Below are 57,671 nucleotides of genomic sequence, written 5' to 3' on the forward strand. Positions count from 1 at the left end.
TGTGGTGGAGGTGTACGGACCGGAGTCCTCCGGCAAGACGACGCTGACGCTGCACGCCGTGGCGAACGCGCAGAAGCTCGGTGGCTCGGTGGCGTTCATTGACGCCGAGCACGCGCTGGACCCGGAGTACGCGAAGAAGCTCGGCGTCGACACCGACAACCTCATCCTGTCCCAGCCGGACAACGGTGAGCAGGCGCTGGAGATCGTCGACATCCTGATCCGCTCCGGCGCGATCGACCTGATCGTCATCGACTCCGTGGCGGCCCTGGTGCCCCGTGCGGAGATCGAGGGCGAGATGGGCGACTCACACATGGGGCTCCAGGCCCGTCTGATGAGCCAGGCCCTCCGCAAGATCACCAGCGCCCTCAGCCGGACGAGGACGACGGCGATCTTCATCAACCAGCTCCGCGAGAAGATCGGCGTGATGTTCGGCTCCCCGGAGACCACCACCGGTGGCCGGGCGCTGAAGTTCTACGCCTCGGTGGTTCAAGCAGGCGGAGTTCGACATCCTCTACGGCCAGGGCATCAGCCGCGAGGGCGGACTGATCGACATGGGCGTGGAGCACGGCTTCGTCCGCAAGGCCGGCGCCTGGTACACGTACGAGGGCGACCAGCTCGGCCAGGGCAAGGAGAACGCCCGCAACTTCCTCAAGGACAACCCCGCTGACAGGCCGCCCGTGCGCGGGGCGGCCACCTGCCGCCGTGACCGACCGCGGAACGGCACCCGATACGTTCTACGGTCTCCGTTCCGGTCCCTGGTGCGTGCTTGAGAGGTGAACGCGGAGGAGCTCCGCCACTTCGGGAGCGGCCTGCTCCGGAATCCAGTGCCCGATTCCGGTCAGGGTGTGGAGGGTGTACGGGCCGGTCACGAACCGGCGTGTGTGCTCGCCGCCTGTCCGGCCCAGGGCCGGGTCGCTGTCGCTGTTGATGAACAGGGTCGGGACCGTGACCTTGGTCAGCTGGCTCGCTGTGCTGAAGGGCATCGCCCGGTACCAGTTGAGGGCGGGAGTGAGAGCGCCCGAGGCCACCAGGAACCCCATGTCCCGGGCGAGATTGGCCGCGGACTGCCCGGCGGCCATCCGCTCGATGACGCGTGGCGCCACGGCCGGATCGAGGCGGCGTATCAACAGCTCCGGTATCCAAGGCAGTTGGAAGGCGTACATGTACCAGGACATCAGGAACTGGCGGCTGGTGAAGAGGGCCCGCATGAAGGCGGCGGGGTGCGGGACGGAGAGGGCGGTCAGGGTGGCCACCACGTCCGGCCGGGAGGCGGCCAGCGTCCAGGCGACCGCGGCGCCCCAGTCGTGCCCGACGACGTGCACCTTGCGGCCGGGGGGTCCGGCCGCCTCGATGAGGGCGACGACGTCCTCGGTGAGCTGGGACATGCGGTAGGAGAACCTGCCGCGCGGCCGGGCCCGAGGTGAGTATCCTCGCTGGTCGGGCGCCAGCGTGCGGTATCCCGACGCGTGCAGCCGCGGTGCGAGCAGGTCCCAGGAGCGCGCCGTCTGGGGAAACCCGTGCAGGAGCACGACGACCTCACCGTCGAGCGGCCCCTGGTCCACGACGTCGAAGACCAGACCGTCGCGTCCGAACGATGTGAGCCGCCCGTCGGCGCCGCGCCGGGCGGTCACCGGTGGACCCGCTGGCCGTGGAAGGTGAAGCCGGGCTTTCGGGGACGGACCAGGCGTTGGTGACGACGACGTTCGTGGCCCCGGCCGCCGCGACGCAGGTCCATGAACACTCCAATGTAATCAGCGAATACATTTGTGTAATCGCCGATTACATGTGGCTCCGGACCGCGTGTCAAGGTGTGGTACGACTGGCTCCATGAGCACCCGGGCGGCGGCCCTATCACCACGGATCCTTGCCGGTGACGCTGGTCGCGCATGCCGTCCACCTGCTGGACGAGGCGGGCGCCGAGGCGGTGACCGTCCGCGAGGTGGCCCGCAGGGCGGGCGTCTCCCCCGGGGCCCCGTTCCGGCACTTCCCCGACCGGGCCGCCTTGCTGACCGCGGTCGCCGAGGCAGTCGCCGTGGACTTCGGCGCGACCCAGACGGAAGCGGTCGCCTCGGCCACCTCCGTCCCGTTCCGGGCTCCGGGTACCGCGTTCGTGCGGTACGCGCTGACCCACCCGCATCGGCTCGCGCTCCTGCGCGGCGCTCGCTTCGGCGCTGATCGAACGCCCGCCCTGGAAGAGTGGTATCGCGCCTTCACCCAGGGCGTCACCGATCTGATCATCGCCGGGCAGCAGCGCGGTGAGCGACGACAAGCCGATCCCGAGCTGATCGGAATCGCCGCCCAGGCGCTGGCGTACGGCCTCTCCCAGATGTTCGTCGACAACTACCTCGACGCCTCACGGGCCGACGCGCTGATCAACCAGGTCGTCGACCTGTTCGGCCTGGGCGTCCTCGCACCCGGGAGCGAACTGCGCCTCCAGCGGCCCGACGGTGACGGAGTCTCTTCCCCCGAACGGCGTTCCCCGGCCGCCTCCCGCCCCACGAGCGGCAGCGCATAACTCCCGGCACCGTCCCCGGACCAGCGCACGCTCCGATCCCGCCGCGGTCAGGTGCAGGCGGGGCACAAGCCGCGGTAGGTGATCTCCACCGAGCCGACGGCGAACCCGAACCGCTCGGTCTCGGGCAGGTCGCCGAGGGCGTTGCCGACCGGGTGGACATCACGGACCGTGCCGCAGCCGGAGCACACCAGGTGCTGATGGGGGCGGCGCGCGTTCGGGTCGTAGCGCTTGGCCCGGCCCACGGTGGAGACCTCCAGCACCTCGCCGAGCGCGACGAGCTCCCCCAGCGTGTTGTAGACGGTCGCGCGGGAGATCTCGGGCAGTCGTGCGGCGGCCCGCAGATGCACCTCGTCCGCCGTCAGGTGCACGTGGTCGCCGTCGAGGACCTCCGCGACGACACGCCGCTGCGAGGTCAACCGCCAGCCACGGCGCCGCAGCCGTTGAAGGAGGTCGCTCATCCCGTCTCACCCGCTCCGCTTCGCCGGGGACTCGCGGCCCCCGGAAGAATCCGACGCCGCCGCACCTAGGTCACTATCGTTTTAGCGCACTTCTTGACTTGGACGAAGTCCATCGTAGGATCGGTCCCGGCGACATCCAAGAGACAGGAAGGCTCCGGTACGGCAGCAGAGACACGTGACGGGACACCGCCGGTCGACCGCGCAGCGCCGGCCGAGCACCGTCCTCGTCGCACCGCCCGGGACCGTCCGGTCCGGTGGCCCATGAGGCGTTCGGGCGGCCCGCGGCGAGACCCTGGCACACGACGTGCCCCTTCTGCACGGCCTGAATCCTCCTCCCCGTTCAGCGCCCCCACGACCCGCCGGGTCCGGAAGGATTGCCATGACCGAGAACCACGAGTCGCATGTCTTTGATCCCGTCACCCCGGATTCGCCCGAGACGGCCATCCCCGAGGTGCCCGGGGCTCAGGCGAGCGGCTGCCCCGTGGCCCACGGGCGCGCGGCCCACCCCACGCAGGGCGGCGGGAACCGCCAGTGGTGGCCGGACCGCCTCAACCTGAAGATCCTCGCCAAGAACCCCGCCGTGGCGAACCCGCTCGGAGCGGACTTCGACTACGCGGCCGCGTTCCAGGCGCTCGACCTGCCCGCGGTGAAGCGGGACATCGCCGAGGTGCTCACCACGTCGCAGGACTGGTGGCCGGCCGACTTCGGCAACTACGGACCGCTGATGGTCCGGATGGCCTGGCACAGCGCCGGCACGTACCGCATCAGCGACGGACGCGGTGGCGCGGGCGCCGGACAGCAGCGCTTCGCCCCGCTGAACAGCTGGCCGGACAACGGCAACCTGGACAAGGCCCGCCGTCTGCTGTGGCCGGTCAAGAAGAAGTACGGCCAGGCGCTGTCCTGGGCCGACCTGCTGATCCTCACCGGCAACGTCGCCCTGGAGACCATGGGCCTGAAGACCTTCGGCTTCGCCGGCGGCCGCGAGGACGTCTGGGAGTCGGAGGAGGACGTCTACTGGGGCCCGGAGACCACCTGGCTCGACGACGAGCGCTACACCGGCGACCGTGAGCTGGAGAACCCGCTCGGCGCGGTCCAGATGGGCCTGATCTACGTCAACCCAGAAGGCCCCAACGGCAACCCGGACCCGATCGCGGCCGCCCGCGACATCCGCGAGACCTTCCGCCGGATGGCGATGAACGACGAGGAGACCGTCGCCCTCATCGCCGGTGGCCACACCTTCGGCAAGACGCACGGCGCCGGCCCGGCCGAGAGCGTCGGCGCGGACCCCGAGGGCGCCCCGCTGGAGGAGCAGGGCCTGGGCTGGCGCAGCTCGTACAAGTCGGGCAAAGGCGGGGACGCCATCACCAGCGGGCTGGAGGTGACCTGGACCAGCACCCCGACGAAGTGGGGCAACGAGTTCTTCCACAACCTCTTCGCCTACGAGTACGAACTGACCACGTCCCCGGCCGGTGCGCAGCAGTGGGTCGCCAAGGACGCGGAGGCGACCATCCCGGACGCGCACGACGCGTCGAGGAAGCACAGGCCGCAGATGCTCACCACCGACCTGTCGCTGCGCTTCGACCCGGCGTACGAGCGGATCTCGCGTCGCTTCCACGAGAACCCGGAGGAGTTCGCGGACGCCTTCGCCCGTGCCTGGTACAAGCTGACGCACCGCGACATGGGCCCGATCCAGCGCTACCTGGGCCCCGAGGTCCCCTCCGAGGTGCTGCTGTGGCAGGACCCGCTGCCCGCGCGCACAGCTGAGCTGCTGGACGCCGCGGACATCGCCGCGCTCAAGGAACAGGTGCTCGCCACGGACCTGACGGTGGCACAGCTGGTCTCCGCCGCCTGGGCATCGGCCGCGTCCTTCCGCGGCAGCGACAAGCGCGGCGGCGCCAACGGCGCCCGGATCCGTCTGGAGCCGCAGCGCGGCTGGGAGGCGAACGACCCGGACGAGCTGGCCCAGGTCCTGCGGGCCCTGGAAGGTGTCCAGGAATCCTTCAACGCCAAGGGCGGCAAGCAGGTCTCGCTGGCCGACCTGATCGTTCTCGCGGGCAACGCGGCCGTGGAACAGGCGGCCGAGGACGCCGGCGTCGAGGTACAGGTGCCGTTCACCGCGGGCCGGGTCGACGCCACGCAGGACCAGACGGACATCGAGTCCTTCGCCGCCCTGGAACCGGCGTACGACGGCTTCCGCAACTACGCCGCCAAGAGCAGCCGCCTGCCCGCCGAGTACCTGCTCCTCGACCGGGCCAACCTGCTGACGCTGAGCGCACCGGAGACCACCGTGCTGGTCGGCGGTCTGCGCGTGCTGGGCGCCAACACCGGCGGCTCGAAGCACGGCGTCCTCACCGACCGGCCGGGCACGCTGACCAACGACTTCTTCGTGAACCTGCTCGACCTGGGCATCACCTGGAAGTCGACGTCGTCGGCGCAGGACGAGTTCGAGGCCCGCGACGCGAGCGGCCGGGTCAAGTGGACCGGCACCCGCGCCGACCTGGTCTTCGGCTCCAACTCCGAACTCCGCGCCCTCGCCGAGGTCTACGCGAGCGACGACGCACAGCAGAAGTTCGTGACGGACTTCGTCGCCGCCTGGTCCAAGGTCATGGACCTCGACCGCTTCGACCTGAGCTGACGGCGCCCGGCCACATCCGCTCCACCCGGTAACCGGCACACTCCGGCCGTGGGGCCGGTGCGCACCCGCACCGGCCTCACGGACCACGGCCCGGACCACCAGCATGCCGCGCGAACCGCTCATCCTCGTGGCCGTGCCCGCCGGGGGTCGGTCACGTCCCTCGAAGCCGAGCGCCACCTCGCCCGTCTCCGCCCCCGACTCCACGCCACTCCCGCCGCGTTGGACTCGGTGCCGTTCCTCCGCCGGTTCGCACGCCCACGACGGGAGCGGCTGGTCGTCAGACTGCTCACGAACGCGTCGGTCGGACTCCTCCCCGACCGGGCCCGCACCGAACTGGGCATCCACCGTCCGGCCCCCGTCCGCAACGGTTGGGACCGCCCCCTGGCGACAGTCGTCGGACGCACTCTCCCGTGGGGGCTCGGGCCCTCGCAGGTCCAGGCCGCCGCACGGGGGAGGCAGGCGGGCGCGGCAGGGATGACATCGGGATGTTCGGAGCGTCCGGCAGCAGCACGGTGCGACGGACGGGGGAAACCGGCTGTGAACCGGCCCCTGCCGGACGCGCGGGTCAGCGGAGTCCGGCGAAGAGATCGTTCTCGGGTACGGCCGCACCGGTGGCGTCCTTGACCCGTACGAAGGTCTCCGTGCCCATCAGCTCGCCGAACCTCTCCTTGCCCATCCCGAGGAAGAAGATGTTCTCGCCCTGACTGGCATGCGCGGCCAGCGCATCGAACTTCTGACCGCTGAACGCGGTGGTGTCCACCCACGTGGTGATCTCATCGTCGGGGAGGCCGATCTCGGCCATCGCGGCGGCCTCGGCAGGATCCGGCTCCGGCATGTCCTCCTGGAACTCGCGCATGGTCTCCCCGAACCGCCGCATCATCGAGCGGGGCATCGTCGTCCAGTACACCTTCGGCGTCAGCGTGGTCATCTCCAGCGCCGCCATCGTGATGCGGTGGGCCTGGATGTGGTCGGGGTGACCGTAGAAGCCGTTCTCGTCGTAGGTGACGACCACGTCGGGCAGGTAGTGCCGCATGAGTTCCGCCAGCCGGGCGGCACCCTTCTCCACCGGGGTCTGCCAGAAGGATTCGGGAGCGTCGTTGCTCGGCCAGCCGATCATCCCGGAGTCGGCGTAGTCCAGCATCTCCAGATCGCTGACCTTCAGGACCTCACAGCTCGCCTCGAGTTCTCGACGGCGCATCGAGGCGACGGCCGCCGGATCGTGTCCGGGTTCGCCGGGCTTGACACCCCCCGGCCCATCACCGCAGCCGCCGTCGGTACACGTCACGAGAACCGTACGGATGCCTTCCGCCGCGTACCGCGCGAGGATCCCTCCGGTTCCCGTGGCCTCGTCGTCGGGGTGGGCGTGTACTGCCATGAGCGTCAAAGGCCGGTCGGTCATGAAAGGGTCCTCCTGCGGGGATACGTCTTGGTCCGGGGTGCGCGGCGGGCCTACCGCGATCAGGGGAGCCGGCCCCTGACGGGGCGGACGACCCTGTGGTCTCCGTGTCCCCGCCCGTGCGGCGCCGGTCCCTCGACGATGCAACCGTTCCGACCCGGCCGGCTGTTCCCGACGCAGCCGCGGTCCCCGCGTCTACCTTGCGGCCTCCGGCGGGCTGCCCACGACCGTGAGCAGGTCCACGACGAAGATCAGCGTCGAGCCCGCCGGGATCAACGGAGAGGGCGACTGCTTGCCGTACCCGAGACGCGGGGGAACGATGATCTCGCGCCGGCCACCGGCCTTCATCCCCCTCACCCCCCGGTCCCAGCCCTTGATGACCCTGCCACCGCCCACGGCGAACTTGAACGGCCGGTTCTGCTCCCAGGAGGAGTCGAACTCCCTTCCGGACGCGAACGTGACCCCTACATAGTGAACCTGGACGACCCTGCCCGGCTGCGCCTCGGGTCCGTCCCCGACCACGATGTCCCGGATCGTCAGCTCGGTGGCCGCGACACCCTCCGGAACCTCGATGTGGGGCTTCGTCAGTTCGCTCATCACGGTCCCATCGCTCGCCACCGGGAACCCTCGCACGGGCCGGCCGGACACATGGACCTTCCATGCGGCAGGCGATCACCGTACCGGCAACGTCCGGGCCCCGAAGTGCACCCAGGAGCTCCGCGACGACCTCGTGGCGAAGCCGGCCGGAGTGTCTCCCTCCGGCCTCGATGATCCGTCGCGCTGTCAGGTGGGCCGCCCGGGTGCCGGCTCCCCGGGTGCCGGGCCGGTGACGGGCGCTGCGGAGTTGACCGCCGGCGGCCGGGGGCGGGCCGGGGCGGGGGTGTCGAGCAGGGCCCGGGCGTGCTCGTCGGGGAAGAGCCCGTCCCGGGCGACGTGGTCGCGCAGTTCCTGCTCGGTGAGCGGATGGACGTTCCAGTACCGGCCCCAGTTGTCCTGGTAGTCCAGTGCCGGGTCATGACCGGGAATGCCGTCGAGCGCCAACTGGGCGCCGCGCATCACCTCGTGGAACGAGTGGTGGCCCGCCGACAGCGAGGTGGCGATCATGCCGGCCCGGATCAGGCCGAGGTCCTGCGGTGGTGGCGGCGTGGCCCAGCCCGGCCCGGTGTCTCCCGGGCTCCGGCGCACCGCCAGCCGGCGGTCTCCGGTGGTGGGATGGGTGGCCACCTCGGCCGGGCCCAGCGGGTACCAGACGGGGCGGGCCGTCGTGCCGGAGACCAGGTTGGCGACCTGTGCGGCGAACGCCGCGGGGAGCGCCAGTACGATGTCCGCGCCGCGCGGCCGCCGGGAGTCGTAGGAGATGATCCGGGCCATCTCCACGGCGTCGCGGACCACGAAGGTCCGCCACGGCGTGACGATCTCGACACCCCCGCCGTCGGCCTCCTCGGCCACGACCACGTACGGGCTGCGCCACGGCGCGGGCTGCCGGGCGAGGCCGCCGGAGCGCTCGGCGAGGTAGGGGGCCGGCTCCGGAAGGCGTTGGCCCGTCCCGGTGAAGTCACGGCCGGCCGGGCTCCGGTCCTCGGTGCGCAGCAGGGTCTTCTCGGCCAGGGCGTCCCGCCGGGTCTCGATCTGGCGGTCGATGAAGTACGCGGCGAGGTCCTCGGCGCTCTCCAGGTCGTCCGAGGACGCCTCCAGTGCCAACGCCCCTAGATCCAGCACGTCCTGGGAGCTCACCCGGGCCCGGCGCGGCAGGTGCAGGACCTCGCGGGTGAGGCCGGCCAGCCCGGCCCGCGGCGGCCGGCCGGCCGCCGCCTGCTCGACCAGGGCGTACAGCGCCTCGGAGGTCTCCTGGAGCCGGGGGCGCGGAGCCCTGCTCCACTGCGGGCCGAACACCGTGCTCAGCCACCGCGGGTCCGCCCAGGCGGAGGGCCGTCCTCGTTTTCGGAGTCCGTGCCCTCGTCCTCGGGGTCCGTCCCTCCCTCCGGCTGGGGCTCCGCGCCGGAGAGCGTGCTCAGTTCGTACGCCTCTTCCTCGCCCGGCAGCCCAGGGTGGTCGCTGCCGGTGGGGGACAGAGGCAGCGGGACCGCGACCGGGTCGAGCTGCTGGGCGGGCGGGGCCGGTACGGAGGTGCCGGTGGTGACCGGCGGGTCGTCGACCTCGGGGTCGGTGACCGGCGGGACCGGGGCGACGGGACCGGTGACCGGCGAGGCCGGGGTGTCGGGACCGGTGACCTGCGGGTCGCCGACCTTGGGGTCGGTGACCGGCGGGTCGTCGACCGCGGGGTCGGTAACCGGGGGGACGGCTGGGGTGACGGGACCGGCAACCGGCGGGTCGTCGACCTCGGGGTCAGTGACCGGCGGCACCGGGGTGACGGGACCAGCAACCTGCGGGTCGCCGACCTCGGGGTCGGTGACCGGCGAGGCCGGAGTCTCGGGACCAGCAACCTGCGGGTCGCCGACCTCGAGGTCGGTAACCGGCGGAACCGGGAGGACAGGACCGGCAACCGGCGAGGCCGGAGTGTCATCGCCCTCGAGGCCGGTGACCGGCGAGGCCGGGGTGACAGGACCGGCAACCGGCGGGTCGCCGACCTCAGGGTCGGGACCAGGGTGACGGGACCGGTGGGCGTCTTCTGCACCGGGTTCCCGGTCCTGGGCGCGGGAGCCGGGGTGCGCGGGAGCAGTGGGACGAAGTCACCACCACGGCGGCGGAGCCGGAGGGTGGGGGCGTCGGCGGACGGGCCGGCGTAGGTGTGGGCGGTGCCGTTCTCCTCGATCAGCGTGACGGTGGCGCCGGTCGCGGCGGCGGCCCACTCGGCCACCGCGCGGTCGGCGTCCGGGCCCCACGGGGCCTCGGCCAGGTGGCGGCGCAGGTGGGCCTCGCGGGCGCCCTGGCTCGGCGCGGGTGCGCCCGGGCGGGATCGGAAGGGCGGGGCCGTGAAGAGCGCGTCGCGCTCCGCCGGGTTGCCGGGCAGGCCGTTCAGACGCATCAGCTGGGCGGGGGACGCCCCGGCGCGGGCGCGCAGCCGCCCGGCCTCCTGGCTGTCCGGGCCGGGCTGCCCCGCGGCTTGGCGCAGGGCCGTGGAGAGCGCGCCGAAGAAGCCGTTGCCCCGGCCGGTGGGGGCGCCTTGGGTGTAGGTCGCGCCGTCGGGGGCGGTGAGTACGCCGTCCCGGTCCAGGCGGTAGCGCGGGCCGGTGGCGTCGGCGGGCGGCAGCCAGGGGGCGGTGGCGTGGCTGCGGTGCGCGGGGGGCTTCGCGGGCGTCGGCGCCGTGGACGTGGGCGTCGTCGTGGGCGTCGGCAGGGGCGTCGTGACCGGGGGCGCGGTACCGGCCGGGAGCGTGGCGTGGAAGAAGCCCTCCTCGGCGAAGAGCACCGGATCGGTGGCCGCGTCGACCGCCGCCGGATCGGCGCCGTGCGGGAGGAAGAGCTGCTGCCGGCCCTCGCCCGTCACCACCGTCAGCGGCGCGCCCAGGACCCGGGCGGCGAGCGCGGGCAGCAGGTCAGCGCCGCCGTGGTCGCCCGCGCGGCGCTCGGGCGGGGCCGGTTCCGCGGCGTCCCGGTCCGTCGTGTCCGCTGCCGACGGCTCGGCCGCGAACGGGCGGGACAGGGCCGCGGTGGCCAGCGCGACCCGCTGTTCGGGCGTCGGCCAGAACGTCTGCGGAAGACGGCCGAGCGCGTCGAACTCCGCCTGCTGCGCGGCGGTCAACTCCAGACCGGCTGCGTCGAGTTCGTCCTGCGTGAACGTGTCCGCCGCGTCCATCGCCAGGGCGTCGAGCAGATCCTCGTTGCCGTGGTCGGCCAACGCCCAGGCGAGGCGGTCGCGCGCGGCGGCGACGGCCTCGGCCGTGACCGCAGGGTCCCCGGGGCCGGCCGTGAACCGGTCGGCGAGGTCGGTGCCGAGGAGGTAGGGAAGGCGTCCGCGGTCCCGGGCCACGGCGAGCAACGCGTGGAAGAACGAGGCGCCGTCGTGCGGCACGGCGTGCACCTCGCGCACCATGGTGCCGTCCGGCGACGTGAGGGTGCGGGGAGCGGAGTCGGTGGCGTCGGTGATCGTGTACGGCTCCGGCGCCTCGGAGCGCCAGTCGGGGGTGGTGTACTCCTGCGGCAGGTCCTTCACCGCGGCCGAGGCCGAGCCCTGGTGGTGGGCGGTGAGGCGGGTCGCCGCGAGGTGCAGGCGGTGGTGGTCCGCGGCGGCGGCGTCGGTGTGCCGCTCCCACCGGCGTACCTCTTCGCGGGCCGTCTGCCAGGCGGCGACGGCCGGGGACTGGGCCACGGACCGGGGCAGGACGGTCGCCCGGCCGGGGTGGCCGTCGCCGAGCGCGGCCCGCTCGTCCGCGCTCAGGTCGAGCCAGGCTTCCCTGGCCTTCGCGCGGGCGTCGTAGTAGTTCTTCTCGGCGGCGGCGAGGTCGGCCGCCGCCTTGGCCTGGTCGTCCCAGGCCGTGCGGGCCTCGTCGGGGAACGTGGTGTCGTCCAGGAGTCCGTAGTCGCGGGCGATGTCCTCGCGCAGCCAGACCAGGGCCGTGGTCTCGGCCTCGGCGGCGCGCGGCCCACGCCTCGGGTGGCCGAGCGCCTGCATCGGGCGGCTGTCGGTGAACCGGTGGTCGGCCTCGGTCACCGACAGCCAGGTCACCGGTACCGCGAAGAGCATGCTGCGGTCGGTGACGACCTTGAGGTGGGTGCCGAGGGTGGTGTCCGCGGCACCCTTGAGCGTGGTGCCGTCGTTCGCCCCGCCGATCGGGAGCGTGGCACCGGGGTTGATCACACCCGCGTCGCTGGTGCCGGCCATTGGCGACGAACCCACCGCGCCCTCGACGTTGTCGGCGATGCCCGCCTCCAGCGCGTCGGAGGTCTTGCGCCGCTGCATCGCCTCCATCCGCGGCTTGTTCTCCACGGCGAGCAGGCGGGCGCCTCGGCGGTGCATCTTCGCGTAGAGGCGGGAGTCGGCGGTGTGGGACTGGCCGATGAGGTGGGCGGAGGCCTGGGTGGGCAGCGGCGTACCGTTCACGCCGAGCGCCTCGCGGAATCCGGCGGTCAGGCCGACCTGGGTGGTGGCCTCCTGCTGGGCCTGGGCGGGGGCGGTGCCGAGGCCGGTGAGCGGGGTGTGGCGGGCCATCCGTACGCGCTCGGCGAGCACCGTTCCCGTGTGCCGTCGGCCGAGGTCGCTGTCGCCGGGTGAGCCGTCTGCGCGCGCGGTGGCGAGGGTCAGGGCGTCCTGCACGTTCGCAGCGCCGACCATGTCCACGGCGAGGATGCCGGAGCCGATCCGGTCGTCGAAGGGCAGGATGTCCGGGTCGGGCGCCCCGGTGTCGCCGACCGGGGGGCGACGCCACTTCGCGATGGCCTCCGGCTGCGCCTGATCTGCCGTCAACAGCCTGACCGCGCGCTCCGGTTCCGGGATTTCCTGCTCGGTGAGCGTGCCGTCGGCGCCGTCGCCTTCGGGGGTGAGCAGGCTGGTCGGGAGGATCTCGTTGAGGCTGCCGACCGGGGCGGTGGCGGTGGGGCCGAGCAGCTCGCCGGACGCGTCCGTCATGGTGACGGTAAGGGTGTACGAGGTGACGATCTCGGCGTGCGTCTGGGTGGTGGCGATGTTCGGCATCGCGGTGCTGCCGGTGGTCCCGGTCCGGGCGCTGGACCGCTGCTTGGCCGCGGTGCCCTGGAGCGACGGGTTGGCGACGAGCACGCCGCTTTCCGTCGCGCGTCGGCTCGCACTGAGCGTCACGTCGGCCCCGCGGTCCTGCGACGTGCCCCTGGCGTCGTCCCGGGCCGTGGTGCGGTAGTCCTCCAGTTCGTAGCCGGTGCGCAGCCGTTCCACCCTGGTCGTGACCGGCGTCAGCGTGAACCGGAGCTGCCCGGGGCTGCCGCCGACCGGCAGGTGGTGCGGGCGGGACCAGGCGCGGTAGCGGACCGGCAGGGTCATCCCGTCGGTCGTCAGCTCGTGCAGGTGCGAGCGGAGGAAGTCCGGCGAGAGGCGCTGGAGGACCTGTTCGCGGTCGTGCGAGGGAACTCCGATCTTCTCCAACTCCCCCAGCAGCCGCAGTGCCGCCCGGCTCGCGTCGAGCTGGCCGCTGGGGTGGGTGGGGAAGCGGCGGCTGCGCAGGAAGGGCGGCAGCCGGTAGCCGCCGCCGAGGTTGCCCGGTGTGGTGGTGCCGAGGCCGTCCGGTGCGAGCCCGGCCTCGATGGCGTCCTGCAACGGCAGGTGGAACATCACCGCGTCGCGGATGCGCTGGAGCGCGGCGGCGGCCCGGCGCGGCGCGAGCCCTCGCCCGAGCCGTTCGGAGATCCGTCCGGCGGCCGCGCTGAGCCCGGCCCCGGCGCGGGTGCCGACCGCCCCCATCGCGGCCGTCCAGCGGTCCCGTACCGCGACCGTCTCGACGGCGTCGGCGACCACCAGGTACATCCGCCCGGTGTAGGAGAGGGTGGTGTTGCGGCCCCGGGTGAGGGTCTGCGAGGTGTTGCGGCCCTTGCCCCAGGCGTACTGGAGGGCCGTCGCGTACGAGCCGACCACGGCCTGCTCGCCGGACACCCGATGCAACGGCATGATGGCGCCCTGGAGGCCGAGGGTGGCGCGGGACACGGCGCTGGAGCTGCCGGCGACGCGGTGCTCGTTGCCGATCGTGGCTTCGAGACTGCCGGGCTTCGGGTCGCTCGTGACCCGTACGTTGCTGAGTTCGCCGCGGATCGCTGCCTTCAGGTAGTGCGTGGAGAGCGGGCCCGCACCGTTGAGTCCGGTGATGCGTGAGCCGAACGGACCGAGGTACTGGCCGAGTTGTCCGGCGACGCTGAGATTCGCCATCGCCCGGCGCAGGGCGGTGCGTATCGGGGCACCGGGGGCGCTGACGTGCCAGGAGGTGCCGGAGGCGCGGTCGGCGGTGTCCTGGACGAGCCGCTGGCGCTGCCGGCCTCCCTCGGTGCTGAGGACCACGTGCGGGGCGCTCAGGAGCCTGCGGACGAGCTGCCGGTCGGACGACTCGTCGTGGGGCAACGGACTCGTGCCGTCCAGCAGTTGGTCGGCCTCGGTGGAGGAGAGGGGGCGCGGTGCGGGGGTGGGTGCGGGCGCCGCTGACGTCGCCGTCGCCGCCGTTCCTGGTGCGGGGCCTGTGGCCGGAGGGTCGGTGGGGGCGTAGCGGTCGGAGCCGTGTGCCGCCGGCACGGCCAGCTCCACCCGGCCCACGGTCTCCGTCCCCCGGCTGAACAGCGGACGCTCCTCGACCTTGCTGACGAAGACGCCCGCGCCCAGCAGACCGACCGAGGCGAGCCGGGCCCAGCCGCGCGGGCGGCGGTGGCCCTCGAAGGTGGCGCCCAGCTCAACCCGGTAGCTGTAGAGGTCGGCTCCGTTCTGGAACGTCAGCTGGTCGTGCGCGACCGCGACGGTGTTCCGTGTGGCCTTGGCGTCGGTCCTCGCGTAACGGCCGCCGAGGGAGGCGTTGCCCATCCGGCGCGGTAGCCCGGCCTCGGGCACCTTGTCGTGGTCGCGCGGCGAGATGCCCAGTTCGACACCGGCGGAGAGTGTGGTGGACGTCTGCTGCCCCTGGCCGGAGACCTCGGTGCCGATCACCGCGTTGCGCAGCGAGCGTTCACTCATGGTGGTCTCGAACCGCCGGTCGGTGAGGCGCGCCCGCAGGATCAGGGTGTGGTGACCGCGCCGCACCTTGCCGTCCTCGGTGAGGGTGACCGGCACCCCGGTGGTCGTGAGGTCGTCCAGACTCTGGGCCAGGCTGGGCCGGTTGAGCGCCTCGCGCACCTGGCGGTCGTTGTACAGCGCGGTCCGGATGCGCCCGTCGCCGTACCAGAGCTTGGCCAGGCGCGGGTGCCGCAGCATCAGCGGCGGGACGAAGAGGGACGGGTAGGAGCGGTGGAGCGTGTCCAGCACCGTGTCGGCGAAGGCCCGCAGGGGGTCCTGAGGAGCGGGGGCAGGCGCGGGAGCCGGGAGCGGCTGCCCGTTCCGGTCCGGCTGGCTCTGGTCCGGCTGGGTCTGGTCCGGCCGGCTCTGGTCCGGCCGGCTCTGGTCCGGCCGGCTCTGGTCCGGCCGGCTCTGGTCCGGCCGGCTCTGGTCCGGCCGGCTCTGGACCGGCCGGCTCTGGTCCGGCCGGCTCTGGTCCGGCCGGCTCTGGTCCGGCTGGCTCTGGACCGGCCGGGCGGGAGGTCGCTGGTCCGGCCGGAAGCCCTCGGCGCGGACCTGGCCCCCCAGGTGCACCGGGTCCTCGCGGGTGAGGTACCACGGCACCGGCGGCACGGCGTCCGGGTTCGGGCCCGTCGCGCCGGGCGTACGGCTGTCCCAGCCGGCGAGCCGGCGCGCGTCCTGGGTGGAGATCCAGTCCAGGCTGACCACCCGGACCGGGCGGGCGGCGGACGCCGGTTCACCGGCTCCCCGCACCATCAGGGTGCGCTCCACCCGGTAGAGCGCGAGCGGGTGGTTGCGGACGCGGCCGGTGACCTTGCGGGCCGCGTCGTTGCCGAGGTAGTGGCCCCGGCCGGTGCTGAGGTCCGCGCGGACCAGCGGGCCGCCCTGGAGGCGTACGTCGGTCTCCTGGCCTATGAGGGTGTAGCTGGGGCCGGCGGTGACCTGGACACCGAACCGGGTGTCACGGACGTGGGCGCGCTGGTTCTGGTACGTGGTCTGGGCGAGGTCGCGCACCTCCGCCTTGACCGACTCCGTGACCAGGGTGGCCCGGTGCGGGATCGACCGCTCGACGACCAGGTGCCCGAGCGGGTGCTGACCGCTGCCACGGGTCAGCTCGGGCCCGCTGACCGGCCCGGAGAACCGCCCGAACAGACCGTGCAGCCGCCCCGGCCGGACGTAGGAGACCAGCGCGCGGTGCGCCGAACTTCCGGGCCGCACACCGGAGATGGTGAGCGCCACGTCCTCCGGCGGGTCCGTCAGGTGCAGCGCGGCGGTGTCGCTGATCCGTGGCTCGACGCCGTCCGGGAAGGTGAGGGTCCCGGGCGCCCGCTTCGGCCCCGTGAACGGCACGGTGAGATCGTCCGGCAGCCGCCAGCTCAGCCCGTCCCGCACGGCGAACGTCGCGGTGTGCACGGGGGCGCGCTGCCAACGGGGGGCAGGGGCGGGCGGGGTGGCAGCCGGCCCGGTGTCCTTCGGCGCCTCGGTGACGCGCTCCACCCGCACCCGGTAGTGGACGTCGTCCAGGTGCAGATGCGAGCCGTCCACGGCCCGGTACTCGGACTGGTTGTACGCCTGCGTGCCCAGGGTGTAGTCGGTCCGGCGGCTCCAGCCCAGCGAAATACCGATCTTCAGCATCCAGTTGAGCGGCGGCCCCATGCCCACCGCGGCGGCCGCCCGACGCCCGACGCCGACGCTGCGCCCGCCGCCCGTACCGGCCTGGCCGCGCCGCATGGTGTCCACCCGGACCGTGGAGCCGTCGACGTCGGAGAAGCGTTCCCAGCGGTGGTACGGGATGGCCTCGACGGTCATCTCGTGACCCACGCCGGCCTTCTCCCGGCCCACGAAGCGGGCGCCGCGCGGGGCGGTGAAGGCGCCGGGCTGATCGGTCAGCAGGCGAAGCAGCTCCGCCTCGTCGAACTGGGCGCGCAGCTTCTCGGGCAGCTTGCCGAGGATCTCCTGGGCGACCTGTTCGGGCGAGCGGAGAGTGAGTACGCCGACGCCGTTCAGCAGTCCCGTGCGGGGGGCGACGGCCGTGCGGGAGCCCGGCCTCCCGTCGCCCGGATCGGCGTCCGGGCTGATCAGGACGGTGGGCAGCCTGCCGCCGTCCTGGAAGGTGACGGTACGCGGCGCGGGCTCCGGCGGCCGGGCGTCCTCGCCCGTCAACAGCCGGGCGGGGCGGTGCCGTTCGAGCTGCGTCTCCAGCGGTACGGGATCGCCCTTGTCCGGGGTCAGCGGACCGGGGGCGTCCAGCTCGGTGATCCCGCCCATGCTCCGCAGCCACTCCCCGAAGACGTCGGAGCCTGCCGGGTCCTGGGTGGCCGGAGCGGGAGTGGGTGCGGGCGCCGGGGTGGTGGTGGAGGGCACCGGGTCGGGGATGAGGGCGTCGAAGTGGTCGGTGCCGTTGTAGGACAGGTGCAGGGACTCGCCCTGACCGCCCGGGTTGAGGGGCGTGACGAAGGTGCTCCCCGGCGCCCGCGGGTCCGGCTGGACGAGCCGCAGGTCGAGGCCGAGGGTGTGCGCCAGCGCCTGCGGGAGTACGTCGGCGAAGGGCGACGCCCACAGCGTGGGGAGGTCCGCCGCGGCGAGGATCAGCCCGTCGGTGCCGAGCCGCCGAGCGTCGGCGGGGGTCGGCGCCACCTCGGCAAGGTGCGGGTAGCCGCTGTCCCGGAGCATCCGCCGCCACCGCCGGCCGTCGCCGTCGGTGACGACCGCCTGCGCGATCCGGTCCCAGCGCTGGGTGATCCGGCTCTGCGCGCCCGGGTCCTGCACCCCGGCGAGGGCGCGCATCCGGAGGTCGTCGACGACGGCGAGCACCGGATCGGGGTTCGCCTCGGCCGCCGCGGCGAGCAGTTCGGACCCGGTGAGCCGGTCGCGCAGCAGCTCGCGCAGCCGGGTGACGTCCCGCGCGGCCCATGCCGGGGGTACGGGACGGCTGCGCGCGCTGTCGAGCAGCGCCCGGAAGAGGCAGTCTCCGCCCCCCGGGGTGTGCAGCCGGCGGAAGGCCCGCCCGTCCGCGCGCACGGCGTCCGCGGGGCCGGGTGTCACCGGGTCCTTGCTGAACAGGACCAGGCTTTCGGTGAGGCTCTCCGGGCGGCTCTGCGCCGGTGCCAGATCGGGTCGGCGACGGGCGAGTTCGGCGGTGTCCTCAGGGCTCAGCGCCAGGTCGGAGAGGGGCAGCGGGGCGGTGGAGAGCGACCAGGTGATCCGGGCGGCGGGTGCGTAGGTGAGCCCGGCCACGTCGTCCGGCGAGACCAGTGCGGTCGGCGGGAGCTCGGGGGGCGGCGGGGGCAGCAGGGCGTCGAGCGTGGTGTCGGGCCCCGCGGTGGCCCGCAACCCGGCTGCGGCGCGCAGGAACTCCCGGTACTCCTCGGGTGTGGGGTCGGCCGAGGGGTCCGCGGCGGTGGTCGCGGTGCCGGCCGGGCCCGTCTCCGTACCGGCGGTCGTCGCAACCGTCGCGCCGCGCCGGTCGATGACCATCCGGCGCAGGAGGTCCGAGGTCATCCGGCCGTCGCCGTAGCGGGCAGCCGTGTCCTGACCGAGCCAGCGCAGGCCGTCGACGTACCCGAGTCCGGCCAGCAACTCGCGGCCGTCGGACTGCTGTTCGGCGTCCGTGCCGAGGGCGTCGCGCAACGTACGGATCTGCTGGAGGGTCCGGGCCCGGGCGAAGGCGTCGGCCGGGTCCGGGCCCGCGTGCAGGCCCGCGTCGCGTGCCAGGGCGTCCAGTTCGGCGCCGCCGGGCTCCGGGGTGAAGAGCCGCCATCGGCCCGGCCCGTCCGGGCCCTCGGTGAGCACCGCGCGGACGTTGCCGTCCTGGTCCCTGGCCGTGCCCGCCTCGGTGGTCGGCGCGTATACCGTGCGCCCGGTCCGGTTCGCCACGTGCTGGGCCACCGGCAGTCCCGCGATCTGCGGCTGCCGCCCGGTCTCGCAGGAGAAGAGCACCAGCGGCCGGTCCTGATCGCCGTCCTCGGCCCAGGACTTGAGCACCTCGCCGAGCTGCACCCCGCTGACCTTCACGCTGGGATGCGCGGCGTCATCGGTGCCGAGCGTGACGGTACGGGGAGTGCCATGGCCCGCGAAGTAGTCGGCGCCCCGCTCGGTTCCGGCGCCGGGGAGCGCGGTCGGCGGTCCGGTGAACACCGTACGAGGGGAGGGCGCGGCCGGGGTGGCTCCCGGGGCCGGGGCCTCGGAAGAGGTGGTGCGCACGCTGCGGAAGGTGTCCTGGCCGAGCAGCGCCCGGCGCCCGGCGCTCTGCCCCGTACCGTCCTCGGCGGGGCTCTGCGAGATGGTCAACGTCTGTACCGCGCGGCCTGGTCGGGGCTGGTGTGCTCCTTCCGGCACCCAGCGTCGCAGCTGTGCGAAGGGCACCGCGTGGCCGCTCAGGGTGGTGACGGCCGGCTGCCCCTCGGGGGGCGTGGGGCCGTCCCCCCCGGTGGTCTCGGTGTCGCCGCGGCCCGATTCCAGGTGCGGGTCCGCGGCGGCCTGTTCCGGGGCCGGGCGTGGCCGCCCTGTGTCCAGGGCGCCGTTGCGGACCAGGGTCTCGACCATCTGCGGTACGGAATGGCCACCCTGGAACAGGCTGTACATGGTGTCGGGCACGACGGGCCGGAAGCCCTGTTCCAGGAGGAGCCTGGGCAGCAGGATCTGGACGTTGGAGCGGAGGTTGCCGTCCTGGAAGGGGTGGACCACGTGCAGCGCCCGGACCGTGCGGACGATGGAGGCGAGTTTGGCCGCGTCGTCGGCGTCGGGCCGGCCGACCCGCGCGTAGTGCTGCTGGAACAGCGTGTCGACGAGGCCGGGGGCGGCCCCCTTCGTGTAATTGGTCGCCAGCGCCGGGTTGCTGTGCAGAAAGCGGGTGAGGATGGTGACCGGTCGGGGTGAGGGCAGGGGGTTGGCCCAGTTGTGCGTGGTCATGTCGTAGACCAGGGCCCGGCCCCCGATGCGCTCGTCGAAGACGTCGGGAGCGAGCGCGTCACCGCGCAGCGGGAACTGGGTGGGCCCGTTGCCGGACCAGCCGATCGTACGACCGAGATGGCCGGTCGCCAGACCGTGCATGGCCTGGTACGCGGAGGAGTCCATGGGGGCCGCGACGGTGCCGGGGTCTGCGAGGAACCGGGTGTACGCCGCGACCATGCCCGCCTGGAAGCCCGGGGACCGGTCGTGGTCGTAGTAGGAGCCGGGGTCGTCGGGGAAGGCGGCCAGCGCGGCTTCGTGGTCCTTGGGGTCGATGTAGTACTGCCACCACTCGCCCTCCGGCAGGAAGTCCCGCAGCGTCTCGGGCCCGCCGGAGCCGGTGCCGGTGCCGGTCGCGGGGGTGGTTCCGTCACCGCGCCCCGACTCCAGGAGCAGATCGGTGGCCGTCTCGGTCCAGGGGCTGGACAGGGTGGCCGGCTTGAACGCGGCGGGGGCGTCGGTCGCGGTGAGGGGGCTGTCGGTGGCCGTGGACAGCGTCGGCTTGACGTCCGGGGCGGGCGCCGTGCCGGTCGTGGTGACGATCGGCTGCTTGACGTCCGTGGCCTCGGCCGAGAGCACCTGCACGGGGAGCGGGTGCGGGTCGCTCGGTGCGGCCTCGCCACCGACCGGCTTGCCGGCGGGCTTCTCCGCGGGCGGCGAAGTGGCCGACGCCGCGGGCGCGGGAGCGGGAGCGGTCGGTGTGACAGGCGTGGCGGACGCCGGCCCGGCAGACGTGACCGGCGACGGGGCTGTCGAGCCGACCGGCGGCAAAGCGGCCGATGCGATGGGTGGCGGGCCGAAGGCGGCCGCGAGCGGCAGCAGCACGTCGGCGCCGGGGAACGCGGTCTGCGCGGTGCCGTCCGGCAGGACCGTGAGTTCCGGACCGGTGAGCGGACGGACCTGGACCGGATCGCCGGGTCCGTCGCGGGTCAGCTCGACGGCGCTGCGTACCGGCTCCCCGGTCTCCCCGGTCCCGTCGGACGTGACCGGGGAGACCGGCGGACCGAGCACCACGGCCCGGTCGGCCAGGGCGCCGTCCAGCAACGCGGCGGCCTCCGGCGATCCCGCGCCCGGTGGCGGCGCCTCCGAGACGACGATCGTCAGCCGCCAAGGCGCCTCGGTGCCGGCCGGGGGGCCCGCCGCGACGAGCGGGGACTCGGACCGCACCTCGCGCGGCTCCGGGCCGCCGCCGATCCGATCCGGATCGCGCGCGTCCGAGCCGCCGCCCATCACGCCCAGGTCACGCACTTCCGAGTCACCATCCGACGGCGCCGGGACTCCCCCCGATGTGGGGGCGCCCACGCCGATCGGCGGGTCCACCGTCACCGGCGTACCGAAGCCCCCGAGGGCCCTGCGGATCTCCTCGGCGTCCACCTGGGCCGCGGGGCCGTTCCCGGCGGGTACCACCCGAACCTCGGGCAGCTGCGACAGGCCGGCGTTCAGGCTGTCGCGTACACCGGTCTCGGCGCTGCCGGGCGGCTGCCCACCTCGTACGGCGGCAAGGTCGCGCAGCGCCTGCTCGCGCAGCTCGGCCGGGCCCTGGTGGACCTGTCGCCACAGCGTGTTCTCGGCGGCGGTCACGGGCATCGGGCCCGGGGAGTACGGGGGCGGGTCCACCGGGACGTAGGGCGGCGGGTCCTGTGCGACGTAGGGCGGCGGTGACTGGCTGCCGGTGACGTCACCCTGGCCGGTGGTCGGCTGGACGACCGGCGGAAGCCCGCCGGGTGCGGGCCCGTCGCCGCCCGTGGTGTCCGTCCGCGAGGGGCCGTCGGAGCGGTCAGGGCCGTCGACGGTGCGTGGGGAGTCCTCGGAGCCGCGCGTACCGAAGCCGCTGCCGTCGGAGGCGGTGGGCGGCGGCTGGTTGCGCAACTTGTCGATGGTGTGGCGCAGTTCGGCGCCGCTGTTCAGGGCCGTGCTGGTGAGCGACGACTCGGCCTGGCTGCTGATGCCCGCGCCGACGAAGGTGGACCAGTTGGTGGACCAGTCGCCGTCGAAGGCCCCCTTGATCAGGATCTCCGCGAACGCCTCGCCGGACCCGGCGGCGAGGAAGTCGGCCGTTCCCTTGAGCCCGTAGTGGCCGGCCAGCGCGCCCGGACGGTCGGAGTTGTAGCGCAGGATCTGGCTGTTCCGCCACAGATCGGGGTTGTTCCGGAAGGCGAGCGGGCCGTCCCGGAAGGTGACCGGAGGTCTGGGCGGAGGGATGGGCCCGTTCCCGGACGGGCTGGGGCCGGGGCGGTCGTTCGGCAGGTCGCGGCCGGGGTTCGGTTTGGGGTCGGGGTTGGGGGTCGGACCGTTGTTCTTCAGGTCGATGTTCGGGGTGTCCCGCAGGTTGGGGTTGTTCTTGAAGTCGGTTCCGTTCTTCAGGAAGTTGCCGTCGAAGCTCCTGACGATGTCCTTCGCGAACTTGTCGAGGATGCTCGTGAAGAAGCCCGCCGCCGCACCGAACGCGGCGGCCTTGCCGATGTCGCTCCAGTCGATGCCGTCGGGGCGGCGGCCGTTCGGGGCGAAGTTCATCATCGCCAGCCGCACGGCGAAGGTGGTGAACGCCTCGGCGAACGCCTCGGTGAGGGAGGGTGCCAGGTGCAGCCGCTGGAGCAGGTGGCTGAGCGTGGTGAGGATGAAGAAGCGGCTGCGGAGCTTGGCCATCATGATCTGGCTGGCCGAGGCGCCGCCGGTGAAGAAGGACATCGCCAGGTAGATGGCGATCTCGATGAGCAGCCGGATGATCTCGGCGATGACCTGCCACTTGGACTCCATGATGTCCATGGAGGTCTTGCGTCGGCCTTCGGCGATCTTGTCGAGCTGCTCGGCGAAGTCGCGCAGGTAGTTCTTGCCGCCGTCGTCGACGAGCATGCCCATCGCCTTGCCGTACGACCTGGCGAGGTCGTCCGGCATGGACTCGCCGATGTCGTGGACCGACTTGTCGATCAGCGAGGAAAGCCGCTCCAGTTTGCGCCCGAGGCCGGAGTAGGGCCGACGGCTCTCGAAGGCGAGATCCTCGTCGGCGTCCATGAGCTTCTCCCCGGTGAGGATGAAGATCATGGCTTTGACCTCGGGCGATACCTGGATGCTCACCGGCGGCCGCCTCGCGGGGCGGCCGGGCAGGACGGAGTGGCCGCTCCCGGTCGCGTACGGGAGCGGCCTGCGCTGCGCGGGTCAGCGGCGGCCATGCCCGCCCGGGCCGTCGAATCCATCGGTGTCGAGGCGGCTGTTGCCGTGCTCGATCTCGTCGATGTTGCGGTCGCGGGTGTCCTTCATCATCCGGACGTTGCTGACCGTGGCGTCGGTGATGCCCACCAGCGCGTCGCGGATGGACAGCATGGTGTCCTTGGTGGTCTGCCGCTCCTTCTGCTCCTGCGGTCTGGCCTTCTGCGAGAACTCGCTGTTGGTGCCGGGCCACGAGACCGTGGGGGCCAGCTCGTCGAGGAACTCCTCGGTCATGCTCCTGGTGAGCGTGCCGATCTCCTCCAACTGCCGTGCCAGGGCCTCGATGCGGTGCGGGTCGACGTAGTACCGCTGTCCCATCGTCAGTCCTCTCCCTCGTCGCCGAGCGCGTCCCGCCAGGCGGGGGTGGCCGGGCCGCCCCGTGCCGGATCCTCGTCGTCCTCGCGCAGCACCTCGGGACCGAAGATGCGCTCCCAGTCCAGCTCGAAGCCCTTCAGCTCCGGCACGTTGCTGCTCGGCTCGGCGAAGGGGGCCATCGCCCGCATCACATGCCGGTTCATCTTCAGGCGTGCCGCGCTCGCCGCCTCCAGGACGCTGGCGGCCAGCTCCTGCGGGGACATGTCGCGGTACTTGTTCTCCAGGAACTCGATCCCGGTCAGCTCGCCCTGCGGGCCCGAGGTGGCCCGGACCGCGCGATCGGAGGAGAGAGCGGAGAACGACGCCGTCCGCAGCTCGCGCTCGGTGCGCGCCACCGCCTCCTGGGCCGCCTGCAGCTCGGCCATGGCCTTCTCCAGGCGCTTCTCCAGCGGTTCCGTCACGCCCGCTCCCCTCCTTCTGCTTCGGTCTTCTCCTCCGCACGGACGACCGTACGGCCTCCGCGTCCTGCCGGTGCGTCCGGGCCCGGAACAGGGCCCTGACCGCCCGTCACCTGCCGATGACGGCCGGGGTGCCGCCCTCCTCCGTGCCCCACACGTCCGCGTCCTCCTCCAGGTAGTCGGCGGAGGTGGCGGGCCTGCGCTCCTGCTCCGCCTCCTCCTCGGGGGAGTTGCCGCCGGTGGTCGTCACCCGGGAGGCGGGGGCCAGGAAGGTGTCGTTGTCCTCCTGACGGTTCCAGGGGCTGCGCCTGCGGCGGTTGCGGCGCTCGCTCTCCTCCGCCGCGTCGACCAGGACGGCGCGCACGCGCTCGCCGTTGCCCTTCTCACCGCCCGCGCCCATGCCTCCCATGCCTCCGCCCATCGGCATACCAGGGCTCCCCGGCGTACCCGGGGCGCCGGGAGCTCCCGGGCCGCTGCCCCCGGCCCCGGGGGTCGCCGCGCCGGCCGAGACGCTGTCGGAGAGCGGGGCGACCTGGCCGGGGGTCTCCGAGGACGAGAGGCCCGCCCCGGGGAGGCCGCCGCCGGAGGGCCCCGCGCCGGCCTGGGCAGCGCCGAGCCCCAGCTCGGAGAACGAGACGTCCCGGGTGGTGGTCCCGCCCCCGCCCCCGCCTGCGCCGGCACTGCCGCTGCCGCCGAGTCCTTCGAGGGCGTCGAGATCGAGGCCCCGGTTCCCGTTGACACCGCCGAGGTCCCGGTTCCCGTCGAGGTCACCGAGGTTGCCGAGATCACGGCTCTGGCCGAGGTCCCGCAGGTCGTCGAGGAAGTCCGGACTCCCATCGTTCCCGCGCGAGTTGAGCTCGTCGAGGGTGGCCGTGTCGGTCCTGCCCTGCGGGTCGGTGACGGTGGTGATGCCGGTGTCGGGGTCGATGGAGTGACTGGAGCCGTCGGGGAAGGAATTGACGAACCGGCCGTTGTCCAGCGAGGAGACGGAACCGTCCGGGTTGGTCACGTCGGCCCCGTGGGTGAGGTCTGTGGTGACCCTGGAACCGTCCGGAGCGATGCTGGTGAGCAGCCCCGTGTCCGGGTCGAATACCGCTTTGCCGCCGTCCGGGAAAGCCGTGGCGAAGTCGCCGTTCTCCAGTCCGGTCGCGCTGCCCGTGGAGGACGTGAGGCCCGCGCCATCGGAGTTGAGGTTCCCGAGGTCGCCCAGGTCGTTGACGGTCCCCAGGTCGCCAAGGTCGCCCAGGTCGTTGACGGTCCCCAGGTCGCCGAGGTCACCGGGGGACTCCGTGGGCAGGTCGGCGTTGATGTTGCCGAGGCCCCCCAGGTCCCGAAGGCTGCCCAGGTCCCCCGGACCCCCCGTCCCGTTCCGCTCGTTGAGGCCCCCGAGGCTGCCGAGGTTCTCGGTGGTGACCGTGCCGTCGGGCGCGGTGGAGGTGGCCTGACCGGACCTCGGATCGACGACCTGCGTCGTACCGTCGGGGAACGTCGTGGTCAGCTTGCCGTCGTCGCCGAGAGAGGTGACCGAGCCGTCCGGGTTGGCCACCCGGACGCCGTCGCCCAGGTCCTGCGTGGTGACGCTCCCGTCGGGGTGCGTGGTGGTGAGCAGCCCGCTGTCCGGGTCGAAGGAGGTGCTGCTGCCGTCCGGGAAGTCGGTGGTGAGGCCGGAGCCGTCGAGCTGGGTCGAGCCGCCGGTCGGAGTGTCGAGGGAGCCGCCCGCGCCGTCGTTCAGGTTCCCGAGGTCGCCCAGGTTCTGGGTGATCGCGTCGTTGGCCGCGTCCGCGGGGTTCTTCGTGTTGCCCGGGCCGTTGAGGCTGCCGAGGTTGCCGAAGTTCTGGCTGCCCGGCAAGGGCCCGCCCAGCGGCGCCTGCTGGTTCTCGCCGTCCGGGTTGTTCACCTCTCCGGGGCTGCCGAGGCTCTCGGATATCGCGTTGCTCACGTCGTCGGGGTTCGGGCTGTTCCCGTCGCCGGAACCGGGGGCGTTGAGACCACCGAGGTCACCGAGGCTCTCGGTCACCGGGACGTCCTGCTTGAGGTTCAGCAGGTCGTCGAGGTCGCCGAGGTTCTCGCCCCCGCCGCCGGGCCCGTTGATGTTGCCGAGGCTCTCCTCCATCTGCTTGGCCTGCTCCTCGGCCTCCCGCTCGGCCTCCTCCTGCTCGCGCCGCTGCTCCTCCCGCAGCTCGTCCGCGTACCGGCGGTCCTCGTCACGCTGGTTGTTCTGTTCCTCGCGCAACTCGTCCTGGAGCTTCTTGTCCTCTTCACGCTGGAGCCGCTGTTCCTCACGCAACTCGTCCTGGAGCTTCTTGTCCTCCTCACGCTGGAGCCGCTGTTCCTCACGCAACTCGTCCTGGTACCGGCGGTTCTCCTCGTTCTCCTCTTCGAGCTTCTCCTTCTCCTCGTCCAGTTTCTTCTTCTCGTACTCCTCGCCGGCCGTGCTGGTCGACTTGGGCTCGGGCACGTTCTCGGTGAAGTCGTCGGACAGCGAGAGGAACTGGTTGTTGAGCTTCGACTGCACCTCGCGTGCGGGGGCGACGAGAAACTCGTCGACGGCGCGGCTCCAGATGTCGACCGCCTTGTCACCGACCTTCGCCCAGTTCGCGATGTCGTTGAGGTCTCCGTAGTCCGGGTGCACCTGGGTGAAGCCGGCCTGCGGACGGTGGGTGATCGACGTGTGGTACCGGGTCGAGTACGACGTGATGTCCGTCTTCGCCACGTTGTTGCTGTCGACCCACTGGGCCAGGTCGTCGAGGACGTAGCGCAGCACCCGGTGAGGGTCGTAGTAGTCGGACCGGGCCCAGATCAGCCACTTGTCCAGCAGGGTCCTGGCCGCATCCTCCAGGTGAGTGCGGCCCAGGGAGAGCGCGCGGGAGTAGACGGTACTGCCGGTGCCGTTCTGGTCTCCGGTGCCCGCCGTGTTGTTGAAGGTCTCCACGTAGTTGTCGTAGTTCTCGCGGACCTTCCTGATGAGGCTGATGAAGACGTCTGCCGCCTCGCCCTTCCAGCTGGCGTCGTCCCGGCCGAAGCGGTCCTCCCACTCCTTGAGCAGCGGTGCCTGGTCCTTGAAGAACTTGGCCGCGTAGTCGAAGGACTCACCGGTGCTGTTGAAGGTGTCCAGCTCGACGGTGCCCTTCTCATCGGCCCCCTCCCCGCTGAAGCGGCCGTCCCCGCTGTTCCCCCGCAGCAGGGCGAGGAGCGCCGCCCGCGGCCCGTTCATGTACCGGGCCAGCGGGATGGTGCTCATCTTGTCCTTGTTGTAGTCCGTGAACTCGTTGCCCTCACGGACGACCACGTTCTCGACGTCGGTGGAGTCGGTACCGGCGAAGACGGTCTCGTCGCCCGACTTCACGCGCCCCTCGAAGACGATCCGGGCCTGCTTGATGGAGCTCTTCTTGCCGCTGTCGAAGAACCAGATGTCGTAGTCCTGGCCCTTGTTCTGCAGAAAGCCGGAGTCCTTGACGAGCAGGCCGAGGCTGCGCTCCTTGATGTCCATCCGGAAGAGCTTTCCGCCGTGGTCGGAGCGGAGCTCGTCGAAGATGGTGGAGCGGTCGGGCACCGGGTAGCCGGTGATGTGCGTGACGAGTTCGGCCCAGTTGTCGGAGGACGCCCCGTCCGTCTCCCTGTACTTGTCGACGTTGCCCTTGGATTCATCGTCGTACTGGTCGGCCACCGGGCGCCCTTCTGGTCATGTGTCGTCCTCGCCGCCGCTGCGCGCGGGTCGTGCTACTTCGCTTCCGTGCCCGTGGACCCGCTGGTGAGCGTGTCGACCTCTTCGAAGGTCTGGAGCAGCGTCTGGGCGTCGATCGCGTCCAGGTTCTTGTTCTTGGTCTTCTCGGCCTCCTCGATGGTGTCGGTGAGGGCCTCCTTCAGCTCCTTGAAGAGGTCCATCTGGTCGCCGAGCAGCTTGTCGAGGGCCGTCGCGGCCGTGGTGACGCTCTCGATCAGCGTCGGTCCCGAGATCAGCTTCTCGGTGTTCATCAGCCCGAGCCGCAGGATCTGCTGGTCCTGGCCGAGGTTGTCCGGTGTCGTGTAGCCCTTGATGAGCTGGCCGAGGGGCCGGATGTGGGCCTCGCCCTCCTCACCGCTGCCGTCCTCCCGGTGCTGCTTCGCCTTGGTGTACACCGGGTGCACCTCGTTGTCCCGGAAGTTCTCCATCTGCTTGAGGTCAAAGTGCTTGACGTCGGCCTTCTCACCGGCCATGAGGCGTCCTCCTGCGGTCGGAGCGGAACAGGGTAGAGGGAAACGGGGGCGGGGCTGGGTGCCGCTTCGGCGGCCTCCCGGGTGGGGCGCACGCGCGAAGGCCGGGGCCCGCCCTCCGTACCGTACGGACGGAGGTGAACCCCGGCGGGGACTATCGGGCGCGCACGCCGCCCCAGTTGTCGGCGCTCCTGCGCTCGTCGCGGGAGTGGTTGTCGTGGATGCTCTGGACCAGCTCACCGCTGTCGCCGAGGAGCAGGGCCATGTTCTTGGTCGCCTGGTCCCACTCGGCCTGGACGTTGCGGTACATCTGCTGGTCGTCACCCTCCCATGAGGTCACGAGCGGCTTGAGCTCGTCCTCCAGGTTGTTGAGGGTGGTGATGATCTGCTGGGTCTGCTGCTTCAGTTCCTCGATCGCGTTGCGGACCGTGGAGTACTGCACATCGATGATGCCGTCGGCCATGACATCTCCTCTCAGGTGGCCGGGCCCCTGGGCCCGGGGGTGCTCACAGTTTCCGGCCTCCGCGAACGGGGCCGGTGCCGCCGGGGACGGGTCAGCGCAGCGCCTCGAAGACGCCCTGGCTGGTCTTGCTGTTGAGCACCTCGGTGAGGTCCTGGTTCTCCTTCGCCAGCCGGTCGGCGGACGTCACGTTCTCCTGGAGCGCGTCGACCATCTTGCTGATCTGCACCACGACCTTCTGCGCCTCGCCGTTCCAGCTGCGGAACAGCTTCAGCAGGGCCTGGCCCTCGTCACCGCCGACGCCCGAACGCGCGGCGATCTCGGCGACGTTGTTCTGGACCTTCTCGACCGCGGCCCGGGCCGACTCCAGAGAGGAGACACCTCCCAAGCCCTTGGCATAGTCCGCCCGCCTCTGGCCACTGTCCGCCATGTCGCGCTCCCTTCGTTGAGTGACTTCTCATCGCACCGTTGCCCGCTGAGGCTAAAGAGAACTCACCGTCCGCCGCAACGTATGCAGGGAAGATTTGAGCATAGTTCCGCGCGTCAGAATCGTTACATGCCAACGGAGTTGTCCGAAGGTTTCCACGAAATGAACGCGACCCACCCGCCGGCCGCCCGTACCGGTCGATGCGGACGGAAAACGGGCAGCCGGAGAATCCGAACGGTCATCGAGGCGGCCCGTTTCCGCTACCGTGCGCCCCTTTCGCAGGATTCCCCGGAGGGACGGCCGGTCAAATATCTGAGCTTTTTCTGAGGTTTCCCTCCGCGTGCGGACCACGCCGAATTCTCCCCCGCCGGCGCCGCGTCACGTGCGAAGTTCCACTCCCCCGCCCTTTTCTCTTTCTTCGCCACCGTATGGGGGTTTTGCCTGGATCATGGCCGGGAGTCGACTGTCCCGGCCGCGCCGGGAGCATCGCACTTCGGGGCGGTGACCCTGGGCTCCGCGGCGCCGGAGGCGGCTGCCGGATCGAGGTCCGCGCCGGTCGGCAGAGCGGCGAGCAGCGGTGCGGGTACCGAGCCGATGTCCCCCTCCGCGTACCCGAGTGCCGCCAGGGAGTCCTTGGCGGAGACCCGGTACTTCACGCCGTTGTCCGCGACCAGGTAGGTGGTTCCGGCGTGTGCGGCGCCGCTCGCGTGCAGGGCCCGGACCAGGGCGCCGTGCCCGGGGCGTACCACCGTGGCGTCCGTCCGGGCACAGGCCGCGACCAGCGGCTGGGCAGTCCCCTGCGACACCGCGACGGGGGCGAGCCCGGTCAGCGGGACCAGCACCGGCCTGATCCGGGCGCCGCCGTCGCCGCCGTCCACCTGTGCGCAGAGCGCGGTGCCGCGCGGTGCGGACTGCGGGACGGGCGGCGTACGGGGCAGGTCCCCGGCGGCGGGGCCGGCGGGGGCCGTCTTCTTGGCCCCGTGCGCACGCAGCGCGTCCGCGCCGACCGCCCGGGCCTCGGGTGAGCGCCCCTGGTAGGCGTCCTTCTGGGTGGCCGGGTCGCCCAGAAGGAGGGCGGCCTCGAGCCGGGACAGCGGCACCAGCCCGTCCTTCCGCAGCAGGTGGTACGTGCTGCCGCCGCCGACCACGCTGACCTCGAAGAGCTGGCCGATCCTGCTCGGTTCGCCGCCGAGGACCGGCCCCTCGCCTCCGCGCCCCGGCACCTCGGGCGGCTTCAGGGCGGGGCCGGGGGCCAGGGCGTCGAGGAAGGCCGCCGATACCGGCATCGCCCGCTCGGAGCCGTAGCCGAGGGCGTTACGGGCGTCGGAGTCGGGGTCCAGCGCGAGCCGGCTGCCCCGCCACACCAGGTACTCGGTGCGGTCCGGGCCCTGTACGAGCACCCCGCGGTCGGCTCCGACGCCCTGGGAGTCCATCGGCGCCCCGGCGACCAGGGTGGTGGCCCCCGGCCGGTCCACGCCCGCGGCCGCCACGGCGCCGGAGGTGCTGGGCAGTGCGCCGTCCGGTCCGGTGACGCACATGTGCCAGGCTCCGGCGTCGAGTTGCCCGGGCCCGGGCAGGGTGTCCGGGGCGCCGGGGATGCCGGCCGGGGACCCCACGGGGACGTCCCGCAGCGAGGCGGTGGAGACGTCCACGGCCTTGAGGTCGGACCCGCCGATCAGCCGCGCCGAGGCGAAGTTGCGTACCGGGTGCAGGACCCCGTCGGCGCCGGTCCACAAGTAGCGGGCGCCGGTTTCGCGGTTGACCACCAGGTGCTCACCCTTGCGCCAGGTGTCGTTCCCGCCGGGGCGCAGCAGCCCGTAGACGGTGGTGCCCGCGCCGATCAGGACGGTCACCAGCAGGCCGAAGACGACGCCCCGGGTGGTGCGGCCCAGTGGGCTCTCCGGGGCGTCCGGGTCGGCCGTCAGCAGGCCCGAACTGAGCCTGCCCATCATGAAACCGTGGGCCTGGACCTGGTCTCGCTTGGACTGCACAGCCTCTCCTCAACTCGTTTCTGGTGGACCGGCGTACGGGGGTGCTCAGCCGAACAGGCCGCGCAGCCAGCCGAAGAGGCCCGCCACCCACAGGGTGAGCGGGAGCAGCGCGACGGCCAGGCCGGTGTGCGCCAGCTCCGCCGCCCGGCCCCAGTACGGCAGCACCCGGCGGCCGGGCACGATCCAGGAGGCGGTCACGAGGACGGCCGCCGCGGCGAGCAGGACCCCGAAGACCACCACGCGTCCGTCCGCGTCGCTGTCCACCGCCCAGGCCCGGGCGAGCAGCAGCAGCCCCCAGATGCCGGGCACCGCCAGGGTGAGGCGCTGGCCGATGTGGACCAGGCCGCGGGAGTGCAGGAGCAGCAGCAGGGTCAGCGCGAGCGCGGTGAGCGTCTCGGGGAGGTCCGGGTGCTGGGCGAGGACGGTCAGGGCGGCGGCGGCGATGGTGCCGGTGGCGGCGAAGAGCGCGGTGACCCAGCGCCCGGCGAGTTCGGTGCGCTCGGCGACCTCGTCGCCCGCGTACGGGTCGATGCCTTCCTGGAGCTGTCCGGCGGAGGACGGCAGTGCGGGCATCCGCATGCCGGCCAGTTTGAAGGCGAAGGGTGCCACGGCCCCGGCGGCGAGCGCGACGACCGTCGCCACCAGCGCCACCGCGGCCGCCGCGTCCAGGCCCGTGTAGCCCATCAGGGCCCCGGAGACCGCGGTGGCCACGGCGACCACGGCGGTGGCCAGCAGGGCGGGGGCGCCGACCGCGGTGGCGGCGAGCGCGAGGACAGCGCCGCCCGCCGCCGCGGCGCCGGCCGCGAGCAGCCGCGCCCCCGCGACCTTTGCCGCGTCGGGGCCGGAGAGGTCGCCGCCGGGCAGCACCCAGCCGACCAGCGCGAAGCACGGGGCGACCAGCAGGGCGAGCGCGGTGGCGGAGAGCCGGTCGCCGACCGCCCGGCTCGCGGAGCCGGCGCCGGCGAGGAGCAGCAGTCCGGCCACGGCCGCGAGGGCCGCCCGGGTGGTGGCGGAACCGGTCACTCCCGGCCGGAACACCAGCAGGAGGGCGGCCACCACGGTCGCCACGGCGGTGCCCACCAGCAGGCCGCGGGCCGCGCCGGCGTGCCAGGTGTGCAGTCGGCGGCCCACCGTCTCGGCTATCCCGTCGACCAGGTCGTCGAGCCGCGCCTCGGGGAGCGCCTCGGTGTGCGGGCGCAGATGGAGCACGGCTCCGTCGGCGAGCCCGGCGCGGGCCAGGGTGGTCTCCTCGTCGAGCGGGGCGTCGCCGAGCCGCTGGAGCACCCAGCCGGCGTGGTCGAGCCCGGCCTCCTCGGCCTCCTCCCCGACGTACCGCAGGAGGGTGGGAAGCAGATCGGCGACCGGTACGTCGGCGGGCACGGCCAGATCGATGGTGACGCTCGGCGCACGTACGGTCAGGCGGCACGATTCGGCCACCGCACTGTCGGTCATCAGCAGAACTCTCGTCTTCCGTGCAGGCTTTGACAGAGGACTTCCCCGCGAGAGGGAATGTGCGAACAGTACGGAAAGTCCGCGCGGCCGTGAACCGGGGGGCCGGGCAGGGCAAATGTGCCTGCACACCCGGCGACCGCCCCTCCCGCGTGGACAGGTCGCGTTCCGTGAATGCAGACTACTGCCTGCGGCCACCGGTCGTGCTGCGGGCCGGGCCACGAATCCGGTAGGTGGTTGGCCATCACGGAAGTTGACCGCCCCGCGCTATCCGCTCGAGACATTCACCCGGCGTTCATCGGGGCGTGCACCGCCCCGGGAATCAGCCTGGTGCGGTCTTTCCCCCTGCCGGGTACGCCGGTATTCGGCGGGCCGGAAAGTCAGTGAACCGGAGGTTCTGTTCCTTGAGTGTCGTGCTGTTTCGCCGCCCGGCCCGCAGGCGCGGGCCGGAGATGCCCGAGGGGCAATTGACCCTCCAGGAGCCGCCCGTCCTCGCCGAGACGGTGCCCGACACCTCGGCGGTGTGGACCTACCTGCCGATGGCGCTGATGTCAGTGTCGATGATGCTGATGTTCCTGCGCCCCGGCGGCGGGAACGGCGTCTTCATGTATCTGGCGATGGGCGTCATGGCGCTCTCCGCCGGTGCCATGCTGCTGGGGCAGCTGATGCGCCGCTCCAGCGAGCGCAAGCAGCGCCTGAAGGGCGAACGCCGCGACTACCTGCGCTACCTGGCCCAGACCCGCAAGCGGGTGCGGACCACCATCGCGGAGCAGCAGCGGGCGCTCGCCTGGCGTCACCCGGAGCCCGCCTCGCTCCGCTCGCTGGCCCGCACCTCCCGGCTGTGGGAGCGCCGCCCGGCCGACGAGGACTTCGGCGAGGTCCGGCTCGCGGTCGGTGAACAGCAGCTGGCCCTCACCCTGAACCCCGTCTCCACCCGCCCGGTGGAGGACCTCGAACCCCTCTGCGCGCACGCCCTGCGCCGCTTCATCCGCGCCTACTCCACCATCCCGGAGCAGCCGCTGGGGCTCTACCTGCGCTCCTCGGCCCGGATCCTGCTGCGCCCGGAGGAGGCGCCGGACGAAGGGGCCGCGGAGGCTCCCGGGGCGAGCGGCGAGGAGCCGGAGGGCCTCGACGCCGTACGCGCCCTGGTACGGGCCGTGCTCGGGCAGCTCGCGGTGTTCCACGCGCCCGAGGAGCTGTGGATCGCCCTCTGCGTCAGCGACGAGCGGCGGCCCGACTGGGAGTGGGTCAAGTGGCTGCCGCACGTGCTGGATCCGCACGAGGAGGACGGCGCGGGGCAGGCGCGCCGGATCACCGCCGACCTCACCGAGCTGGACGACCTGCTCGGCGCCGAGTTCGCCGAGCGCCCCGGCTTCGACCCGGACGCCCGCCCCGGCCGTGACGAGCCGTACACGGTCGTCGTGCTGGACGGCGTCACCGTCCCGGAGGGCCACCGCTGGGAGGGGCACGGCTACCGCAACGCCCTGATCCTCGACGCGTCCGGGGCGCTGCGCTGGCGGCCCGGCCGCAACACGCTGCGGCTGACCGTCGGGCCGGACCGGGTGAGCCTGGTGCGTACCGACCGCAGCCGCAAGGAGCGGTCGGTGCCGCTGGGCGTTCCCGACCGGCTCGGCCCGCTCGGCGCGGAGTCGCTGGCCAGGCTCCTCACTCCGCGCCGGATGAGCCTCGGCGCCGACATCGCGCAGCCGTTGGACACCGACGTCGAGCTGACCACCCTGCTCGGCATTCCCGACCTGCACCGGCACGAGCCGCAGACCCTGTTCGACCGGCACTCCGGCTCCGGCCGGCTGCGGGTGCCGATCGCGGTCGGCGTGGACGGCCGCCCGGTCGAGCTCGACATCAAGGAGTCCGCGCAGGGCGGCATGGGCCCGCACGGCATGCTCATCGGCGCCACCGGCTCCGGCAAGAGCGAGCTCCTGCGTACCCTCGTCCTCGGCCTCGCCCTGACCAACTCCTCCGAGACGCTCAACTTCGTGCTGGTCGACTTCAAGGGCGGTGCCACCTTCCTCGGCCTGGAGGAACTCCCGCACACCTCCGCCGTCATCACCAACCTCGCCGACGAGGTCGCCCTGGTGGAACGCATGCAGGACGCGCTGCACGGCGAACTGATCCGCCGCCAGGAGCTCCTGCGCTCGGCGGGCAACTACACCTCGGCCCTGGAGTACGAGCGGGCCCGCGCCGCCGGGGCGGACCTGGCCCCGCTGCCCAGCCTGTTCGTGGTGGTCGACGAGTTCAGCGAACTGCTCTCCACCCACAGGGAGTTCATGGAGCTGTTCGTGATGATCGGCCGCCTCGGCCGCTCGCTGGGCGTGCACCTGCTGCTCGCCTCGCAGCGCCTGGACGAGGGGCGCATGCACCAACTGGAGAGCCACCTCTCGTACCGCATCGGGCTGCGCACCTTCTCCGCGATGGAGAGCCGCGGTGTCCTCGGTGTGCCCGATGCCTACGAGCTTCCGGCCGCGCCCGGCAGCGGCTATCTGAAGTCCGGGGTGGAGGCCCTGACCCGGTTCCGTGCCGCGTACTCCTCGGGGACGTACCGGCGTCGGACCGGTGCGGTGGTGCAGGCCAGGGTGGCCAGCCAGGTGGTGCCGTGGACCAGTGGCTGGGTGGTGCCCCGCACGCTGGAGACCCCGCCCGACCCGGAGCCGGAGACGGAGGAGGCCGAGGACGAGGAGGCCCTGCTCGACGTGGCGCTCGACCGGCTGCGCGGCTCCGGGCCGGCCGCCCACCAGGTGTGGCTGCCGCCGCTGGACGAGCCGTCTCCGCTGGACGCCCTGCTGCCCGGCATCGCGCCGGACGAGGCGCGCGGACTGATCGCCGCCGGCTGGCCCGGCGCCGGCCGGCTGCGGGTCCCGGTCGGCCTCGTGGACAAGCCCTTCGAGCAGCGTCGCGACCCGCTGATCGTGGACCTCTCCGGAGCGGGCGGCCACGTCGCCGTGGCGGGTGGTTCGCAGAGCGGCAAGTCCACGCTCGCCCGCACGCTCATCGCCGCCCTCGCGCTCACCCACACCCCGGCGGAAGTCCAGTTCTACTGCCTGGACTTCGGTGGCGGCGGGCTCTCCCAGCTCGCCGCGCTCCCGCACGTCGGCGGGGTCGCGGCGCGGCTCAACCCGGAGCGGGTGCACCGGGCGGTGGCCGAGGTGATGACGCTGCTGGCCCGTCGCGAGCAGTTCTTCGTGGATCACACTCTCGACTCCATGCAGTCCTACCGGCGTCGCCGGGCCGCCGGGGAGTTTCCCGACGAGCCGTTCGGCGATGTGTTCATGGTGGTCGACGGCTGGTCCACGGTCCGCCAGGACTACGACGACCTGATCCCGAAGTTCAACGAACTCGCCGCCCGCGGCCTCAACTACGGCATCCACCTGATCATCACCACCACCCGCTGGGTGGAGCTGTCCGCCCAGGTCCGCGACCAGGCCGGCACCCGTCTGGAGCTGCGGATGGGTGACCCGATGGACTCCGAGATCGACACCCGCAAGGCCCGTTCGGTGCCGCGCTCCGGCGGCCGGGGCATCACCGCCGACAGCAAGATGCATTTCCTCGCGGGCCTTCCCCGCCTGGACGGCAGCGGCTCCCTGGAGGACCTCGGCGACGGCGTCGCCCACCTGGTCGCGGAGATCTCGCGGCACTGGCAGGGCCGTCCCGCCCCCCAGGTCCGGATGCTGCCGCACCGCCTCCCGCTCGCCGAACTGCCCGCGCCCGAGGCAACGAAGGGCGGCGGCATGCGCCTCGCGCTCGGCCTCGACCAGGACGCCCTGGAACCGGTCTGGCACGACTTCAGCCGCACCCCGCACCTGATCGCGGTGGGCGACACCGAGAGCGGCAAGACCAATCTGCTGCGTCTGATCACCCGGGGCATCACCGCCCGTTACTCCCCCACGGAGGCGAAGATCATCGCGGTGGACTACCGCCGCACCCTGGTGGACGCCGTCCCCGAGGAGTACCGCATCGGGCACGTGATCTCCCTCGACAACCTCAACGAGACCATCGAGGGCGCGGCCCGCGCGATGAAGACCCGCGTCCCGGGCGCGGACATCGCCCCGGCCCGGATGCGCCGGTGCGACTGGTGGACCGGTCCGCGTCTGTTCATCCTCGTCGACGACTACGACATGGTCTCCGGGAACTCCTTCCAGAGCCCCTTCGAGCCGCTCTTCGAGAGTCTGACGCTCGGCTACGAGATGGGTCTGCACCTGGTCGTCGCCCGCAGCGCCATGGGCGCGGGCCGCGGTCTCAGCGACGGCCTCATCCGCCGCCTCGACGAGGCCAACAACCCGGCCGTCCTGCTCTCCTGCCCGCCCACGGAGGGCCGTCTCTTCGGCAACGCGAAGCCGCTCAACCTGCCGCCCGGCCGGGCCCTGCACATCGCCCGCCGCAAGCCGCGGCTGATCCAGACGGCGCTGGTGGAGGAGGTCTGAGCGTACGGACGTGCGGCGCCCTCCCGCAGGAGGGCGCCGCACGCGTTCATCCCTTGCCCGGTGGGCCCGCTTCCGCCGGGCGCCAGCCCCGGGCACGGGCCCGGGAGAGGGCGAAACCGGCCCAGAGGACGGCGAGGACACCGGCCGAGCCGAGGAGGACGAAGAGGGTGGCACGGCCGGTGGCGCGGTCGGTGCCGGAGGTGTCGCGTACGGCCACGGTCTCGGCGGCGGGCTCCGCACCGGCGGCGGGCGCGGCGGAGTCGCCGAGGACCGTGGTGACCGCGGCGTAGGCGTCCAGCTGGGGAATGTCGGCCGGGTAAGCGGTCGCCGTCAGCCGGCGGGTCACCGCGCCGGCCGAGTCCTCGGGATGGGTGGCGCGGACGACCGCCGCGGCCCCGGCGGCGTACGCGGTGGCCACCGCGACGCCTCCCCCGAGGTAGTGCCCGGTCCCGCGCGGCCCACCGGAGACCACCCCGGCGCCGGGAGCGGCCAGGTCGACGGTGCCGGTGGGAAGGGCGCTGTCCGGGCGGGTGCCGGCGGGCAGCATGTCGGCGACCGAGAGGACGCCGGGTTCGCCGGCGGGCCAGTAGGTACGGGAGGGGATCTCGTCGGCGGAGCCCCGGGCCGGCGGGTCCGGGGTGGCCGCGGCGACGACCACCGCGCCTGCCCGGTGGGCCTCGGCGACCGCCCTGGTCAGCGCCTTGTCCCGGCGCGGCAGGGCGACCGCGACCGCGATCACGCCGGCCCGGGCCTCGGCCGCCTCGCGCACCGCCGCCGCGACGAGGCCGGCGCTGGGCTGCCCCCGCCGGTCGGTGCCGCGCAGGGCCAGGATCTTCGCGTCCGGGGCGACTCCGGCCAGCCTCGGGATGTTCCCGCCGGTCCCGGCGATCAGCCCGGCCAGGAACGTACCGTGTCCGACGCAGTCGTCGGCGGCGGTGCCCTCGGCGGTGACCCGGCCGTCGAGCCCGGCGGCGTCCGGGTCGACCCCGGTGCCGATCAGTGCGACGGTGACGCCCGCCCCGGTGGAGTGCTGGTGCAGCCGGTCCAGGTCGAGGCGCTGACGCGACCAGTCCTGCTTCTTCGCCTTCTCCTCGGAGGCGGGGGTGCAGACCACCTCGTCGGCCCGCGGGTCGAGCGCTGAGGGCATGCCGGGCAGTTCCTGGCCCTTCTTCCCGTCGGCCGCGGGAAGGGCCGTCGGTGTACGGGCCAGGGACGTGGCCTGGGCGGGTACGGCCACGGGCAGCATCAGGGCGGCCGCGAGCCCGGCACCGTACAGCAGGCGGGCGGGCGGCCTCATCGGGGGGCCACCTTGGGTGCTGCGGCCGTGACGTCCGCCGGGAGGAGGACGCGCAGGTCGTCCAGGGTGGGTGCGGCCAGCGAACTGAGCCGGCCCGCCTGGCGGGTGACCATCGACTCGACGACCTGGCGGGCCAGACGGGCGTTGCCGAAGGAGCGGTCGCGGGGCAGCGCGTCGAAGTACTCCTTGAGCAGCGGCCCCGTGCCGGGCCCGCACTCGTACCCCATGTTCGCCGCCTGGGCGCGCACGATGGTGACCAGTTCCTCGGAGGAGTAGTCGGCGAAGGCGATCCGGCGCGGGAAGCGGGAGGAGAGGCCCGGATTGGAGGCGAGGAAACGCTCCATCTCGTCGGTGTAGCCGGCGACGATGACGACGACCTCGTCGCGGTGGTCCTCCATCAGCTTCAGCAGGGTGTCCACCGCCTCCTGGCCGAAGTCGGCGCCACCGCCGCGCGGGGTGAGGGTGTACGCCTCGTCGATGAACAGCACCCCGCCGCGAGCCCGTTCGAAGACCTCGCGGGTCAACTGCGCGGTGTGGCCTATGTAGCGGCCGACGAGGTCGGCGCGAGCCGCCTCGATCAGCTGGCCGCGCTCCAGGACGCCGAGCTGGGTCAGCACCTCGCCGTAGAGGCGGGCGACGGTGGTCTTGCCGGTGCCGGGCGGGCCGGTGAACACCAGGTGGTTGCTGAGCGATGGGACGGGCAGCCCTGCGGCGGCGCGGTGCCGGGCGGTGGTGATGAGGTTGACCAGGTCGGCAACCTCGCGCTTCACCTCGGCCAGGCCGATCATGTCGCCGAGGCGGGTGAGCGGGTCGTCGGCAGGCGCTGCGGTCTCGGCGGCCGACGCCGCGGCGGTGGCGGAGACGTCGTCGGGCAGCAGCAGCCGCAGATCGCGCTCGCTGACCTGTGGTTGTGCGGAGAGCCGGACCGCCTGCCGGTCCACCATCTCCTCGAACACCCCGCGCGCGGCACGGCCGTTGCCGAATCCGGCGTCCCGGTCCATCGCACCGAAGTGCGTGGCCAGCGCCTCGGCGGTGCCCTCACCCAGCTCGTACTGATGCTGGGCGCACATGCTCTCCATGATCGCGACCAGGTCGGCCACCGAGTAGTTCTCGAACTCGACGGTCCGCGAGAACCTGGACGCCAGGCCCGGGTTGGAGCCGAGGAAGGAGTCCATCTCACGGGAGTAGCCGGCCGCGACCACCACCACGTCGTCGCGGTGGTCCTCCATGAGCTTCAGCAGGGTGTCCACGGCCTCGCGGCCGAAGTCGGCGCCGCCGTTGCCACTGTCCGAGGTGAGCGTGTACGCCTCGTCGATGAACAGCACCCCGCCCAGGGCCCGTTGGAAGGTCTCGGAGGTCTTGATCGCGGTGCCGCCGACGACCTGGGCGACCAGGTCGGCGCGGGAGACCTCCACCAGGTGGCCGCTGCGCAGCGAACCCAGCTCGGCCAGGATCGACCCGTAGAGGCGGGCGACGGTGGTCTTGCCGGTGCCGGGCGGGCCGGCGAAGACCAGGTGTCTGCTCATCGGCGGTGCGGGCATGCCGAGTTGCTCACGGCGCTGGGCGAGCTGGGTGAGGTTGACCAGGGTGCCCACCTGCTGCTTGACGTTCTCCAGGCCGATCAGCGCGTTGAGGGCGCCGAGCGGGCCGTCCGCACGGTCCGGCGGGGGCGCGTCGGCCGCGCCGGAGCCTGCCGGGTCGGTGTTCTCGGCGCTGCCACTGCCCCAGGCGTCCCGCTTGCCGTTGCCGACGCTGTTCAGGCCCTCCACGGCGAGCCGTTCGCCGGGTGCGGTCTGCACCAGGCCGCCGCCCTCGTTCTCCCGGGCGGTGCAGTTGACGAGCGAGACGGGGGCGGTGGACTCCACCCGGAAGCCGTCCTGGGCACCGCCGCCCGCCTCGCAGCCGCTGAGTGAGGCGAGCGCGCCCTCGCGGAGGAGGAAGCCGTGGCCCTTGGGGGCGTGCACCGAGGTGCGGTTGGCGGTCAGCTCGCCCCCGGCGGCTACGACCACGCCCTCCTCACCGGATATCTCGACGCGGAAGTCGCGGACGGTGACGTTGCCGCCGTCCTCGACGACCAGGCCGCTGATGGCCGGGTCGGAGACCCCGCCACCGGCCAGGTAGAGGGTGGAGCCGGAGGCCACCCGTACCCCGGCGCCCTTCGGCCGGACGATCTCGCAGTCCTCGACGCGGCCCCGGGCGTCCCGGGTGGCCACGATGCCGTCACCGGCGGGCTCGACCAGCCGGGCCCGGCGCAGCAACGGGCTGGCGCCGCCGAGCACGGCGACGGCGGGCGAGGAGCCGATCACCTCCAAGCGGTCCAGCTCGGGCGCCGAGTCCTCCTCCAGGAGCAGCCCGGCCCCCTCGCAGTCGCGGACGGTCAGCCCGGTCAGCGCCGGGGAGGACGCCCCGGCGACGCGCAGCGCCGCGCCCTGCGCCCCATCGACCCAGCAGTCCTCGAAGGTGCCGCGCGCCCGGTCGGTGACGACCACGCCGTGGCCGCGCACGCGCGAGACGCGGCAGCGGCGCAGTACGGGGTCGGTGCCCCCGGCCAGGGCGATCCCGTTGCCGGAGGCGCCGGTGACGCGGACGTCCTCCAGGGTGGTGCGGCCCGCGCTGCTCAGGTGCACGCCGGTGCTGGTGTCGTGCACCACGGTCCGGACGACCGAGACGGCGGAGTTCCCCTCCAGGGCGATGGAGGGCTTGTCGGTGGAGGAGACGTCGCAGTCCTCGACGGTGCCACGGGTATCGCCGTTGGCGAGCAGGCCGTTGCCGCGGGCGCCCCGTACCGTGCAGTCGCGGATGCGTGCCTCGCCCTGTTCGGCGAGGACGATGCCGCTGGTTCCGAGGTGTTCGAGCGTGCAGGACTCGATGGTGGTGGGTGTGGTGGAGGTGACCACGATGCCCGCGCCCTGCGGGTTGCTCACCCGGCAGTCCCGCAGCGCGAGGGAGCCGGTCCCGCCGGCCAGCATCGCGGTCCAGGCGGCGCCGACGACCTCGCAGCCGTCGAACGCGGCCTGCCCGCGCCGCACGTCCACGGCGGGCAGCTCGGCGTCGCCGCCGCGCAGGGTGAGTTCGCAGAGCATGACGGCGTCGGCGCGCAGCGCGACGACGCTGCCCGAACGCGGCCGGATCTCCACCGTGCCCCGCCCCTCGGCGGCGGTGAGGGTGACCCGGGTGTGGATCACCAGGTTCTCCGCGTACGTTCCGGGCCGGACGCTGATGAGCGCACCGGTACGGGCGGCGGCGAGCGCCTCACCGATCGTGGAAAAGCGGTCCTCGGGGCCGACCGTCAGTACCTGGCGCGACACGCACCAACCTCCTTGCTACGGCGGCGTCCTCGACGGACGCCCCTCTTCGCCGGGGACGCGGGCCGGCGGCCCGGCGGTGCCATCATGCCTCGCCCGGGCACCCGGGCGACAAGGTCAGACGCTCCACTTCTGGTTGTCGAGGCCCGTGCAGGTCCACAGGATCAGATAGGTCTCCGGTCCCCTGCTCCGGCTGTGGTCCGGGATGTCGACGCATTTGCCGACGGCGGTGTTGACCAGGTCGTGGGCATCGTTCAGGGCGAACTTCTGGGCGTCGGCCCCGTTGCACCAGGCGATCTGGATAGGCGTGCCGTCGTTGAAGTTCGCGTTGGCGACGTCCAGGCACTTGTCCTTGACCCGGATCGTGCCGTCGGAGGCGAAGCGCCACTTCTGGGCGTCGGCGCCGTTGCAGTCCCACATGAACAAGGGCTGGCCGTCGTTGAAGTTGTGGCCGGGGACGTCGATGCAGCGGCCGGAGAGGTGGCTGCGGAAGGAGACGGGCCCGCTGAGGGTCACGGCGGGCGCAGCCTTGGCGGGCCGGCTCTTCGCGCCGCCGTCCTTCTCCGGCTGCGCCTCGGGGCTGTCGGCCTTCTTGGGCGGGTTCCCCGGGGTGTCGTCCGTCTTCGACGCGTCCTTGTCCGTGCCCGACGCGGGGGCGGCCAGGGGAGTCTGCCGCACGGGCTCGGCGGGCTTCCGCGGCTTCCCCTCGTCGCCCTTGCCGTCGCCCGGAGGGCTGGTCTCGGGCGCGGTGACGGCGAACTCGCCCGGCGCCTCCTGCCCACTCCCGTCCAGCACGGTCCCGGCAGCCGCCGTCGACGGTTGTTCGGGCCCCTTGTCGTCGTTCCCGGCCAGGACGAGGAAGGGCACGGACACGAGCAGTGCGCCCGCGACCGCGGCCCCGGCGAGCACGGCCTTGCCCGGCCTCCCGACGGGCCCGGCCTGCGGCTGCGGCCGGTCGATCGCGGTGGCGGTCATGGTCCGTACGAGGGCGGGGAGCCGGCTCTGCGCGGCGGCGGAGGCACCGTGGTCGGGAGCGGGGTCGGCGTCGGGGGCTCCGGGCCCGGCCTCGGGGGTATCGGGCCGGGCCTCGGAGGCCGCGGACTCCGGCGGGGCGGCTTCGGGGCCGGCGGTTCCGGGCGCGGCCTCGGGGTCCTTCCGCTCTGCGGACCTCTCGCTCTCGGGAGCGTCCGGGGCAGGCACGGCGGCCGTATCGGGCACAGCAGATGGTGCGGAACCGACGGAGGCGGCGGGGGCGGCGCTCTCGGCCGTCCCTTCGCTCTCGGCGCCGGACTCCGCGCGAGCCGCCGGGGAGGCGGGGGTCTGCTGGGACGAACGCGTCACGGGGTCCTCCCTGTGGTGTTGTGAGGCCAGGGTTCGGCCGAGCTGTGGTCGCCCGTCCCGCTCACGGGTCCGAGAAGGCTCTCGGCCGGGACGAGCAGCGGAGCCGCGGCCCCGGCGTTGACCATCAACTGGGCGTCGGAGGCCGTCAACGACCTGGCCAACTCCCTGGCGGGAAAGCTGTCATGGTGGAGTGCCGAGGACATGAACGCATGGGTGGGCGAGGTGAACAACAGCATCACCGGCGCCCCGTCCCGCCCGGCGGCCGTGAGCGGCCCGCCGTCCGGCCCGCGCACGACGGTGACCTCCGCGTCCGCGAGAGCCTCCAGCGCCGCTTCCACCGATCCGTACCCGGTGGCGGCCCGCTGCGCCGCCGCGTCCACCGGATCGGTGGGCTCCGGCCACCCGAGAACCCGCGCCGAGGGCCGGTACGCCGGGTTGGCGCGGTACTCCCCGACGCCCCCGTCTTCGTCCGACCGCCACTCCCCCAGCACAGCCCACTGCGGCGGCGTCCGCTCCTCGGCCCACTCCGGGTCGACGATCCCGACCCAGTGCCCCGGAGCCCGCCGGGCGGCGTCCTTCACGGCATCGGGCACCAGGGAGGCATCGACCACCTCGGTGCTCCCGGAGCCGGGCGCCCCAGATCCTTCGGACGCTCCGGAGGCACCGGAAACGCCGAACGGAACACCCTGTCCGCCCACTTGCCGCTCTCCGGGCCGTATCTCCACCTGAACTCTTGGCTCCGTACGCATTCTTGAGCGCCGAACGGCACACGCTCGCCGCCGACAGCGATCAGATCGGGGAGCCACCAGGATGTCACACGAGCACCGCCCACGGGGCTCGGCCCCGGGTCCGTATCGGCCTCCCACGTGCCCGTTTGCTGCCCGAACAGAGAACTTTCCGGGACCAGTGAGGCGTGGGAGGACAAAGCGCCGGGGGGAGTTCGGGGCGGGACACCGCCGCCGCCACCACGACCGGCTACGTTGGGCGCGCCACCCAGGAGGAGTCACCGCATGTCCCCCGAGCACCCCACCCCCGGCACCGACACCGCGGCAGCCACCGCCCGCGCGGAGGAGTCCGGCGCCCCGCCCCCACCGGCCACCACCCCGGCGGCACCGACGCGGACCCCTGCCCCGACGACGAAGGCTGAGTCCGCCCCGACCCCGGCCGGAGAGACGGCCGCCGCCCCGACCGCGCCCTCGGCCACGACGGAGCCGGCCGAGACGCACCAGGCGCCCGAGGCCCGCGCAGAGGGCCACGGAGTGGCAGCGGCCATCGCCACGACGCCGGAGACCCGGACCGTCACCGCTGTCGACAAGGGACGCCCCCGCACACCGATCCTGGCGGGGGCCGCGTTCGTCGGCGCCGCCCTGGTCGCGATACCCGTGCTGCTGATGGGCAGCGCGAACGACGAGGAGCCGCGGAACCCCGCCACCACCCCGGTCGCGGGGAGCGCCGACACGGTCCTCAACCCCGAACCGGCTCCGGCGGCCCTGGACGACTACGTGGCGGTGAAGCCCACGCCGTCCCCGTCCCCGACGGAACAGAAGAACAAGATCGCCCCGCCGAAGGCCGCACCCGCACCCGCATCCGTGGCCCCCTCGCCCGCGCCCCGGACGAGCGCCCCCGCCGAGAAGCCCAAGGCCTCACCGAAGCCGAAGCCGAAGCCCAAGGCGGCCTCGAAGCCGAACTGGGGCAGCCAGACGGTCTCCGCGACCAGCTCCATCGGGGTCGGCCAGTCCTGGGCCACCAACCGCATCCGCATGACGATGCAGCAGGATGGCAACCTGGTCGTCTACAACGAGCAGAACAAGCCGATCTGGGCCGCCATGACCTTCGGCGAGAACCACCGGGCGATCTTCCAGCCCGACGGCAACCTGGTGATCCACAACGGCGACGACCGAGCCATCTGGGCCTCCAAGACCCATGACTTCGGCGGCGCCCGGATGGTCCTGAGGCCCGACGCCAAGGTGGTCATCGTGCACAACGGCAGGGTGGTCTGGTCGACCTGACCGGTGTGGCGTACTCCTCGTGGCTGAAGGGTGGGCTGCCGACGCGCTGCTCACCGCGGTGCACAGCCGACCGCCGAAGTGGTTCACCGGTGCCGCCGCTCGCGAGAAGGCGGCCGGCGCGCCGGAGGCGTGCGCGGGCACCGTCGCCTGGGCTCAGAACCAGGCGCAGTCGACGTTCGACGTGTGGAAGGAAGGTGTCAAGGACTCCCAGCAGGGGGCCGACGGCCACCGCAACGGATCGACGACTGCAACAAGGCTGTCCAAGGCCTCCCCCGAGACCTACGCCGGCGGACAGCTGAAGGCGTATCACGTGCCCGGCAACGGCATGAGTGGAATGAGTTCATGGCTGCAGTGATCACCATGCTGGAAGAGCTCAGGGGCCCCGCCCCACTGACCGCCGAAGCTGCGGCGGCGCGGTTCTCGGCTCAGGGGTGGACACCCGGGAGCAAGATCCGTGACGGCGTGGAGAGGTCGTGGGACAAGGGCAGCGTCGGGGGCTGGATCCAGACGTTCGGCGGTGGGGCGGTCAGCGTCTCGTTCTTCGTCTGGATCCGCGACGTCGACGAGTCGGGCTACTTCGACGACGTGGAAGCCGTCTACGCGCAGGGGGAGCAGGCGCTGGCCGACTTCCTCCCCGAGATCGAGGAATCCCCTCTCGCCGGCCACCTCGTCGAGGCCGAGCAGACGGACGCCGACAGGGACGAGTTCATCAAGCTGAAGAAGTGGACTCTCGACGCCCGGATCCTGACCGCAGGTGTGATCCAGCATGACACCGATCTTCCGGTGATGGTCATGGTGGTGCTGGAGGAGCCCGGCATCACCTGACCCACCGCCGCGTGTCGCGGTGGTCCCGCCGTTGGGCGCCGTCGAGCCGTTTTCACCTTCGACGGGACGGTCATCGAGACCGGCACCGACTCCTGCCGACTCGCCAGCACCCGCGCGCGAGGGGAAGCGCCGGCCACGGCCGGCTGGAGCCGCCCGACTCGGCTGGGCGACCGCCGCCCGCGCGGGCGGCGATCCCACCCACTCAACCGGTCGGAGTGGCCTGGTGGAAGTACATCCGCCAGCCCGTCTCCGTCAGGCGCCACACAGAACTCCGCCAGGCCCGACGGCCCTGGTTGTCGGCGAAGTACGTCAGATGAACGATGCCGGGAGCGAGGACGGCTCCGGCCATCTCACTCACCTCGACCGGAGACTCCGGGGCCACCGAGCCGCCGCTCGTCACCGTGAGGATCGACGCCACGTCCCACCGGCGCCCGGAAGCCCCGATCTCGGTGAACTCCGGATCCAGAAGCTCCAGGACACGGGCCGGGGAAGCACGCACCTCGGGATCGAGAAGCCGCATCTCCCCATCGATGGCTGCCTGCACGGCCCGCTCACTCTCATCCGTCATGCGCAAACCCTACGGACGCTGCTTGCCAAGGCACAGCGAAATGATCACTCGATGGCGGCGACGGCACGGCGCCGCCGTGAAAACCCGCGCACATCTCTCGGCGGAGGTATCACCAACTGCCACCGGAACTCATGCTGTCAAGGAACGCGACCACCCCTCTCCACCGGCCATGCTGTCAAGAGGTCGCCGCGGGCAGCGGGAGCGAACACCGTTGCAGGTCAGCGCGCGTACGCATCCGCTCCGAGCCCGGCGCGTACGCCGCCCAGGGCAAGCGGTGAAGAGCGGATCCGGGTCGGCGCACGGACACCGAGGCGCACCCCGGTGCCTCGTACGAGGCACCGGAAGGCCGGAGCGCGGCGTCGACGAGTCTCCGTGACGCGTGGGGAGGCCGGGCATGGGCGGATGCCGGTCCGCTCCGACGCGCGAGCCGCTGCTAGCGTGGCGAAGCGTGGATGACGGCGTGTACGTGGGCAACGCGGGCAAGGACGCGGCTCTGGACCGGGGGTGGCTCCTCGGGCACTTCAAGGACGTGGACGATCCGCGCCACAGCCGAGCTGTGGAGATCAAGTGGGGTGTCCACCCCCGCGGCGACGAGCGAGCACAGTGGGTCGAGGACGAGCGACGGACAGCCCTCCTGGTCCTCATCAGCGGGCGCTTCCGGGTCGACTTCCCCGGCCACAGCGTTCTTCTGCAAGAGCAAGGTGACTACGTCGTGTGGGGACGGGATATCGGTCACTCGTGGTTCGCCGAGGAGGAGTCGGTGCTGCTCACCGTTCGCTGGCCGTCGGTGCCCGGCTACGCGGTGCCGGAAATGAAGCGTGGCCGGCTGCCGGGCTAGGGTTGCCGACCCGCGCCGTTCGGGTCGAACCCGGCTGCCGCCGTCCGGTGCGATCACCTTCGAAAAGCGGGCGCTCCTCTCGCGCCCGCGGACCGGGCACCACCGTGCACGACGTCAAGCCGGTGGACGCCCCCGGCTCCGCCCTGCCCGATACCGCGACCGGGCGGAGCCGGGGCGTTCCTCCCCGAGTGGCCCTTGCGGGCGACGCACGCCTCAAGCACTGCCCATGAGCACCGAGCAGGGACATGCCGAAGTGGCTGTGCCCGCGGGTGGTCGACCGGCGGGCACAGCCACCAAGATGGAGTCAGACGCCAGCTCTGCGCCTGTTCCACACGTCGAATCCGACCGCCGCGAGCAGCACGAGGCCCTTGATGACCTGCTGCCAGTCGGTGCCCACCCCGACCAGGTTCATACCGTTGTTGAGCACTCCGAGGACCAGGCCGCCGATGATGGCGCCGGCCACGGTTCCCACACCGCCGCTCATCGAGGCACCGCCGATGAACGCGGCGGCGATGGCCTCCAGTTCGAAGTTCACTCCCGCCTTGGGTGAGGCCGCGTTGAAGCGGGCCGCGAACACGAGCCCGGCGAGCGCCGCGAGCATCCCCATGTTGAGGAACACCGCGAAGGTCACCTTCTTGTCCTTGACCCCGGACAGCTTCGCAGCGGGCAGGTTGCCGCCCACCGCGTACACGTGGCGGCCGATCACCGCGTTGCGCATCACGTAGCCGAAGCCGACCAGCAGCACGGCCAGGATCAGAAGTACGACAGGAGCGCCCTTGTAGCTGGCGAGCAGCAGGGTCGTGACCAGCACGGCGGCGACCAATGCCGTCACCTTCAGCGCGAAGAGGCTTGTCGGAAGCGACTCCAGTGCGAACTCCCGCTGGCGCCTGCGGTCTCGCACTTCCTGGAACACGACGAAGACGATCAGCCCCAGGCCGAGGAGGAGGGTCAGGTTGTGGTAGTTGGTCTGCGGCCCTGCTTCCGGCAGGAAACCGTTGGCGACCTTCTGCAGTCCCTCCGGGAACGGGCCGAGTGTCTGGCCCTGGAGGAAGATCTCCGTGAGCCCCCGGAACAGCAGCATGCCGGCGAGAGTCACGATGAACGACGGTATGCCCACGTAGGCGATGAAGAACCCTTGGAGCGCGCCCGCGACGGCCCCCAGCAGGAGAGCGAGGATGACCGCGACGGGCCAGGAGATGCGGTGCTCGACCATGAGCACGGCCCCCACGCCACCGACCAGGGCCATCAGCGAGCCCACCGACAGGTCGATGTGCCCGGAGATGATGACCATCATCATGCCGATGGCCAGGATGAGGATGTAGCTGTTCTGCAGCACCAGGTTGGACACGTTGCGCGGTAGCAGGAGGTCTCCTCCCGTCCAGACCTGGAACAGAAGCACGATCAGGCCGAGCGCGAGGAGCATTCCGTACTGGCGCATGTTCCGCCGGACGCCGTCCACCAGCGCACGAGCCATGTGCACCCCGGCAGGCCCGGCAGCGCCGTCCCCGGGGGGCGCCGGAGCGGTTGATCTCGTGGTGGCGGGGGTGCTCATTCCTGATGTCCTTCGTTGGGGGTGGGGGTGCCTGCGCCGACTGCCGACGGTGCGGGGACGTCCTGCGTCATGTGCCGCATCAGCACTTCCTGAGTGGCCTCCTCGCGCGTGACTTCGCCGGTCAACCGACCGGCGGCCATGGTGTAGAACCGGTCGCACATGCCGAGCAGTTCGGGCAGCTCGGAGGAGATGAGGAGGATCGCCTTGCCCTCGGCGGCGAGTCGGTCGATCACGGTGTAGATCTCGAACTTGGCCCCGACGTCGACGCCGCGGGTGGGCTCGTCGAGGATGAGCACGTCGGGTCCGGCAAGGATCCACTTGCTGAGAACGACCTTCTGCTGGTTGCCGCCGGAGAGTCGTCCCACCGCTTCGAGGACGTTGGGAGCCTTGATGCCCATGGTCCGCCTGTACCGTTCGGCGACTCTGCGCTCCTCGTGCTCGTCGACGACGCCCCGCCGGGCGAGCGTGCGGAGGGATGCGAGCGAGATGTTCCTGCTCACGGAATCCTCCAGGTTGAGGCCGTAGCGCTTGCGGTCCTCGGTGACGTACGCGATGCCGTTGGCAACCGCTTCGGGAACCGTGCGGGTGCCTACCGCTCTGCCGTCCCTGAGTACGCTCCCCTGCTCGTAGCGGCCGTAGGAGCGGCCGAAGACGCTCATCGCGAGTTCCGTCCTGCCCGCTCCCATGAGCCCGGCGACGCCGACGATCTCGCCGCGGCGGACCTGGAGCGAGACCCGGTCGACGACCTTGCGGCTGTGGTCCAGGGGGTGGCGTACGGTCCAGTCCCGGATCTCCAGGACCGGGTCGACGTCGGCCGGGCCCTTGTACGGGGTGCGGTCGGGGAAACGGCTGTCCAAGCTCCGCCCCACCATGCCTCGGATGATGCGATCCTCGGTGGTGGCCGGGTCCCTGACGTCCAAGGTCTCGATGGAGCGTCCGTCGCGCAGGATGGTGACGGAGTCGGCGATCTGCGCGATCTCGTTCAGCTTGTGCGAAATGATGATGGAAGTGATGCCCTGGTCTTTCAGCTCCCGCATCAGCCGCAACAGTTTCGCGCTGTCCTCGTCGTTGAGGGCGGCGGTGGGTTCGTCGAGGATCAGCAGCCGCACGTCCTTCGCCAGCGCCTTCGCGATCTCCACGAGTTGCTGCTTGCCGACGCCGATGTCGGCCACCCGGGTCTCGGGGTGCTCGTCGAGACCGACGCGCCGCAGCAGCTCGGCGGCACGCCTCAGCGCTTCGCGCCAGTCGATGACGCCTCGTCGCGACGGCTCGTTGCCGAGGAAGATGTTCTCGGCGATGGACAGGTAGGGGACGAGTGCGAGCTCCTGATGGATGATGACGATGCCCTGCCGCTCACTGGCCCTGATGTCCTTGAAGCGGCACGGTTCACCTTCGAAGAGGACCTCGCCCTCGTAGGTCCCGTGCGGATGCACGCCGGAGAGGACCTTCATCAGCGTCGACTTGCCGGCGCCGTTCTCTCCGCACAGGGCGTGAACCTCACCGCGCTTCACGGACAGGGTCACTTCCGACAGAGCCCTGACGCCGGGGAAGGTCTTGACGATCGCCCGCATCTCCAGCACGGGGCCGGCCGGAGGCCTGTGCGAGGGCGAGGCGAATGCGGCGGAGCTCAACGGAGCTCCTCGGCCTTGATGTAGCCGGAGTCGACCAGAACGTTGCGGTAGTTGGCCTTGTCGACGCTGATCGGGTCGAGCAGGTAGGCCGGCACCACCTTCTTGCCGTTGTGGTAGGTGCTGTCGTCATTGATCTCGGGCTTCTTGCCGTCGAGGACGGCGGTCACCATGTTCGCGGCGACCTTCGCCAGTGCGCGGGTGTCCTTGTAGACGGTCTGGGTCTGCTGATTCGCGATGATCGACTTCACCGAGGCGACCTCGGCGTCCTGGCCGGTGACGATCGGCAACGGCTTGGCCGCACTTCCGTAGTCATCAGATTTCAGGGCGGACAGAATGCCGATCGAGATGCCGTCATAAGGGGACAGCACAGCGTCGATCCGCGCCGTGGAATAGGAAGAGGTCAGCAGGTCGTCCATGCGCTTCTGCGCCGTTCCCCCGTCCCAGCGCAACGTGGTGACCTGGGAGAGCTGGGTCTGCTGGGAGCGTACGACAAGCTGCTTCTTGTCGAGATAGGGCTTCAGCACCTCCATGGCGCCGTCGAAGAAGTACTTGGTGTTGTTGTCGTCGTTCGAGCCGGCGAACAGCTCGATGTTGAAGGGGCCCTTCTTCGAACCGTCCTTGAGGCCCAGCTTCTCCACGATGTAGGTGGCTTGGAGCTTGCCGACCTTCTCGTTGTCGAAGGAGGCGTAGTAGGCGACGTGCGGGGATCCCAGGATGAGCCGGTCGTAGGAGATCACCGGAATACGGGCGTCCGCCGCCTGCTGCAGGACATTGGACAGCGCCTCACCGTTGATGGCCGCCACGACCAACGCGTCGACACCTTGAGTGATCATGTTCTCGATCTGGGCCACCTGCTGGTCCGGGTCGTCCTCCCCGTACTGCAGATTGGTGCGAAAGCCGCTCTTCTTCAGGCCCGCGGTCATATTGGCGCCGTCCGCGATCCACCTTTCGGAGGACTTGGTGGGCATGGAGATTCCAATGGTGAGGTCCTTCTGGTCCTTCGACTCCTGACTTCCTCCCTCGCTGTTCTGCCCGCAGGCCGTGAGGAACAGGGCGCAGCTGGTGGTCGCGGCGAGAAGGAGGGATGCGGCTCGGAAGTTCGTCATGGGTGTACCTGGCAATCTCGTCGTTGAGGGTGCTTCTGTCCCGAAGGCCTTCGGCGGCGGTACGTGTCCTCGCACCACCGGCGCCTCGTCGCGGAGGCGGTCGGGGTTCGACAGCCTCGGTCGAGCTTGATTGTTAGCGCTCGCATCGCTGCAGTACAAGAGGAACCGGGCTTTTTTCTCGCGGCGGTGCACGTCCGTCGACGCGAAGAACGGGGCAAAAGCGGGGCATCCCGCAGAGGTTGCCCACCGACGCCGCAGGCGGCCTGCCACCGGAGGGCGCCTCCAGCGCGGCACACGCAACCCGACGCGCCCGCCCGCCGTGCGCACGTCGGTGACGTGCCGCCCGAGACGTCGGGGGAGGCCTCGCCGTACCGCCAAGCCGCCAGGGTCAATCAGCAGCGGGACGACCGGCCGGCGTCCGCGAGGCCCCATGCAGAGGGCTGCGACCTTCGGCGCCGGCCCGCACCAACGGCGCGAACCCACCGAGCGGGTGACGTTCCCGGTACCCGGATGCCAGGCGCTCGACTGCCCCGCAGCAGCCTCCCCCGCGGTCATCGCCCAGCCGCCGCAGGCCGGTCCGGCCCGCCCATCTTCCGCCTGCGATCGGCAGCGCAGAGATTCCGCGCCCGGCGAGGCGGCCCCGGAGCCTGCCTCGACGAGTGACATCCGCCGGCGAAGAGCGGCCTTCGCCCGCACGGACCCGGAAGGCGTTTCCAGCCCCGCCACGGAGGCCGACCGCCCCCGCCGCACGCCCTGCGGGGCTCGCGACGCGGGGTGAGGTGCGCCGACCCGCGGGCTCGGCACACCTCTCCACGCCGCCGATCACAGACGGAGGACGGCCGCCTCGCCGGGCACCGAAACACCGACCGACCGACCGCGAAGTCGGCGCACGAACGCATGCCGCAAGACCGCCCTGATGCCGACAGGCCGGATCGGCACCATGGACGAGACGAGCACGGAGCGACCCGCAGGGCGCTCCACGTCGGCACCGACGGTACGGGCCTACCCGACCTCTGCCCCGGCATCGCGAGCGCCACGCGACCACCTCGCCCGCCCGGCCGGACAGACTTCCGCAAACGCCCGCAGAGCAAGACCGCGAAGAGCCGTTCGCGATGACCGGCAGCCCCGAAGACCGGCCAAAGTACGTGAGACCCTTGCCCAACACTGTTGTGAACGTTAACAATGGCGGCGCCAGGGGTAACGATCGACGTGATTCACCCTGCGGCGTCACCACCGACCACATCCCCAGCCGGCCGTCCCGGAGAACACGTTTCCACACGGCGATCCGCTCGCGGGCTCCGGGAAGGCCTCACACGCCGGCCACACCGTATCCGGCAACCCGGCATCTGACCTGGTGGGAGGAGCCCTGACTCAGGATGGGCATCAAGCCGACCACCACAGACCTCCGGTGGACCGATGTGGACCGATGTGGACCGGCGGGCCGTGGACACCGCCCGCGTCCTCACCTCGGACGCCGCACCGAGAGTCGGAAACGGCCACCCAGGGACGGCAACGAGCCTGGCTCCGCCCGCCGCGTACACCCTGTTCCAGAAAGTCATGCGGCACTACCCCGTGGCCGCCGCGCCCGCGCTTCTCTCGCCCACGGCGAACGCTGGGCACCGATCCGCTGTCGTCCTCGCATCATCGAGGAAGGAGAAGCCCGTGAGGCTCAGAAGTCGCGGCCTGCTCACCGCGTCGGCCGCCCTGGCCGTGCTGTCGATCGGTGTTCCCGTTCCCGCTGCGGCGGCTGCTCCCACCCGCGGCAACGTTCGTGAATCCGATCGCCCAGCAGCGCGCCGATCCGCACATCCACAAGCACACGGACGGCTTCTACTACTACACCGCGACCGTCCCCGCCTACGACCGCATCGTCCTGCGCCCCGCCACCACGCTGCAGGGGCTGTCGGCCGCCCCCGAGACGACGATCTGGACCAAGCACGCCAGCGGGGACATGGGGGGCACATCTGGGCTCCGGAGATCCACTTCATCGACGGCAAGTGGTACGTCTACTTCGCCGCGGCCCCCGCCGAAGACCCCTGGGCGATCCGTCCGTACGTACTCGAGTCGGGGTCCGCCGATCCGCTCACCGGCGCCTGGACCGAGAAGGGCCGGATCAGCCTGCCGCTGAACACGTTCTCCCCGGAAGCCACCACCTTCATGCACAACGGCATCCGCTGCCTGAGCTGGGCACAGGCCGATCCCGCTGTCGGCGACGGCACGGGCATCCACATCGCCCGGATGTCCAACCCCTGGACCATCAGCGGCCGCCCCTCCCGTATGGCGTCCCCCACCCATGCGTGGGAGACCAAAGGCCACCGGGTCAATGAAGGGCCGGCCTTCATCAGCCAGGGCGACAAGGTCTTCATGACCTTCTCCGCCAGTGCGACCGACAGCAATTACTGTCTGGGACTCCTGACGGCCGACCGGACGTCCGATCTGCTGAACCCCGCCTCCTGGTCCAAGAAACCCACCCCCGTCTTCACCAGCAACGCGGCGACGAGCCAGTACGTGCAGCCGGTGAACTCGGCGCTGGACCGGGCCGACGCCACCTATGCCACCGCGTAGGTGCCCGCTGCGGAATCCGGCACCCGCCCCCCCTCCCTTGTGACGGTCGGGCGGGGCTCCTTCACAAGGGAGGGGGGCGGGTCACGCTTCGGTTCGGGTCACATCCGCTGGGCCAGCCGGTGGTACGCCTGGTTCCAGCGCAGACGGTCCGCGAAGTCATGGGCCGTCGTGGTGCCGTCGATCATCACCAGTTCGGTGCCGGCCATCTGCGCGAAGTCACGTAGTACGTCCGAACCCACCGTGGTGAGGACCGTGTGGTGCGGGCCGCCGGCCATCAGCCAGCACTCGGCCGATGTGGACAGCGAAGGGCGCGGCTCCCACACCGCCCGCGCCACCGGCAGGCACGGAAGCGGCTCTTCCGGCAACACGACATCGATGTCGTTGGCCACCAGCCGGAATCGGTCGCCCATGTCGGCGAGGCCGATCACCGTGGCGGGGCCCGCGGCGGCGTCGAACACCAGGCGCACGGGGTCCTCACGCCCCCCGATCGACAAGGGGTGGACCTCACAGGACGGCTGGGCGTCGGCGATCGAGGGGCACACCTCCAGCATGTGCGCGCCGAGGGTCCTGGGCGTACCGGGCCCGAAGTGGTAGGTGTAGTCCTCCATGAACGAAGCACGCGGGCCCATGGCCTTCGCGGCGGCGAGCAGTGCGGAGGTCTTCCAGTCGCCCTCGCCGCCGAAGCCGTAACCGTCGGCCATGAGGCGCTGGACCGCCAGGCCGGGCAGTTGGCGCAGGCCGCCGAGGTCCTCGAAGTTGGTGGTGAAGGCGCCGAACCCGCCCTGGACGAGGAACCTACGCAGGCCGGCCTCGATGGCGGCCGCGTAGCGCAGCGAGGAGTGGCGATCGCCACCTGGCATCAACTCCCTTGCCAGGCTGTAGAGTTCGGAGTACTCGCCGACGAGGTCGTCGATCTCCCCGGCGGTGACGGCGTCGACGAGTTCGACGAGGTCGTTGACACCGTAGGTGTTGACGCTGACGCCGAACCGGAGTTCCGCCTCCACCTTGTCGCCTTCGGTCACGGCAACGTCGCGCATGTTGTCGCCGAAGCGCGCCAGGCGGAGATCGCGCATGCGGTGGAAGCCGATGGCCGCCCGGACCCAGTCGTCGACCCGCCTGACGACCTCCGGATCGGACACATGACCCACCACGGTCTTGCGGGCCACCCCGATACGGGTCTGTATGTAGCCGAACTCGCGGTCGCCGTGGGCGGCCTGGTTGAGGTTCATGAAGTCCATGTCGATGGACGACCACGGCAGTTCCCGGTTGAGCTGGGTGTGCAGGTGCAGCAGTGGCTTACGCAACGCGTCGAGCCCGGAGATCCACATCTTCGCCGGAGAGAAGGTGTGCATCCACGCGATCACCCCGACACAGGCCGGGTCGGTGTTGGCCGCCTCCAGGGTCTGCCTGATGGCGGAGGCCTCGGTCAGGACCGGCTTCTTCACGATACCGGCGCCGAACCGTCCGGAAGCGGCCAGCATCTCCTGGATCCTGGCCGACTGCTCCGCCACCTGGTTCAGGGTCTCGGCACCGTAGAGGCGCTGGCTTCCCGTCAGGAACCAGATCTGCGGCTGGGTTGTGCTGTTCATCGGTCTTCCCCTCGTGGGCTCACTGGCCGTAGACGTTCTGGTATCGCTCGTAGAGCCGGTCCACGGCGGCCGGGTCGATGGCGTCCGGGGTACCCAGCTGGTGGGCGAAGTGGACGGTGCGGGCCACGTCCTCGACCATGACGGCCGCCTTCACGGCCGAACGCGCGTCCCGGCCGACGGTGAAGGGGCCGTGGCTGCGCATCAGGACAGCGGGCGAGCGGCTGTCACGGAGGGTGTCCACGATGCCGCGTCCGATGGAGTCGTCGCCGATGAGCGCGAAGGGGCCCACCGGAACCTCGCCGCCGAACTCGTCGGCGATCATGGTCAGGACACACGGGATGGGTTCGCCTCGCGCGGCCCAAGCGGTGGCGTAGGGCGAGTGCGTGTGAACCACGCCGCCGACCTCGGGCATGTGCCGGTAGACGTAGGCGTGGGCAGCGGTGTCCGAGGACGGCGCCAGGTCGCCTTCCACAAGTTTGCCGTGCAGGTCGGTCACGACCATGGAGTCCGGACTCAGGTCGTCGTAGGACACACCGGAGGGCTTGATGACCATGAGGTCCTCCCCCGGAACGCGGGCCGAGACGTTTCCGGCGGTCCAGATCACCAGCCCGTACCGCGTCAGTTCGCGGTGCAGGTCAGCGACGGTCTGCCGGAGGTTCTTCACGCTGTCGACGGCGCCCATCACTTCTCCTTCGATTCGATGGCGGAGCGGCGTATGGCCCGCAGTCTGCGCATGACGTCGTTGCCGCCCCGGCCGAAGTGGTCGTGCAGGGCGACGTACTCGGCGAAGAGGCGGTCGTAGGCGGCGGCTTCCGCGGGGCGGGGATGGTAGACGGCTCGGTCGACCGAGCCCATGGCGGTAGCGGCGGCTCGGACATCGCGGTGCGCACCCGCGGCCACCGCCGCGTGGAGCGCCGACCCGAGGGCCGGCCCCTGGGCGGACCGGATGATCGACAGCGGCAGGCCGAGGACGTCGGAATAGAGCTGCATCAGGAACGTGTTGCGCACCAGGCCGCCGGCGACGATGAGTTCGTGGACGGGCACGCCCGCGGTGGTCAAGGTCTCCACGATCGTGCGCGTGCCGAACGCGGTGGCTTCGAGCAGAGCCCGGTAGATGTCCTCGGGCCGGGTGGAGAGGGTCTGCCCCAGAACCATTCCGGACAGCTCGTGGTCGACCAGCACCGAACGGTTGCCGCTGTGCCAGTCGAGGGCGATCAGCCCGTGCTCACCGACTTTCTGGTTCGCGGCCAGTTCGGTGAGCAGTTCATGGACGGACAGGCCGCGTTCCCGAGCCTGTGCGTGGTAACCCTCGGGCACCTGGTGGTCGACGTACCAGGCGAAGATGTCGCCCACTCCGCTCTGTCCGGCCTCGTAACCCCACAGGCCGTCGACGATGCCCCCGTCGACCACGCCGCACATGCCGGGGACCTCGCGCAAGGTGTCACTGTTGAGGACGTGACAGGTGGACGTACCCATGATCGCGACCAGCTGACCGGGCTCCACGGCCCCGGCCGCCGGAGCGGTGACATGTGCGTCGACGTTTCCGACGGCGACCGCGATGCCCTGCGGCAGCCCGGTCCAGGCCGCGGCCTCGGCGCTCAGAGCGCCGGCCCGGTCGCCGAGCCGGCCGATCGGCTGATCCAGCTTCTCCGTCACGAAGTCGCCGAAGGCGGGGTTCAGTTCGGCGAGGAAGTCCGCGGCGGGGTACTCGCCGTCCTGGCGCATTCCTTTGTAACCGGCGCTGCAGGCGTTGCGTACGTACGCCCCGGTGAGCCGCCAGACGATCCAGTCGGCGGCCTCCACCCACCGGTCCATGGTGGCGTACACCTCGGGCGCCTCCTCCAGCATCTGCAGCGCCTTGGCGAACTCCCACTCCGAGGAGATCAGCCCTCCGTACCGCGACAGCCACTTCTCCCCGCGCGCCCGCGCCAGGGCGTTGATCCGGTCGGCCTGTGGCTGGGCGGCGTGGTGGCGCCAGAGCTTGACGTACGCGTGGGGATCCCCGGCGAGTTCAGGCAGGTCGCACAGCGGGGTTCCGTCCTCGGTGGTCGGCACCATCGTGCAGGCGGTGAAGTCGGTCCCGATCCCGATCACACGAGCTGGATCGACCCCGGCGTCCGCGATCGCGGCCGGGACGGCGATCCGCAGAACGTCGAGATAGTCCTCGGGAACCTGTAGCGCCCAGTCGGGCGGCAAGCTCTGGCCCGTCGCGGGCAGGGCCCGGTCGATGACGCCGTGACGGTAGGCATGGACACCCGCGCCCAGTTCGGCCCCGTCCCGGACCCGCACCACTACGGCGCGTCCGGACAGCGTGCCGTAGTCGACACCGACCACGAGGGAGTCAGGTTCGTCGGCCATGAAGCCACCTTTGATCGTTCGTCGAAGGACACCCGAAGTGTTATCGCTAACAATCTGCCCGTCAAGGCATCCGCTCACAGCAATGTCTAGGCATGTGAGCGTGCTCAGGTAGGGATTCGAGAGATCGACCGGGGCGTGGGTCAGCCGCGCGGAGCCGCGACGCTCTCCCGCGGGATGA

The 57,671-nt window shown here is 71.9% G+C and carries 34 protein-coding genes and 4 pseudogenes (1 of these 38 running past the window's edge); 12 read left to right on the forward strand and 26 right to left on the reverse strand.

Going from position 1 to position 57,671, the window contains the following annotated elements:
- Positions 1-662, forward strand: a pseudogene (locus IG90_RS39900) (recombinase RecA); the annotation flags it as partial.
- 72 nt (positions 663-734) lie between these two features.
- Here IG90_RS39900 and IG90_RS0130365 read toward each other — a convergent pair.
- Positions 735-1,631 carry an alpha/beta fold hydrolase gene (locus IG90_RS0130365; protein WP_030591553.1) on the reverse strand — a complete coding sequence of 299 codons (897 nt, stop codon included), beginning with the start codon at positions 1,629-1,631 and terminating at the stop codon, positions 735-737.
- Positions 1,632-1,870: 239 nt separating this feature from the next.
- Between IG90_RS0130365 and IG90_RS0130370 the strand changes: the two genes are divergently transcribed.
- A complete protein-coding gene (locus tag IG90_RS0130370) occupies positions 1,871-2,515 on the forward strand; it encodes a TetR/AcrR family transcriptional regulator (protein ID WP_233436121.1) in 645 nt (214 codons plus the stop codon).
- 47 nt (positions 2,516-2,562) lie between these two features.
- Here IG90_RS0130370 and IG90_RS0130375 read toward each other — a convergent pair whose 3' ends face one another.
- Positions 2,563-2,973 carry a Fur family transcriptional regulator gene (locus IG90_RS0130375; RefSeq protein WP_030591559.1) on the reverse strand — a complete coding sequence of 137 codons (411 nt, stop codon included), beginning with the start codon at positions 2,971-2,973 and terminating at the stop codon, positions 2,563-2,565.
- Positions 2,974-3,352: 379 nt separating this feature from the next.
- Here IG90_RS0130375 and katG point away from each other — a divergent pair, with 379 nt between their 5' ends.
- Positions 3,353-5,608 (forward strand): catalase/peroxidase HPI, encoded by a 2,256-nt coding sequence (gene katG, locus IG90_RS0130380; RefSeq protein WP_030591561.1) that lies wholly within the window; start codon positions 3,353-3,355, stop codon positions 5,606-5,608.
- A 57-nt stretch (positions 5,609-5,665) separates the two neighbouring features.
- The gene (locus IG90_RS46945; RefSeq protein WP_324604315.1) at positions 5,666-6,232 is read left to right on the forward strand and encodes an oxygenase MpaB family protein; all 567 of its coding nucleotides are present in this window, start codon (positions 5,666-5,668) and stop codon (positions 6,230-6,232) included.
- On the opposite strand, the gene IG90_RS0130385 is transcribed toward IG90_RS46945, so the two are convergent.
- The 12 genes from IG90_RS0130385 to eccD form a co-directional block, all read right to left on the reverse strand.
- Positions 6,174-7,007, reverse strand: coding sequence for a PIG-L family deacetylase (locus IG90_RS0130385; protein WP_030591563.1), 834 nt, complete (start codon positions 7,005-7,007; stop codon positions 6,174-6,176). The two genes, IG90_RS46945 and IG90_RS0130385, sit on opposite strands and share 59 nt — an antisense overlap.
- 192 nt (positions 7,008-7,199) lie before the next feature.
- Positions 7,200-7,601, reverse strand: a complete 402-nt coding sequence (locus IG90_RS0130390) for an FKBP-type peptidyl-prolyl cis-trans isomerase (protein ID WP_030591566.1) — start codon at positions 7,599-7,601, stop codon at positions 7,200-7,202.
- 186 nt (positions 7,602-7,787) lie between these two features.
- Positions 7,788-8,897 (reverse strand): hypothetical protein, encoded by a 1,110-nt coding sequence (locus IG90_RS0130395; protein ID WP_030591569.1) that lies wholly within the window; start codon positions 8,895-8,897, stop codon positions 7,788-7,790.
- Between the two features lie 118 nt (positions 8,898-9,015).
- Complete coding sequence (locus IG90_RS46220) at positions 9,016-22,614, reverse strand: WXG100-like domain-containing protein (protein ID WP_245170729.1); 13,599 nt, start codon at positions 22,612-22,614, stop codon at positions 9,016-9,018.
- Between the two features lie 114 nt (positions 22,615-22,728).
- The gene (locus IG90_RS0130405) at positions 22,729-23,097 is read right to left on the reverse strand and encodes a hypothetical protein (RefSeq protein WP_030591576.1); all 369 of its coding nucleotides are present in this window, start codon (positions 23,095-23,097) and stop codon (positions 22,729-22,731) included.
- Positions 23,098-23,099: 2 nt separating this feature from the next.
- Positions 23,100-23,555, reverse strand: coding sequence for a YbaB/EbfC family nucleoid-associated protein (locus IG90_RS0130410; protein ID WP_030591579.1), 456 nt, complete (start codon positions 23,553-23,555; stop codon positions 23,100-23,102).
- Between the two features lie 106 nt (positions 23,556-23,661).
- Positions 23,662-27,219, reverse strand: a complete 3,558-nt coding sequence (locus tag IG90_RS0130415) for an AAWKG family protein (RefSeq protein ID WP_030591582.1) — start codon at positions 27,217-27,219, stop codon at positions 23,662-23,664.
- 53 nt (positions 27,220-27,272) lie between these two features.
- Positions 27,273-27,749: a type VII secretion system-associated protein gene (locus IG90_RS0130420; protein ID WP_030591585.1), complete on the reverse strand. Its 477-nt coding sequence runs from the start codon at positions 27,747-27,749 to the stop codon at positions 27,273-27,275.
- Positions 27,750-27,900: 151 nt separating this feature from the next.
- Entirely contained in the window at positions 27,901-28,209 is a 309-nt protein-coding gene (locus IG90_RS0130425; RefSeq protein ID WP_030591588.1) for a WXG100 family type VII secretion target, read from the reverse strand.
- A 91-nt stretch (positions 28,210-28,300) separates the two neighbouring features.
- On the reverse strand, positions 28,301-28,636 hold the full coding sequence (locus IG90_RS0130430) for a hypothetical protein (protein ID WP_030591591.1): 336 nt from the start codon (positions 28,634-28,636) through the stop codon (positions 28,301-28,303).
- A 443-nt stretch (positions 28,637-29,079) separates the two neighbouring features.
- Entirely contained in the window at positions 29,080-30,624 is a 1,545-nt protein-coding gene (gene eccB / locus IG90_RS0130435) for a type VII secretion protein EccB (RefSeq protein WP_030591594.1), read from the reverse strand.
- Positions 30,625-30,669: 45 nt separating this feature from the next.
- Positions 30,670-32,076: a type VII secretion integral membrane protein EccD gene (gene eccD, locus IG90_RS0130440; protein ID WP_030591597.1), complete on the reverse strand. Its 1,407-nt coding sequence runs from the start codon at positions 32,074-32,076 to the stop codon at positions 30,670-30,672.
- 401 nt (positions 32,077-32,477) lie between these two features.
- Between eccD and eccCa the strand changes: the two genes are divergently transcribed.
- Entirely contained in the window at positions 32,478-36,509 is a 4,032-nt protein-coding gene (gene eccCa, locus IG90_RS0130445) for a type VII secretion protein EccCa (RefSeq protein ID WP_233436122.1), read from the forward strand.
- 46 nt (positions 36,510-36,555) lie between these two features.
- On the opposite strand, the gene IG90_RS0130450 is transcribed toward eccCa, so the two are convergent.
- The 4 genes from IG90_RS0130450 to IG90_RS0130465 form a co-directional block, all read right to left on the reverse strand.
- Positions 36,556-37,806: a S8 family serine peptidase gene (locus IG90_RS0130450; protein WP_030591602.1), complete on the reverse strand. Its 1,251-nt coding sequence runs from the start codon at positions 37,804-37,806 to the stop codon at positions 36,556-36,558.
- The gene (locus IG90_RS0130455; RefSeq protein WP_030591606.1) at positions 37,803-41,114 is read right to left on the reverse strand and encodes a right-handed parallel beta-helix repeat-containing protein; all 3,312 of its coding nucleotides are present in this window, start codon (positions 41,112-41,114) and stop codon (positions 37,803-37,805) included. The genes IG90_RS0130450 and IG90_RS0130455 overlap by 4 nt, the downstream gene beginning before the upstream one ends.
- Before the next feature lie 114 nt (positions 41,115-41,228).
- Entirely contained in the window at positions 41,229-42,452 is a 1,224-nt protein-coding gene (locus IG90_RS0130460; RefSeq protein ID WP_030591609.1) for an RICIN domain-containing protein, read from the reverse strand.
- The gene (locus IG90_RS0130465; RefSeq protein WP_411572653.1) at positions 42,449-43,177 is read right to left on the reverse strand and encodes a type VII secretion system-associated protein; all 729 of its coding nucleotides are present in this window, start codon (positions 43,175-43,177) and stop codon (positions 42,449-42,451) included. Before IG90_RS0130465 ends, IG90_RS0130460 begins: the two co-directional genes overlap by 4 nt.
- Before the next feature lie 285 nt (positions 43,178-43,462).
- Here IG90_RS0130465 and IG90_RS0130470 point away from each other — a divergent pair, with 285 nt between their 5' ends.
- The 4 genes and pseudogenes from IG90_RS0130470 to IG90_RS47170 form a co-directional block, all read left to right on the forward strand.
- Complete coding sequence (locus IG90_RS0130470; RefSeq protein WP_030591615.1) at positions 43,463-44,461, forward strand: mannose-binding protein; 999 nt, start codon at positions 43,463-43,465, stop codon at positions 44,459-44,461.
- Between the two features lie 19 nt (positions 44,462-44,480).
- Positions 44,481-44,816 carry a putative T7SS-secreted protein gene (locus tag IG90_RS0130475; RefSeq protein ID WP_030591618.1) on the forward strand — a complete coding sequence of 112 codons (336 nt, stop codon included), beginning with the start codon at positions 44,481-44,483 and terminating at the stop codon, positions 44,814-44,816.
- Positions 44,804-45,286: a hypothetical protein gene (locus tag IG90_RS0130480; RefSeq protein ID WP_030591621.1), complete on the forward strand. Its 483-nt coding sequence runs from the start codon at positions 44,804-44,806 to the stop codon at positions 45,284-45,286. Before IG90_RS0130475 ends, IG90_RS0130480 begins: the two co-directional genes overlap by 13 nt.
- Positions 45,287-45,340: 54 nt before the next feature.
- Positions 45,341-45,427 (forward strand): annotated as a pseudogene (locus tag IG90_RS47170) (IS21-like element helper ATPase IstB); the annotation flags it as partial.
- 61 nt (positions 45,428-45,488) lie between these two features.
- On the opposite strand, the gene IG90_RS0130485 reads toward IG90_RS47170, so the two are convergent.
- Positions 45,489-45,854 (reverse strand): nuclear transport factor 2 family protein, encoded by a 366-nt coding sequence (locus tag IG90_RS0130485; protein WP_030591624.1) that lies wholly within the window; start codon positions 45,852-45,854, stop codon positions 45,489-45,491.
- 448 nt (positions 45,855-46,302) lie between these two features.
- Here IG90_RS0130485 and IG90_RS0130490 point away from each other — a divergent pair, with 448 nt between their 5' ends.
- Entirely contained in the window at positions 46,303-46,692 is a 390-nt protein-coding gene (locus IG90_RS0130490) for a hypothetical protein (RefSeq protein WP_033894786.1), read from the forward strand.
- A gap of 304 nt (positions 46,693-46,996) precedes the next feature.
- Here the strand turns inward: IG90_RS0130490 and mmsB are convergent, their stop codons facing one another.
- From mmsB to chvE, 3 genes are read right to left on the reverse strand one after another with little or no spacing between them, the layout of a single operon-like run.
- Positions 46,997-48,244 carry a multiple monosaccharide ABC transporter permease gene (mmsB, locus tag IG90_RS0130495; RefSeq protein WP_030591629.1) on the reverse strand — a complete coding sequence of 416 codons (1,248 nt, stop codon included), beginning with the start codon at positions 48,242-48,244 and terminating at the stop codon, positions 46,997-46,999.
- On the reverse strand, positions 48,241-49,815 hold the full coding sequence (gene mmsA / locus IG90_RS0130500; RefSeq protein WP_106972998.1) for a multiple monosaccharide ABC transporter ATP-binding protein: 1,575 nt from the start codon (positions 49,813-49,815) through the stop codon (positions 48,241-48,243). The genes mmsB and mmsA overlap by 4 nt, the downstream gene beginning before the upstream one ends.
- Before the next feature lie 56 nt (positions 49,816-49,871).
- Positions 49,872-50,981: a multiple monosaccharide ABC transporter substrate-binding protein gene (gene chvE / locus IG90_RS0130505; protein ID WP_030591634.1), complete on the reverse strand. Its 1,110-nt coding sequence runs from the start codon at positions 50,979-50,981 to the stop codon at positions 49,872-49,874.
- A gap of 1,416 nt (positions 50,982-52,397) precedes the next feature.
- On the opposite strand from chvE, the pseudogene IG90_RS47175 reads away from it, so the two are divergent.
- A pseudogene (locus IG90_RS47175) lies at positions 52,398-52,544 on the forward strand (hypothetical protein); the annotation flags it as partial.
- A gap of 120 nt (positions 52,545-52,664) precedes the next feature.
- Positions 52,665-53,489 (forward strand): annotated as a pseudogene (locus tag IG90_RS39910) (family 43 glycosylhydrolase); the annotation flags it as partial.
- Positions 53,490-53,644: 155 nt separating this feature from the next.
- Here the strand turns inward: IG90_RS39910 and araA are convergent.
- The 4 genes from araA to IG90_RS0130530 form a co-directional block, all read right to left on the reverse strand.
- Positions 53,645-55,135, reverse strand: a complete 1,491-nt coding sequence (gene araA, locus IG90_RS0130515) for an L-arabinose isomerase (protein WP_030591636.1) — start codon at positions 55,133-55,135, stop codon at positions 53,645-53,647.
- A gap of 19 nt (positions 55,136-55,154) precedes the next feature.
- Positions 55,155-55,817: an L-ribulose-5-phosphate 4-epimerase gene (locus IG90_RS0130520; protein WP_030591639.1), complete on the reverse strand. Its 663-nt coding sequence runs from the start codon at positions 55,815-55,817 to the stop codon at positions 55,155-55,157.
- Entirely contained in the window at positions 55,817-57,493 is a 1,677-nt protein-coding gene (gene araB / locus IG90_RS0130525; RefSeq protein ID WP_030591642.1) for a ribulokinase, read from the reverse strand. The genes IG90_RS0130520 and araB overlap by 1 nt, the downstream gene beginning before the upstream one ends.
- Before the next feature lie 140 nt (positions 57,494-57,633).
- Positions 57,634-57,671: the 3' end of a LacI family DNA-binding transcriptional regulator gene (locus tag IG90_RS0130530; protein WP_030591645.1), read on the reverse strand. It continues 994 nt past the right edge of the window; only the last 38 of its 1,032 coding nucleotides appear in the window; its start codon lies beyond the right edge, outside the window; its stop codon occupies positions 57,634-57,636.

This window comes from Streptomyces anulatus, assembly GCF_000721175.1.
Lineage (GTDB): Bacteria > Actinomycetota > Actinomycetes > Streptomycetales > Streptomycetaceae > Streptomyces > Streptomyces anulatus_C.

Excerpts from the sequence above, each read along its gene's own strand:
- katG (WP_030591561.1), top strand. The coding sequence starts at position 3,353 with ATGACCGAGAACCACGAGTCGCATGTCTTTGATCCCGTCACCCCGGAT.
- mmsA (WP_106972998.1), bottom strand. The coding sequence starts at position 49,815 with ATGCGGGCGATCGTCAAGACCTTCCCCGGCGTCAGGGCTCTGTCGGAA.
- eccD (WP_030591597.1), bottom strand. The coding sequence starts at position 32,076 with ATGACCGACAGTGCGGTGGCCGAATCGTGCCGCCTGACCGTACGTGCG.
- IG90_RS46220 (WP_245170729.1), bottom strand. The coding sequence starts at position 22,614 with ATGATCTTCATCCTCACCGGGGAGAAGCTCATGGACGCCGACGAGGAT.
- IG90_RS0130425 (WP_030591588.1), bottom strand. The coding sequence starts at position 28,209 with ATGGCCGACGGCATCATCGATGTGCAGTACTCCACGGTCCGCAACGCG.
- IG90_RS0130485 (WP_030591624.1), bottom strand. The coding sequence starts at position 45,854 with ATGACGGATGAGAGTGAGCGGGCCGTGCAGGCAGCCATCGATGGGGAG.
- IG90_RS0130430 (WP_030591591.1), bottom strand. The coding sequence starts at position 28,636 with ATGGCGGACAGTGGCCAGAGGCGGGCGGACTATGCCAAGGGCTTGGGA.
- IG90_RS0130520 (WP_030591639.1), bottom strand. The coding sequence starts at position 55,817 with ATGGGCGCCGTCGACAGCGTGAAGAACCTCCGGCAGACCGTCGCTGAC.
- IG90_RS0130375 (WP_030591559.1), bottom strand. The coding sequence starts at position 2,973 with ATGAGCGACCTCCTTCAACGGCTGCGGCGCCGTGGCTGGCGGTTGACC.
- IG90_RS0130390 (WP_030591566.1), bottom strand. The coding sequence starts at position 7,601 with ATGAGCGAACTGACGAAGCCCCACATCGAGGTTCCGGAGGGTGTCGCG.
- araA (WP_030591636.1), bottom strand. The coding sequence starts at position 55,135 with ATGAACAGCACAACCCAGCCGCAGATCTGGTTCCTGACGGGAAGCCAG.
- mmsB (WP_030591629.1), bottom strand. The coding sequence starts at position 48,244 with ATGAGCACCCCCGCCACCACGAGATCAACCGCTCCGGCGCCCCCCGGG.
- IG90_RS0130470 (WP_030591615.1), top strand. The coding sequence starts at position 43,463 with ATGTCCCCCGAGCACCCCACCCCCGGCACCGACACCGCGGCAGCCACC.
- araB (WP_030591642.1), bottom strand. The coding sequence starts at position 57,493 with ATGGCCGACGAACCTGACTCCCTCGTGGTCGGTGTCGACTACGGCACG.
- chvE (WP_030591634.1), bottom strand. The coding sequence starts at position 50,981 with ATGACGAACTTCCGAGCCGCATCCCTCCTTCTCGCCGCGACCACCAGC.
- IG90_RS0130385 (WP_030591563.1), bottom strand. The coding sequence starts at position 7,007 with ATGACCGACCGGCCTTTGACGCTCATGGCAGTACACGCCCACCCCGAC.
- IG90_RS0130405 (WP_030591576.1), bottom strand. The coding sequence starts at position 23,097 with ATGGGACAGCGGTACTACGTCGACCCGCACCGCATCGAGGCCCTGGCA.
- IG90_RS0130480 (WP_030591621.1), top strand. The coding sequence starts at position 44,804 with ATGGCTGCAGTGATCACCATGCTGGAAGAGCTCAGGGGCCCCGCCCCA.
- IG90_RS0130450 (WP_030591602.1), bottom strand. The coding sequence starts at position 37,806 with ATGAGGCCGCCCGCCCGCCTGCTGTACGGTGCCGGGCTCGCGGCCGCC.
- IG90_RS0130420 (WP_030591585.1), bottom strand. The coding sequence starts at position 27,749 with ATGGCCGGTGAGAAGGCCGACGTCAAGCACTTTGACCTCAAGCAGATG.